At 60.9% G+C, this 52,345-nt stretch carries 37 protein-coding genes and 1 pseudogene (1 of these 38 running past the window's edge); 24 read left to right on the top strand and 14 right to left on the bottom strand.

Features of this window, described 5'->3' with window-relative positions; all coding sequences use genetic code 11:
* Positions 1–330 precede the first annotated feature (330 nt).
* Positions 331–681: a hypothetical protein gene (locus ROSERS_RS13835; protein WP_157041086.1), complete on the top strand. Its 351-nt coding sequence runs from the start codon at positions 331–333 to the stop codon at positions 679–681.
* A 454-nt stretch (positions 682–1,135) separates the two neighbouring features.
* Here ROSERS_RS13835 and ROSERS_RS13830 read toward each other — a convergent pair whose 3' ends face one another.
* Complete coding sequence (locus ROSERS_RS13830) at positions 1,136–1,849, bottom strand: dienelactone hydrolase family protein (protein WP_011957402.1); 714 nt, start codon at positions 1,847–1,849, stop codon at positions 1,136–1,138.
* Between the two features lie 243 nt (positions 1,850–2,092).
* On the opposite strand from ROSERS_RS13830, the gene ROSERS_RS13825 reads away from it, so the two are divergent.
* Positions 2,093–2,830 carry a lysoplasmalogenase gene (locus ROSERS_RS13825; RefSeq protein WP_011957401.1) on the top strand — a complete coding sequence of 246 codons (738 nt, stop codon included), beginning with the start codon at positions 2,093–2,095 and terminating at the stop codon, positions 2,828–2,830.
* A 289-nt stretch (positions 2,831–3,119) separates the two neighbouring features.
* Here the strand turns inward: ROSERS_RS13825 and ROSERS_RS13820 are convergent, their stop codons facing one another.
* The 4 genes from ROSERS_RS13820 to ROSERS_RS13805 form a co-directional block, all read right to left on the bottom strand.
* Entirely contained in the window at positions 3,120–3,896 is a 777-nt protein-coding gene (locus ROSERS_RS13820; RefSeq protein WP_011957400.1) for a sugar phosphate isomerase/epimerase family protein, read from the bottom strand.
* A 43-nt stretch (positions 3,897–3,939) separates the two neighbouring features.
* Positions 3,940–4,989, bottom strand: coding sequence for a Gfo/Idh/MocA family protein (locus ROSERS_RS13815; RefSeq protein WP_011957399.1), 1,050 nt, complete (start codon positions 4,987–4,989; stop codon positions 3,940–3,942).
* Positions 4,986–6,104 carry a Gfo/Idh/MocA family protein gene (locus ROSERS_RS13810; protein ID WP_041333703.1) on the bottom strand — a complete coding sequence of 373 codons (1,119 nt, stop codon included), beginning with the start codon at positions 6,102–6,104 and terminating at the stop codon, positions 4,986–4,988. The genes ROSERS_RS13815 and ROSERS_RS13810 overlap by 4 nt, the downstream gene beginning before the upstream one ends.
* Positions 6,105–6,213: 109 nt before the next feature.
* Positions 6,214–8,274 (bottom strand): NAD(+) synthase, encoded by a 2,061-nt coding sequence (locus ROSERS_RS13805; protein WP_011957397.1) that lies wholly within the window; start codon positions 8,272–8,274, stop codon positions 6,214–6,216.
* A 149-nt stretch (positions 8,275–8,423) separates the two neighbouring features.
* Between ROSERS_RS13805 and ROSERS_RS13800 the strand changes: the two genes are divergently transcribed.
* Entirely contained in the window at positions 8,424–8,912 is a 489-nt protein-coding gene (locus ROSERS_RS13800) for a metallophosphoesterase family protein (protein ID WP_011957396.1), read from the top strand.
* A 61-nt stretch (positions 8,913–8,973) separates the two neighbouring features.
* On the opposite strand, the gene ROSERS_RS13795 is transcribed toward ROSERS_RS13800, so the two are convergent.
* From ROSERS_RS13795 to ROSERS_RS13785, 3 genes are read right to left on the bottom strand one after another with little or no spacing between them, the layout of a single operon-like run.
* Positions 8,974–12,777, bottom strand: a complete 3,804-nt coding sequence (locus ROSERS_RS13795) for a glycosyltransferase (protein ID WP_011957395.1) — start codon at positions 12,775–12,777, stop codon at positions 8,974–8,976.
* Positions 12,770–14,479 carry a glycosyltransferase family 4 protein gene (locus tag ROSERS_RS13790; RefSeq protein ID WP_011957394.1) on the bottom strand — a complete coding sequence of 570 codons (1,710 nt, stop codon included), beginning with the start codon at positions 14,477–14,479 and terminating at the stop codon, positions 12,770–12,772. Before ROSERS_RS13790 ends, ROSERS_RS13795 begins: the two co-directional genes overlap by 8 nt.
* An 18-nt stretch (positions 14,480–14,497) precedes the next feature.
* Positions 14,498–15,367 carry a class I SAM-dependent methyltransferase gene (locus ROSERS_RS13785; RefSeq protein WP_011957393.1) on the bottom strand — a complete coding sequence of 290 codons (870 nt, stop codon included), beginning with the start codon at positions 15,365–15,367 and terminating at the stop codon, positions 14,498–14,500.
* Between the two features lie 185 nt (positions 15,368–15,552).
* On the opposite strand from ROSERS_RS13785, the gene ROSERS_RS13780 reads away from it, so the two are divergent.
* The 15 genes and pseudogenes from ROSERS_RS13780 (at position 15,553) to ROSERS_RS13710 (ending at position 33,404) form a co-directional block, all read left to right on the top strand.
* Entirely contained in the window at positions 15,553–17,169 is a 1,617-nt protein-coding gene (locus tag ROSERS_RS13780; RefSeq protein WP_011957392.1) for a hypothetical protein, read from the top strand.
* A gap of 140 nt (positions 17,170–17,309) precedes the next feature.
* Positions 17,310–17,693, top strand: a complete 384-nt coding sequence (locus ROSERS_RS13775) for a PPOX class F420-dependent oxidoreductase (RefSeq protein ID WP_011957391.1) — start codon at positions 17,310–17,312, stop codon at positions 17,691–17,693.
* A 98-nt stretch (positions 17,694–17,791) separates the two neighbouring features.
* Positions 17,792–18,868: an NADH-quinone oxidoreductase subunit D gene (locus ROSERS_RS13770; protein ID WP_011957390.1), complete on the top strand. Its 1,077-nt coding sequence runs from the start codon at positions 17,792–17,794 to the stop codon at positions 18,866–18,868.
* 22 nt (positions 18,869–18,890) lie between these two features.
* Positions 18,891–20,609, top strand: coding sequence for a proton-conducting transporter transmembrane domain-containing protein (locus ROSERS_RS13765; protein WP_232282608.1), 1,719 nt, complete (start codon positions 18,891–18,893; stop codon positions 20,607–20,609).
* A 3-nt stretch (positions 20,610–20,612) separates the two neighbouring features.
* Positions 20,613–21,332, top strand: a complete 720-nt coding sequence (locus ROSERS_RS13760) for a hypothetical protein (protein WP_011957388.1) — start codon at positions 20,613–20,615, stop codon at positions 21,330–21,332.
* A gap of 45 nt (positions 21,333–21,377) precedes the next feature.
* Positions 21,378–22,841 carry a proton-conducting transporter transmembrane domain-containing protein gene (locus ROSERS_RS13755; protein WP_011957387.1) on the top strand — a complete coding sequence of 488 codons (1,464 nt, stop codon included), beginning with the start codon at positions 21,378–21,380 and terminating at the stop codon, positions 22,839–22,841.
* Positions 22,842–22,904: 63 nt separating this feature from the next.
* Positions 22,905–23,288: an NADH ubiquinone oxidoreductase gene (locus ROSERS_RS13750; RefSeq protein WP_011957386.1), complete on the top strand. Its 384-nt coding sequence runs from the start codon at positions 22,905–22,907 to the stop codon at positions 23,286–23,288.
* A 6-nt stretch (positions 23,289–23,294) separates the two neighbouring features.
* Positions 23,295–24,113 (top strand): hypothetical protein, encoded by an 819-nt coding sequence (locus ROSERS_RS13745; protein WP_011957385.1) that lies wholly within the window; start codon positions 23,295–23,297, stop codon positions 24,111–24,113.
* A gap of 67 nt (positions 24,114–24,180) precedes the next feature.
* Positions 24,181–25,209, top strand: a complete 1,029-nt coding sequence (locus ROSERS_RS13740; protein ID WP_011957384.1) for an ABC transporter ATP-binding protein — start codon at positions 24,181–24,183, stop codon at positions 25,207–25,209.
* Positions 25,209–25,970: a hypothetical protein gene (locus tag ROSERS_RS13735; protein ID WP_011957383.1), complete on the top strand. Its 762-nt coding sequence runs from the start codon at positions 25,209–25,211 to the stop codon at positions 25,968–25,970. Before ROSERS_RS13740 ends, ROSERS_RS13735 begins: the two co-directional genes overlap by 1 nt.
* A gap of 338 nt (positions 25,971–26,308) precedes the next feature.
* A complete protein-coding gene (locus tag ROSERS_RS13730) occupies positions 26,309–26,611 on the top strand; it encodes an ArsR/SmtB family transcription factor (RefSeq protein WP_011957382.1) in 303 nt (100 codons plus the stop codon).
* A 42-nt stretch (positions 26,612–26,653) separates the two neighbouring features.
* Positions 26,654–28,168, top strand: coding sequence for a hypothetical protein (locus ROSERS_RS13725; protein ID WP_011957381.1), 1,515 nt, complete (start codon positions 26,654–26,656; stop codon positions 28,166–28,168).
* A 116-nt stretch (positions 28,169–28,284) separates the two neighbouring features.
* Positions 28,285–32,553, top strand: coding sequence for a tetratricopeptide repeat protein (locus ROSERS_RS13720; RefSeq protein ID WP_011957380.1), 4,269 nt, complete (start codon positions 28,285–28,287; stop codon positions 32,551–32,553).
* A 17-nt stretch (positions 32,554–32,570) separates the two neighbouring features.
* Positions 32,571–32,816, top strand: a pseudogene (locus ROSERS_RS13715) (Franean1_4349 family RiPP); the annotation flags it as partial.
* A 93-nt stretch (positions 32,817–32,909) separates the two neighbouring features.
* Positions 32,910–33,404 (top strand): DUF3592 domain-containing protein, encoded by a 495-nt coding sequence (locus ROSERS_RS13710; protein WP_011957378.1) that lies wholly within the window; start codon positions 32,910–32,912, stop codon positions 33,402–33,404.
* A 102-nt stretch (positions 33,405–33,506) separates the two neighbouring features.
* On the opposite strand, the gene ROSERS_RS13705 is transcribed toward ROSERS_RS13710, so the two are convergent.
* From ROSERS_RS13705 to ROSERS_RS13685, 5 genes are all read right to left on the bottom strand, one after another.
* Entirely contained in the window at positions 33,507–35,663 is a 2,157-nt protein-coding gene (locus ROSERS_RS13705) for a tetratricopeptide repeat protein (RefSeq protein ID WP_011957377.1), read from the bottom strand.
* 24 nt (positions 35,664–35,687) lie between these two features.
* Entirely contained in the window at positions 35,688–37,748 is a 2,061-nt protein-coding gene (locus tag ROSERS_RS13700) for a glycosyltransferase family 39 protein (protein ID WP_011957376.1), read from the bottom strand.
* 2 nt (positions 37,749–37,750) lie between these two features.
* Positions 37,751–40,099 carry a hypothetical protein gene (locus tag ROSERS_RS13695; RefSeq protein ID WP_232282607.1) on the bottom strand — a complete coding sequence of 783 codons (2,349 nt, stop codon included), beginning with the start codon at positions 40,097–40,099 and terminating at the stop codon, positions 37,751–37,753.
* Between the two features lie 49 nt (positions 40,100–40,148).
* On the bottom strand, positions 40,149–42,428 hold the full coding sequence (locus ROSERS_RS13690) for a PAS domain-containing hybrid sensor histidine kinase/response regulator (protein WP_011957374.1): 2,280 nt from the start codon (positions 42,426–42,428) through the stop codon (positions 40,149–40,151).
* 548 nt (positions 42,429–42,976) lie between these two features.
* Positions 42,977–43,645, bottom strand: coding sequence for a GNAT family N-acetyltransferase (locus ROSERS_RS13685; RefSeq protein WP_011957373.1), 669 nt, complete (start codon positions 43,643–43,645; stop codon positions 42,977–42,979).
* A gap of 134 nt (positions 43,646–43,779) precedes the next feature.
* Between ROSERS_RS13685 and ROSERS_RS13680 the strand changes: the two genes are divergently transcribed.
* The 6 genes from ROSERS_RS13680 (at position 43,780) to ROSERS_RS13655 (ending at position 52,209) form a co-directional block, all read left to right on the top strand.
* A complete protein-coding gene (locus tag ROSERS_RS13680) occupies positions 43,780–45,432 on the top strand; it encodes a cellulase family glycosylhydrolase (RefSeq protein ID WP_011957372.1) in 1,653 nt (550 codons plus the stop codon).
* A 17-nt stretch (positions 45,433–45,449) separates the two neighbouring features.
* Entirely contained in the window at positions 45,450–46,949 is a 1,500-nt protein-coding gene (locus ROSERS_RS13675) for an O-antigen ligase family protein (RefSeq protein ID WP_011957371.1), read from the top strand.
* 108 nt (positions 46,950–47,057) lie between these two features.
* Positions 47,058–48,467: a phosphomannomutase/phosphoglucomutase gene (locus ROSERS_RS13670; RefSeq protein ID WP_011957370.1), complete on the top strand. Its 1,410-nt coding sequence runs from the start codon at positions 47,058–47,060 to the stop codon at positions 48,465–48,467.
* 21 nt (positions 48,468–48,488) lie between these two features.
* Complete coding sequence (locus tag ROSERS_RS13665; RefSeq protein WP_011957369.1) at positions 48,489–49,598, top strand: phosphoglucomutase; 1,110 nt, start codon at positions 48,489–48,491, stop codon at positions 49,596–49,598.
* A gap of 26 nt (positions 49,599–49,624) precedes the next feature.
* A complete protein-coding gene (locus ROSERS_RS13660) occupies positions 49,625–50,812 on the top strand; it encodes a gluconeogenesis factor YvcK family protein (protein ID WP_011957368.1) in 1,188 nt (395 codons plus the stop codon).
* A gap of 23 nt (positions 50,813–50,835) precedes the next feature.
* Positions 50,836–52,209, top strand: a complete 1,374-nt coding sequence (locus ROSERS_RS13655; protein WP_011957367.1) for a GlmU family protein — start codon at positions 50,836–50,838, stop codon at positions 52,207–52,209.
* A 119-nt stretch (positions 52,210–52,328) separates the two neighbouring features.
* Here the strand turns inward: ROSERS_RS13655 and ROSERS_RS13650 are convergent, their stop codons facing one another.
* A protein-coding gene (locus ROSERS_RS13650; RefSeq protein WP_011957366.1) for a terpene synthase family protein crosses the window boundary here: on the bottom strand, positions 52,329–52,345 show its 3' end. The gene runs 955 nt beyond the window's last position; only the last 17 of its 972 coding nucleotides appear in the window; the start codon falls outside the window, past its right edge; the stop codon is at positions 52,329–52,331.

Genomic DNA, 52,345 nt, shown 5'->3' with positions numbered 1-52,345 from the left:
GGTGCAGCCCCGTCCAACAGACCTTATGAGGACTGTGCTCCCTGGTGGCGTCCAACGCGAGGGCGATCTGGGGGGTGCGCCGCCATGCCACGATCCACGGTAGGAGACCGGCAGACCAGGACGTACCTTCCACCCGTCGCTGACTGGGGGCCGCCTTATCCACCCCATCCAAGCACCATTCCCGCAGCCGTTAGCGAATGGTCTGCGGATTGACACATGGACTGCGGGTCAGGACGACAGCTGACGGGCAAGCGCTGCGAGCCAGGATCGCGCCCCAGACCCGCCAGGACAGGCCCCGTTGCTGGACGGGTCGCACCATCGGCAAATGGCTTGCGATCACGCGAACTGGCGCATCAGGAGCGCCTGGTGTTGGGGTTGGCGCTGGCGACGCGCATTACGCTGGCGCTCGGAACGCACGCTGCAGCGCAGGCCATCCCGTGCTGGAGGCGGGGCGGTCGCCGTCGGAGTTGGGCTGGCGTCCACCGTCGGTTCCGTCTGGGACGCGATGCCTGCTGGCAATGGCTGTGGCGGAATGAGCGCACCCCCATCCGCTGGGAGCCAGCGGGGTTGGATCTTGCGACATGGTCTGCCGAAGCCCGCGCACGGTATGCGCCCGCTGGCACGACGCTCCGCCGACGGAACGCTGCCGGGATGCCGCATCCTGCTGCGACAAAGACGTAGAGCACTCATATGTTCTGTCCGCTCTTGAACCTGTAAGGGAGGGCATGCGGGCGGGACGCCCGCGCTCCCAGGGGTGAGACGGCGGGGGATGCGGGCAGGATGCACGCGCTCCCAGGGGTGAGGCGGCGGGGGATGCGGGCGCGACGCCCGCGCTCCCAGAGGTGAGGCGTGCCGGGAACGCGCGTGGCGGAGGGACATGCGGGCGCGACGCCCGCGCTCCCAGGGGTGAGGCGGCGGGGGATGCGGGCGGGACGCCCGCGCTCCCAGGGGTGAGACTTCGCTGCACCCACGCTGACCCGGAGGCGTTGTGAGACGCCCGCGCTCCCAGGGGTGAGGCGGCGGGGGATGCGGGCGAGGACGCCCGCGCTCCCAGGGGTGAGACGGCGGGGCATGCGGGCGCGACGCCCGCGCTCCCAGGGGTGAGGCGTGCCAGGGATGTGTGCGCTGAGGTCTGTCAGGCGAGGTGGCGTTTGAAGAAGGCGATAATCCGTTGACGGGCGTCGCGCGCCGATGGTTCGTGGTAGGTCGTCTGCGTTGCGCGCCAGACAATCCGCATCAATGCGGGAAAATCGCGCGGATCGTGTTCATTGAGGAAGGCGTGCCCGGCATCAGGGTACTCTTTCACGTCGTGTTCGATGCCGAGAGTCGTCAGCGCCTGTTCGAGACGTTGTGCTGCGCCACGCAGGGTAATGTCCTTCGCACCGTAACTGGCGACAATCGGGCAGGCGCCGGCGAGGACACGCTCGATCTCTTTCGGCAGGACACCATAGTTGACGCTCGATGCTGCAAACCCGTGACCGGGCGCCAGCAGCAGGGCAAATCCGCCGCCCATGCAGAAGCCGATCACCCCGATGTTGCCAGTGCAATCGTCGCGTTGGGCCAGCCAGTCGCGCGCTGCTGCAATGTGGCGGAACATCATCCCCTGCCACGTGAGGTAGTCGCGGATGATCAGGCGCAGACATGTGATCACCGTGCCGCCATCGAACAGATCAGGGGCAATCGCCAGAAACCCTTCGCTCGCCAGCCATTCCACCTGCTGGCGAGTGTCGCGCCGCATTCCCAGGGCGTCATGAATAACGACGACGCCGGGCCAGGGTCCGTTGCCGTCCGGCGTGGCCAGGTATGCGTTCAATGCCCCATCGGGCGCGGGAATCACGATGTCTGCCATTGTTTCGTCCTTTGAGCGGTACAGGTACGGTGCTATGGTATCATGGGTTCGCTCAGGTGTGGAAGGGTTGCAGGTTGGAAGGTTGCAGGTTGCGGGTTGAACGTTGAACGTTGAACGTGGGAAGGTTGCAAGTTTCTGATTCTCGGTTCCCGGTTCCTGGTTCTCAGTTCCTGGTTCCCGGTTCCCGGTTCCTGGTTCTCGGTTCTCAGTTCCTGGTTCTCAGTTCTCGGTTCTCGGTTCTCTATGAAGCGACATACATTTGCATATGCGCTGCTGGCGCTGGCAGCGTTGGTCATGCTGTCCGGTCTGGCGATCGGCAACCGTGGTGATGCGCGGAACCGGATTCCGCTGCCGCTGCGCATGCTGTCGTCGTTGCTGGTCTGGCTGGCGGCGCTGCTGTTGTGGCGTGGCGCGACACCCGCGTCTCGGCCGCCGGCGAAACTGGCGGCGGCCGGTATGGGGTGTGGGTTCCTGGGGGATCTGATCATGGCGCGGGTTCTTCCGCTGCCGCACCATGTGATCTTCGGCATGCTTGCATTTGGGGTCGGGCACGGATGCTACATTGGCGCTACAGCGCACCACCTGGTGCGGCGGGATGCGCTGAGGACATTGCCGTTGCCGCTGCTGGCGAGCTGGATCGTCGGTGCGGCGGGATGGTACGGTGTCGCGCGCAATCCAGCGCAGCCGGGGATGCTGAACCGTGCAGCGCTGGCATATGCGTTGCTGCTCGCCTCGATGAGTGGAATGAGCGCGGCGCTGGCGGTGCGCGATCGGCAGTATCTGTCGCTCGCAATCGGCGGTGCGCTCTTTTTTATTTCCGATCTCATTCTGGCGGGGGAACTCTTTCGCAATCTCTTTTTCCCCCATATCGGCGACGCGATCTGGCTGACCTATCTCACGGGGCAGGGGTTGATCGTGGAGGCGCTGGGGACCGGTCGGGAAGTGCAGGTGCTTCCATCAACCGACACAGCGCGCGAATAGTGACTCGCATGCCTTCCGCGCTGCTATGAAGATTGAGCATTTATTCCGCTCTACCGCGCTAGCCGTGGGGCTGATGGAGATTGAAAATTAAATCCGCTATACTGCGCTAGCCGTGGGGCTGAAGCCCTCGGCTATGCAAGGCAAAGTCCGCCTGCGCGGGCTATATCGGATTATTTCTTCAAAGACCATAAGCCCTCGGCTAGCCAGGGCAAAGCCCGCCTGCGCGGGCTAGAGCGGATTATTTACTCAAAGACCATCTCAGCCTGTTGGGTATCTCCAGCCTGCATGCTCATACTATTCCCCCCTGCCATTGTGCACGCATAAAGGCAAGCGCAACCGGCGCCTGTTCCGCCAGATTCTCCAAGGCGCATTCAGCCGAGATGCGCGCATTGTAGCCTGCATTGCGCAGCACGTGCATAAAACCCGCGTAGTCATACCCCGGCGTGTCTGGTGGGTGTCGTCCGCCGCCGGCCACGTGAACGTGCACAATGCGCGGCATGGCTGCGGCAACCGCATCGAGCGGCTCGCGTTCGATCTCGATGTGGTAGAGATCGGCTAACAGATAGACGTGGTGCAATCTGCGATCACGAAGAAATGTGGCGCACTCGCCGACGGTATTGAATACATTGCACTCCTGGCGGTTGAGATGTTCAAGCGCCAGAGTGATGCCGCAGCGGTCGGCCTCTTCTCCGGCGAGCGCCAGCGCATCGGCAAGCTGATCAAGCGCCCGCTCACGCGACCATCCATCGGGGATGCGACGGGCAGCGCCGCTGCCGAGGACGGCGATAGCGGCACCGAGTGATGCCATCCGGCTGAATGCGCGTTGCAGGTAGGTGCGCAATACATCGAGATCGGCGTGTGGTCCGCAGAGCGGGATCTCTGCGGGTACAAGAACATTGAACGACTCAGGGCGAATGCGGGCTGCTGCAATGGCGCGCAACGCCGGAGCAGCGGCGGCATCGTCGTCGAACGGCAGCACTGCGCGCGCTGGTAATTCGCAAAAGTCGAAGCCAGCAGCCGCGACGACATCGATCTGATCGGGCGTGGTGCATATGCCGAATCGCATGACGTGCCTCCTTGAGGCGCGGCGTCGCTGCGCCTCTACTGATTCATCCGGGGCGCACCGGTTTGCCTTCGCGCGCCGATTCGTAGATCGCCAGGACGACCGCCAGCGCGCGCCGCGCTTCTGAACCGGAAACCAGCGGCTGGCGGCATTCACGGATTGCAGCCACGAAATCCCCCAGGATGCGGGTGTGTCCAATGGCGCTGATTCCTGTCGGGTATGCGCCGGCACCTGCCTCCTGGCGCCCGCTGCCAGACGTGACGTGCAGCGACGCCGGAGGAGCATGATGGATTGTTTCCCAGCGCACAATTGCCTCACCTTCGATCTGGATGCCGCCCTGTGTGCCATACACCTCAACCCGGTGGGGAAAGCCGGGGGCAGCGGCGGTAGTGGCGGCAATCGTACCCAATGCGCCGCTGGCGAAGCGCAGTGTGGCGCCAGCGCAGTCTTCGACCTCGATTGTGTGCGCCAGCGTTGCTGTATGCGCCTGCACCTCAACGATCTCATCGCCCATCAACCAGATCAGGAGATCGACCAGGTGGATGCCCTGGTTCATCAGCGCTCCGCCGCCGTCGAGCGCCCACGTGCCGCGCCATGCCGCCGAGTCGTAGTACGTTTGCGTGCGCAGGTATGGGATGGTGACGACGCCGAGGATCGGGCGACCGAGGGCGCCAGCGGCAATGGCTTCGCGCGCAGCGCAAAAATCGGGATCGGTGCGACGCTGGAGCGCAACGCCAAGATGCACCCCGGCCGTGCGACAGGCGTCAATCAGCGCGTCCGCATCGGCAAGCGTGATCGCCAGCGGCTTCTCGACCAGCACATGTTTGCCGGCTTTCGCGGCTGCAATGCCCTGCTCAGCATGCTGTCCACTCGGCGTGCAGATACAGACGGCGTCAATGTCATCGCATGCCAGCAGCGCAGCGACATCCGGCTCGACGCGCGCGTTGAAGGCGTCGGCGAGTGCGGTCGCCCGTTCAGGATGACCGGCGCAAACCGCCATCAGACGCGCGCCGGGTGTCTGTGCTATCGCCTGCGCATGGTAACGTCCAGCAACCCCGGCGCCAATGATGCCGAAACGGATGGCTGTATCACTCACAGCGTTCGCCTCCCCGATTTCAGATCATCGAGCAACGCATCATACGCCTGACCGTCGAGGGGCAGTGAAACCGCCTGCCCGGTAACGCCGGACAGAATGACGGCATTCGCCAGTTCGAGCGACATCCGCGCCTGGCGCGCATCGCAACGCGGACGACGCCCCTCCGCGATTGACTGCGCCAGATCGAGATAGACCGCAAGGTGTCCGCCGCCATCGCCGGGCAGGTGGAGCGTCTCGGTGTGGATCTGCGGTTGACCCCACATCTCAGGCGCCGTTGCGCGGTACTCACTCAGCGGCATGGCAAAGCGGTGGATCGTCAGATGATCGAAGACGATCACGAGCGCGCCGCGGTCGCCAACGATCTCCATGCGCCGTTCGGGACTTGCTTCGACGGTGCTGAAATAGATGTAGCCAGGGGCGCCGTTGGGATACTCCAGCAGCGCGTGGGCGACATCTTCGCACTCGATGGCATGACCCTGCGTCCGCACCCAACCCCACACCTTCGCCGGTGCACCGACCAGATGGCAGAGCAGGTCGAGCGGATGCGGACCCTGATTCATCAGAACCCCGCCGCCTTCCCCGCGCCACGTACCGCGCCAGGCTGCCGAGTCGTAGTAGAACTGCGTGCGAAACCATGGTTCGACGCAGAGCACGCGCACAATATCGCCGATCGCGCCGGATTCGATCAGAGCACGGGCATGTTCAACAACCGGACGAAACCGTTGCTGGAAGCAAACCGCCAGCAGGCGCCCGGCGCGGTCGGCGGCAGCGATCATTGCATCCGCTTCGGACACGCTGACCGCAAGCGGTTTCTCGACCAGCACGTGCGCGCCGGCTTCCAGGCAGTCGATCGCCAGCGCGGCATGGAACGGATGCGGCGCGCAGATAACCGCAACATCGGGACGAACAGTGTCGAGCATTGCGCGGTAGTCGGCAAAGAATGGGCACCCGACCTCCCTGGCGCGGGCTTCGCCGCGTTCGACGGCGACATCCGCCATTCCGACAATCGATGCACCTGGAAGTTGGGTAAGCGCTTTCACGTGGCTCGCGGCAATACCGGCGGCGCTGCCGATCATGCCAAAGCGGAGATCAGGGAGCGGGGGATGGGTTGTCATACGCGACTCTTCCAATGAAAGGCGTGCCGCTGTATGATACCCCATGCGCGCGATTTGTCAATCGGGGGCGCTGCGATCCGGGTGTTCTGGATAGGGCTTTCCCTCACAATCAACAATCGTCCGGCACGTTGCGGCGCAGTTCATCGAGCCACACCTCCGCCTCGGCGTCGCTTGGCGCACGCCAGTCGCCGCGCGGTGAGAGCGAGCCGCCGGAACCGATCTTTGGACCGTTTGGCAGCGCCGAACGTTTGAACTGACTGGTTTTGAAGAAACGGCGGATGAAGACGTCCAGCCAGCGCCGGATGGTCGCCAGGTCGTACTGGCGCCGCTCATCCCCCGGCAGCCCTGGGGGCCAGTCGCCGCGTGACGCATCGCTCCAGGCATTCCATGCCAGAAAAGCAACCTTGCTCGGTCGAAAGCCGTAGCGGGTAATATAGAACAGGTTGAAATCCTGCAATTCGTATGGACCGATGATTGCCTGAGTGCTCTGTGCCGGACGGGAGTGATCGGCGTCACCGGGAGGGATCAGTTCGGGTGAGATCTCGGTGCTGAGGATCGAACGCAGGATTGCACTGGTTGCGTCGTCGAACTGACCGGAATCGGCGACCCAACGAATAAGATGCTGAATGAGCGTCTTCGGCGCCGACGCATTGACGTTGTAGTGCGACATATGATCGCCGACCCCATACGTCGCCCAACCCAGCGCCAGTTCGCTCAGGTCGCCGGTGCCGACCACCAGCGCGCCGTGCATATTCGCCAGACGGAAGAGGTGTGACGTGCGGTCGCCCGCCTGGACATTCTCGAACGTGACGTCGTACACCGGTTCGCCGCGCGCAAATGGATGCCCGATGTCGCGCAGCATCTGCATGCACGACGGACGGATATCGATCTCGCCGGCTGTCACGCCGAGCGCGTGCATCAGACTGCGGGCGTTGGCAAGGGTGATCTCGCTGGTGGCGAACCCTGGCATGGTGTATGCCAGAATGTTGGTGCGCGGCAGGTTGAGCCGATCCATCGTGCGCGCAGCCACGATCAAGGCATGGGTGGAGTCGAGTCCGCCTGAAACGCCGATAACGACCTTTTCGATGCCGGTGCTGATCAGGCGTTTCATTAAGCCGTGAACCTGGATGTTGTAGGCTTCGTAGCACCGCTCATCACGGCGCGACGGATCGCCTGGCACGTAGGGGAAGCGATCAATGATGCGTTGGAGCGGCACATCGCCCTCAGGAATATCGAAGGTGAACGGAATATGCCGCATCGTGCGCAGGCGCTCGCGGTGATCGCCAATCGCATCGGCGAAACTGGTTGTGCGCATCCGTTCCTGCACGATCCGTTCCAGGTCGATGTCGGCGGTGATCATCCGCTCATCGTCGGCAAATCGCCCGGTTTCTGCCAGCAGTTCGCCGAGTTCATAGATCAGTGCGTGTCCGTCCCATGCCAGATCAGTGGTCGACTCGCCTGGACCGGCGGCTGAGTAGAGGTAGGCGGCGATACACGTGCCGGATTGAGCGGCGCACAGCATCCGCCGGTAGTCGGCTTTCCCGATGGTGATGTTGCTGGCGGACAGATTGGCAAGGATGGTTGCGCCCGCCAGGGCGGCGAAGGAACTTGGCGGCGCAGGAACCCACACATCTTCGCAAATCTCGGCATGCAGCGCAAAGCCGGGCACATTCCCGGCGACGAAGATCAGATCGTTGCCGAACGGCACTGTGGCGCCTGCCAGCGTGATTGTCTGCCGGAGTGCATCGCGCGCAGCGCTGAACTGGCGTTTCTCGTAAAACTCGCGATAGTTCGGGATGTAGCTTTTAGGAACGACCCCCAGGATACGCCCGTGATAGATAACGATCGCACAGTTGTACAACGCGCCATCGATGCGCAGCGGCGCGCCGACCAGCAACACCGGCGTCAATGAGCGACTCGCGTCGATCAGGCGGTTCAGCGCATCCAGCACACCTTCCAGCAGCGCATCTTGCTGAAAGAGGTCGTCACAGGTGTAGGCGGAGAGACCAAGTTCGGGGAAAAGGGCGACGGCGGCGTTGGCGACGCTGGCGCGCTCAGCCAGCCCAATGGTGCGGGTAACGTTGTACGCTGGATCGGCGACGCGCAGGGAGGGGATGCATACCGCGACGCGGACGAAGCCATGGGTGTAGATTGAGTTGAACGGTCGCATGAGCGTGTCCCTTTCGGTATCGAACCCGGATCAACCAATTGGTGTCAGTATAACACTTTCTCGGCTCAACCTTCAACCTTCAACCTTCAACCTTCAACCTTCAACGCCTGTATAATACCCGCGTACCCACACGAAGGAGGGAAGGACGTATGCGCATTGCCATCGTATCGGATATTCACGACCATATTTCGCGGCTGGCGACAGCATTGGAACGGGTACGCGGCGCGGATACGCTGATCTGTTGCGGCGATCTCTGTTCGCCATTCATTATGCGGCAGTTAGGCGAAGGATTTGCCGGTCCGATCCATATCGTCTTTGGCAACAATGACGGCGATCTGTTTCGTCTGACCGTCGCGGCGGCGAACTTCGCGCAGATCACGCTCCACGGCGCCTTTGCCGATCTCGATCTCAATGGACTGCGGGTGGCTGTGACGCACTACCCGGAGATAGCGATGCCGCTGCTCGAAAGTGGAAGGTATGGTCTGATATGCTGCGGACACAATCACCGGTACAGCGTGGTGCAGCGCGGTGCGGTCACGCTGGTTAATCCGGGCGAAGTGATGGGTGAACTGTACGGCGACGCGACCTGCGCCGTATATGACAGCGACACCGGCGACGTCACACGGTATGATCTTTAGCGTCTCAGGTGATGCTCAGGGCGCAACGGTTGATCGCTGGCATCGTATCGACAAGGACTGCTCAATCGGCGTATGCCTGGGGTCTGGTTTCGGCAAGCGCACGTTCAACCAGGTCGAGAAAGTCCGCCTCGAAGCGTTTCCGGGTAAACTCCAGCGCGCGCACCACGCCGCGTTGCGCCAGACGCGCATACAGCGAACGAGGACGGCTGAAACGAGCGATGTTTTCTTCGATGCGCGGCAGCAACCGACTCCAGGTGTATCGCTCGATGACGTAAGTCTTGCCGCGCGCACCAAGCGTCGCCGCGTGTTCGTCATTCGCCAGCAATGCATCAACTGCCGCCCGAAAGTCTTCGTATGAACGGACTGCATACCCGCCGCCGCTGCGTTTGACGTGACCGTTGGTGACTGCACAATCTGCATGCACGATCACCGGTCGTCCCTGGAGCCACGACTCCATCAGAACAAGCGAAAAACTCTCGTTGAGCGAAAGTTGACAGAGCGCCAGCGCGCTGGCGAAAGCATCGTTGAGCACCTCGCGGGGAAGCATGCCCAGCGCAACGATGTCGTGACGCGAAGGCGGGGAAATGTCGCCCGTTCCGCTCAGCGCCAGCGTCAGCGCTCCTGGTCGTTCTGCTTTGTAGCGAATGAAATAGTCGATCAACTGCGGAACATTCTTGCCATGTTCGAGGCGACCGGCGTAGAGGAGAAACGGACCTGTAACGCCGCTACGTTCACGGAAACGATGCGGATGACCCGGTTCTGGATGATCGGGAAAGCCAAATCCCAGACACGCGCGGTACGGATTGGTTACACCAAGAACACGAGTTGCGAACGCTTCTTCTTCTTCAGAGTTGAAAAAGATAGCTGCTGCCTGTTCGAGCATTGAGCGAAAGATGCCAAGACGTGCCAGTGGTTCGTCGTACAGACATGGAATAAGAATGGAACGCTCCGGCGCCGTCCGGATTGTCCAGTAACTGGTTCCAAAAAGATAGGGGATGACGAGCAGGCAGGCATACTCTTCTGCGTGTTGGGCAATGAATTGTTCAAGGTCGACGCTTCGCAGATTATGCTCCATGAACCGTTGCTCTTCGCTGAAGCGGGGAAGTTTCCCCGCTTCAGCCTGCTCCCGAACAGCGTGGAACCATCGGTCATCGATGCTGGTGGTTCGGAAGCGGCGGATGGTTACGCCGTTCAGATGATCGACCCCTGGCGGCACGTGGTCGCCCCAGTTCGACATATCGACCGTCGTTGTTGTAAGCGCCTCAACGGTGTAGCCGCGCGCAGCAAGTTGTTCCGCCCATCCCCGAATGCCCTGTTCGGCGCCTCCCAGCACGCCGACGCCGTAGCGGGGCGTCACAATACCGATCTTGCGCTGACGCAGCGCTGCTATTTCTTCCTCTGTCACCGGCACCAGTCGCCCGAATTGCGACATATCCCAATGAGCGCCGGGATGCGGGAGGTCGTCGAGCAACCGACATATCTGATCCGCCAGACCCGCGATATCGTCCGGATCGAACAGAAGACCGGCATCGCCAACTGTTTCCGGTAGCGCCGTCACACGCGTTGCGACCACCGGACGACCGTGTGCCATTGCCTCAACAACCGGCATGCAGAAGCCTTCGTGGATACTGGCGGTCACGAAAACTGCACAGGCACAGTACAACTGATCAAGAGTCGTATCGTCAACCTGTCCCGTGAACTGCACACAGGCTGCAACGCCGAGTTCACGCGCACGCGCCGCGACTTCGCGCACATACTGCCGGTATACCAGTGGGCGATCATCACCGACCAGCAGCAGCTTCGTCTCAGGATGACGCGCCACAATTGCAGGCAACGCTTCAATGAGCATATCGACGCGCTTACTGCGCGCCATGCGACCGACGTAGAGGAGCACATGTTTGTTGCGCACATCGAACCGTTCGATCAGGTCGCAACCGGGAGCGCCGGAGAGGGTTGCATGCGCAACGATCGGGAAAGCCATCTGAATAACGCGCTTTGGGTCGATCAGGCCTGTCGCTATCAACTCTGCACAGGTGAAACGGCTATGCCCGATAGCATAATCGGCGTATTGAACAAGAGAGAGGTTTGTGACACCGCGCACCATCCTGGCGTAGTAATCTGGCGACTCGACCCCCCAGATGTCAGGTGGCGTGATACCGTGGTAATCGAATAGCACGACGCCATGACGAACATCACGTACTAATCCGGCGAGGTCGTAAAAGAGCGGGTAATGGAGAATAATCAGGTCGGCGCGGTGCAGATGTTCGAGAGCAACTGCATAGTGTTCGTCTGGTATCTGGCAGTTAATGGCGACGACTGAGAGAAGAATGTCGGTCGGTAAACGCTGATCGACGTGTTCTGCCAGTATCACGACACGATAGCCTGCGCTGCGCAGTGTCTGGGTCTGGAACAGGATATATTTGCCAATCGCGTCATACGCAGCAACATTAGCGCTCAAGATAACCGCACGCAGCGCTGTATCGAGAACATATTCAATATCGACACAGAGCGGTGGAATGCCATACGTACTGAACCAGTCAATATATTCTTCCACCAGGCTGATCTGCAACTGCCACACCCCAGGTTGAGGAGGAGGATCGATCCGCAACGCAATATGGGCGTGTTCGCCGGGAAGGATGTCTTTGGGAATGGCTGATCGATGAAGTCCGACGATGCGTCCTCCTGCTTGATCGACCCACCGATAACCGAGACGTATCGGATGTGCGCCAGCGCTGCGCCAGGCTATGCGCCCGATATTATGCACGTCCACATTGATGCAAAAGGATTCGCCCAGATCCACACGAAGCGGCGGCGAGTCGAGCAATGTGTAACGCGCCGCCAGCAGAGCCGGTTGGTCTGTTACCAGGTTTTCAATGTCTGCAAGACGCGCAGCAATACGTCGATGGGAACTCCTGCTCAGTTCGTGTTGCAGGTTGAGAAGAAGGCGCTGTACTGTGGCTGTTGCTTCAGACACATCCTGGTTTGTTTCGCGCCGTGCAAGCCAGATGTGCAGAAGGTCTGCAAGCGTTCTGTCGTATGCCCAGCGCAACGCACGTTTTTCAGACGGTTGTTCGAGACTTCCGATAAAGTCATGTTCCGCCTGTGCGAAAGGACCGGTTATCTCGTCGAGGGCGTATGTTTTCAGCACAAAGCGTAGCCGTCCTCGATGAACAAGTGCGCTACGGGTCAGGCGATCCCGCTGCGACGTCGCCTCTCGATGGATGAGTGTCGCCTGCGGTTCATAGCGGATCAGATAGCCAGCGCGTCGCAGGCGCACGCAGAGATCGACGTCCTCAAAATAGGCGGGACGATATCCTTCGTCGAATAGCCCGATACGTTCCAGTGCCTGGCGTCGCAGAGCGACAGCTGCAAAAGTAACGAACTCGACATCGCGCGGTTTGTCATACTGCCCGCGATCTGGCTCATATCTCCCGACATGGCGCGACAGTGCCAGGGGCCAGTCGAGGGTCAGACCGGCATGCTGAATTGTTCCATCGGGGTAGCGGATTTTGCACCCCACCGCGCCTACTGCAGGATCGGCGAAGGGGGCGATGATAGCGCCGAGCCATCCCGGATCGACCAGAGTATCCTGATTGAGCAGAACGATCACATCGGGCAGCGATTCGTGCGCCAGCAGCGTGCGGATCCCGACGTTCATTCCGCCGGAATACCCCAGATTATGTGGGTTCCTGATCAGTGTGAAGACGGGAAAAAGGGCGGCGATCTGATCCGGTGTTCCGTCACGGGAGTCGTTGTCCACCACCAGAACGATATCGGGTGCCGGATCGAGCTGGCGCACCCGTTGCAGGCAGGCGATCGCCTCGGCGCCGCCATTCCATGTGAGCACAATCACCGCGCTATTCATACCGTTCCTCTATGAGGGTTTCGCGATCAATGTCTACCATCTGTGTTCTGGTACGTGGCGGCGGCGGCGGTTGTTCACCATAGAGCGCAGCGCGGAGGTGCTGGTCGGCTTCTTCCAGACCAGCCATATGTTCGGCGATGTCGCGCGTTTGCTGCGCCAGCAGGCGAACGGCGGCGATCAGGCGGGCAACATCGTTTGAGAGGAGATCCTGATACTCCGCCGTTGCATAAGCAGCACGTATCACGGCGGCGTTGTGGTCGCGCTGACGGGCAATCAGCGGCGCCAGCAGGGGCCAGACAAAGCGTTCCAGCGCCATGTTCCGCACTTTTCCCGCCACTCCCTGCGCCGGTGGCGTCAGTTGATCAAGACGCCAGGTTGCTTCAAGCGCCTGTAATGCGCGATTGCGCTGTTCCTGAAGCGTTTGTCGGCGGTCGGTGCGCTCCGCTGTCGAAGGCGACGATGCCGCCGGGGTACTGCGCTGACGAGAGGCAGAGCGTGGCTTGTGCACTGGTGCCGCTTCGAGGAATCGAACAATCGGGCGAACGACCTTTGTCCAGGTGTATTGTGGCGCCAGTGCACGCGCCTGGTCGGCAAGTTCTGCGCGTCGGGCTTCGTCGGTGAGCAGGGTGATAAGCGCCTGCGCCACCGCTTCCGGGTCTTCCGGCGGTGTCACAAGGGCAAAGCCGTGCTCCCGCGCCAGTGCTGCGGCAGGGTCGCCATCGCTGAGGACGGCAGGCAATCCGACCCACAGGTAATCGAGCACCCGCGAGCGGATGGCGGCATATGCCATCTCGAGGTGCTGGCGATGCAACGAGACGGCAACGGTCGCATCAAGGAGCAGGTTCGCGCGGTCGGCATATGGAACCCATGTCTCATAGAAGAAGATATGACGGTCGAGCAAATGCAGGTCGGACGCCAGGGCGCGCGCCGTGTCGGTCATACGCATCGGTGCTGCGCCACCAGGGTGTTTGCCCGCCATGAAGACCAGGCGCGCGTTGGGAACTCTGGCGATGACCTGCGGCATTGCCTGAATGAGCGTCAGCGGATCCAGCCAGTCCCACAAGCCGCTATTCCAGAGAATGATTAGGTCATTGTCGCCGATGCCAGGAATCACTCCGCGCACACCGGGACCGGTGCGCTGCGGCGGGCTGGCAGGCAATCCAAAAGGAACGACGACAACCAGATTGCGCAGGAGCGGGTCGGCATCCACACGCTCAGGAGTGATGCGTCCGGCAGCCATCAGTGCGCCCAGGTACAGATCGCGTTGCCGTTCGGTGGCGCAGAGGAACAGATCGCCAGCCGCGAGTTGCCGGTTGAGCAGATCGATGTCGCGTCGGGCGCGCTCTTCCCGTTCAACTGGCGATGCATGACGGAACAGTTCGATATTCTCGAGCAACGTCGGATCGTACAGATCGAGGATGAGCGGTTGGGACGCTTCGGCAAGTTCGGGGTGCGCTTCGAGCAAAAAACCGTTTGCCAGGACGACATCCGCCTGGTCGAGGTAGAACGCCAGCGAGGAGGTGTCGCCCATGGTAAAGCGACCGGTGCGGATCCCCGGCGCAGTCACATCAATGGGATATGGCGCGATCAGCGTGATCTCCGCACAGGATGACAATGCCCGCGCCATTTCCCAGGCGCGGATGCCCGGACCCGCCATCCGCTGTCCAACAACATCATGGCTGATAATCAGGAGATGCATCATGGGATTCCTTACAGGCAACTACTTTCTGCCGGTCAGGAGACGCAGCAGGCGTATCACCCGCCCGTGTTCCAGGCGATGAATGAGGTCTTCAAGATACCGGATATGCGCATTCTTTCGCGTCAGTTCCGATTCGAGGCGGATCGTGTAGGCGTGGCGCTCTTCCGCGAGGCGTTCGGCTTCTTTCTGCGCGGCGACGGCTTGCGCCAGACGGTCGCGCTGTTCCAGCGCCAGTTCCCGCAATTGCTGATGTGCATGCCAGAGTTCCCAGAAACGACGTTCATAATCGCGCACGATCCGATGGAGCGGCTCGCTGCGCCGCCGGAATCGCACTGCCCACGGAGTCAGAAACGAAGCGTCAAAATCGACATCGCGGAAGAATCCATGGCGCGCAAACCGGTCAGCCCAATACTCCGGCGGATTGACGTTCATGTGCGTCGCTTCTTTGTGGTCATACGGCGACGACGAGAAGAGAATATCGTCGCTCCACATGCACATGTTGGCGATTGCCGCTTCCGCTTCGTGGCGCGGCATATGTTCGAGCACTTCGATACAGACAATCAGGTCATAGCGACGACCGAACGGCTCGGTCACCGAAGCGACGCGCACGTATGGACGAACCGATTCGTGCGCCTGCGCAATCGCATACCCGGAAATATCGATCCCTTCGGCTTCGACGCCACGGGCGCGCAGTTGCTCGACCAGCATACCGAACGCACACCCGGCATCCATCACCGAGCGCGGTCCGATCTCGGCGACGATCCGTTCGGCAAATTTGCTAAAGAGATTGATCCAGCGGTCGTCGCGCTGATACGGCGAACCACATCCCGTCTGATAGTACCAGGCATTGAACAATCGGCTGGCATCTGTTGCCACGGCGCCATCGTCCATGCTTCGAAATCCACACCTGTCTGAATGTCGCGGTTGCGCGCGGCATTATATCATAAGTTACACCCATTATTTTGGTTAGAGAATGGTTACACAAGGCATATAATGTGGACGTGGCGTGTATTGGTATGGTAGTGGGGGCGGCGCTTTCAGTTCTGCTTCCGGCACTCGATCTTGTGAGGGAGGTTATGCGTTATCTTCTCGACCAGCGTTCCTACGACGAGATGCTCCGGCAAACGTTCCATCCGCGCGACTGTTATGTGCGCAATAACGAGTATTGTCATCACCTGTACATTGATGGGGTCAAATACACAGTTGCACGTGCCGTGTACGCCTGCATGAAAGAAGCGCAGGCGAAAAACGACACCGACGCGATGCTGCATTTGCAGATGCACATATCAGACCTGGAGCGCCTGATCAGTGCGGCGCGGGCGCGTGGTGAAAATGTCCAGGCGCTGCGTCTGTTGGGCGACCCGCCGCCGAGCGATGAGGAGGCGCGACCGCAACTCGACAATTCCTTTGTCCCAAAGGTGCCGCATACCATTGAAGAAACCGGTCTCAATCGCACATTTCTTACCGAGCACTTCCTGCGCATTCTGTATAACAAAGGGCGTGCAACCGGGCGGGAGATAGCAGCTACGATGGGGCTGCTCTACCAGATTATCGAGCCGATCATCACCGATCTGCGCGGCGTCGAGCAGATCGACATCATCGGGCAGCGCGGGTATGGCGATATCAACTACGAGTATGTCCTGACCATTCGCGGGCACGAAGCAGCACAGGCAGCAATGGCAAAAACGCAGTATGTCGGTCCCTGCCCGGTTGTGCTGGACGACTGGATTGCATCGGTCAAAGCACAGACGGTGCGCAACGTCAAAGTGACGCGTCGCAACATCCGGGACGCATTCGAGGGGCTGGTCATTGACGAGTCTATTCTGAACATGGTGGGTCCGGCGGTCAATTCCGGTTCGTCGGTCATGCTGTTTGGCTATCCGGGCAACGGCAAGACGACCATCGCTGAACGGATCACGCATCTGATGGGCGATGACATCTTCATTCCCCACACGGTGTACGCCGACGGCGCGATCATCAAGTTCTACGACGCGGTCATCCACGAACCGCCGCGCCGCCCGTGGAACGACGAGATTGAGTATGATCGGCGCTGGACGCGCATCTGCCGTCCGGTCGTCATCGTTGGCGGCGAGTTGACCCTTGAACAGTTGAACCTGATCTACAACGAAACGTCGAAGATCTACGAGGCGCCGTTCCAGATGAAGGCGAACTGCGGCATCTTCCTGATCGACGACTTCGGGCGGCAGCAGGTGCGCGTGTTTGATCTGCTCAACCGCTGGATCGTGCCGCTCGAAAAACGTTACGACTACCTGAACACGGTCACGGGGCAGAAGATCCAGATTCCGTTTGATCAGTTGATCATGTTCAGTACGAATCTCGACCCGAAGGATCTCGGCGACGATGCACTGCTGCGACGCATCAAGTTCAAGATCGAGATCATCGACCCGACCGAAGAGCAGTGGCGTGAGATCTGGAAGATTATGTGCAAGGTGCGCAAAGTGCCGTATGATGATCGCAGCATCGATTATCTGGTTGCGAAATGGTTCCGCGCGGATGGGCGACCATTTCGCATGTGTCAGCCACGCGACATTCTCGATCAGTTGATATCCATTGCGCGCTACAATATGGAGACGCCGCTGTTGACGGCGGACCTGCTGGATGCGGCATGTCTGTCCTACTTCCCGAGCAAGGAGAAGAAGAACTTCGGCGCTAAAGTGCGGCTCGATCTCTAGCCATACACGACCGGGTGTGCTGTGTCCGCCAGGAATGCGCAAAGGGTGCGGCGTCGCCGCGCCCTTTCTGCTGTGGGTGAACTGTTGTCGCTTCTCGTGCGTATTATGAAGGTGTATCCATCGAGACAGGGAGTATTTCAATGACAGCAGCGCTTTTTGCCCCGCTTGCCGGTCACCAATACATGAATCTGACAACGTTTCGCAAGAATGGTCAGCCGGTGCCGACGCCCGTCTGGTTTGCGCAGGAAGGAGATCGCATCTATGTGGTGACGCAGGCTGCTTCCGGGAAGGTAAAGCGCATCCGTGCAAATCCACGGGTGCAGTTGACTCCCAGCGACGCGCGTGGGAAGCCGCTGGGTGCAACAATCGAGGCTCAGGCGCGCATTCTCGATCCTTCGGAAGGAGAAGTCGCACGACGCGCGCTGGCAAAGAAATATGGCGTGATGTTCCAGATGTTTGCCGCTCTCTGGAAACTCCAGCGCACAACGCCGATCTTTCTCGAGATAACACCGGTGACGTTCTGATTGCTCATGGTGGTATAACCAGATGTTCACTCTGGTCGTGATGACACGCCGCATAACGTGGTATAATGCGCGCCCGATGCATACGAAGGAGTGCAGGCGTGTCATACTCGCTGGCGCTGGGACCTTTCCACCCTGCATGGCTCGGTCCGCAGCGCTTCATTCTGCACATTGCCGACGATCGCGTCGTCGATGTCGAGTATCAGAACGGGTTCAACGAACGCGGTTGCGCCGAGCGATTACCACGATTGCCGCTGCCCGATGCGCTGCACCTGGTTGCGCGGATCTGCGGTGAGTGTTCCTTTGCCCATTCCCTGGCGTTCTGTCAGGCGATCGAGCAGGTACAACGGCGAAAAGTGGGCGCGCGCGCCGCGCTGCTCCGGGTTGCAATCGCCGAGTTGGAACGGACGGCGGCCCATCTCTATACAGCGCGCGCCGTGCTGGACGCAATCGGCATGGAGCAGCGCGGCGCAATCCTCGATCATTTTTGCCAGCAGTCCCGTGATATGCTGGCGCTGGTCACCGGCGGTCGCATTCCGCCGCCTGTGTGTGCACCGGGTGGTCTGTTGCGCGACCTGACGCCGGTTGAGCGGCAAGAGGTACTGGCGATGTTGCCGGGAATGAGCGCCGACCTCTATCGCTTCATTGATCGCCTCATCGATCAGCGCTTCTTGCTTATGCGCACCGTCGAGGTTGGGGTGTTGCCGCGCGCGGCAGCCGAGCAGTTTGGCGTGCGCGGTCCACTGGCGCGCGCTTCCGGCATCCGTCGCGATGTCCGAGTCGATCAGCCCTACGCAGCATACAGCATGCTCGATGTTCAACCGATCATTCAGGAAGGCGGCGATGTGTACGCGCGCCTGCTGTTACTCTTGCTGGAAGCGTATGAGGGTGTCAAACTCGTCGAATCTGCACTGCAACGCCTCCCTGAAGAAGACCCGATCGTCGAACTGCCGCACGAATTGCCGCGTGGTCAGGCCTCCTCGGTTGTTGAGGGTCCTCGAGGCGCCATTCGTTATACACTCGAGAGCGATGGCGTGCGATTGACCCGGGTGCAGATTGATACGCCGCGTCAGTGCGATCGACTGCTGGCGCGCACCCTGCTGAGCCGGGCGCAACTGGATGATGTGATGGCAATTCTGGCGTCGCTCGCAGTGTGTGTCGCCTGCGCCGAGCAATAGGCTTATGGTTCCATTGGCGTTCATGCTACCTCTGATCGGCGCGGTTGTCTGCCTGGCGCTGGATCGTTTTGTCGCCGCACGCCTGACAGGTCTGGGCGCCGCCGGGGTATTGTTTCTCTGCGCAATCCTGATGATCGTTGCGCGCCTTCAGGACTTGCCGTCGACAGTATTCGATCAGACCTGGTTGCAGTGGGGGGATGCGTCGTTTCGGATCACGCTGATCATCGATCCGCTGGGATGGCTCCTGGCGCTGATAGCGTTTATCGGCGGCGCACTTGCGTTGCTGGGGGCGGCGCTGGCGATTCCTGTCGATCTGCGGGGCTTTGGCAGACTGTTTGCAGCCCTGATCGTTATTCCTGGCATCGTGGCAATCGGCGCGTGCAGTCCGGCGCTGCCGGTGCTGGCATTCGCGCCAGGTGTCGTCGGGATAGCGTGGTTTGTCGCACTGCGATCCAGCGGTGCGTTGCCGGGATCGGATGCGCCGCTTGTTCTGGCGTTGTCTGGCAGTGCGGCGGCGTTGTTTCTTCTGGCAGGACTGCTGAGCGATACCGCTGGCGCTGGGTCGGGTTCATCAATTCTGATTGTTGCAGGCATCCTGATATACGTCTGGACGCTCTGCGGTCTCCCGCCAGCGTTTGGATCGCTCGCTGCTGCGCACCAGGCGCCGGCGCCCCTGGCCCTCGTAGCCCCGTTCGGTCTGCCGCTGATCGGGATTGCTGCGTTGTTGCGATTGCTCCCGGACTATCTGGCGCTGTTGGAAGAGGCGTACCTGACCGTCCTGGTTGCCACTGGCATCCTGGCGTTCGTGCTTGCTGCCACACGCGCACTATGGACGCATTCGCTGCGTCAGCTGGCAGCGGCGCAGTTCAGCGCCCAGGTTGCGTTGATCATCGTTTGCGCCGGATGCGGCAATGACGCCTTTATGCATGTGGCGCCCGCCCTGGCGATCAATGCGCTGCTCTCGACCCTGGGACTGGGGTTGAGCATTGCTGCGCTCGAGCGTCGGAGCGGTGCTGATGATGTCACCGCGCATACCCGACACCCTGACAGTGCGCTGCATGTTGCGACCACGGGGCTGGTGGTAGCAGCGTCTTCGGCGGCTGGCATCCCTGGCGCCTGGGGATTCTGGGCGCGGCTCTGGCTGTTCGACGCGCTACAGCGCACGGCGCCATGGGCAGGAGCGCTGGTGCTTGCCGGGAGCAGTCTGCTGGCGCTGGCGATGCTGGCGCCGCTGGTGCGCTTCTGGCGTGCAGCAGCGTCTTCTTCATCACAATGGCGTGCACATCCGGTCGACACGCTGCCTGCTTTTGTCGGCGCACTGCTGGCGCTCATGGGCGCTGCGCCCCGCGCAGTGTGGGATGTGGCGCTGGCGGCGATTCCAGGGCAGTTCGCGTCGACGACAGGGATGCCTCGTTTTCCTGCGCTACCCGGCTCGACCGCCGTCATCATCGCCACGCTGATCTTGATCGTGGCGCCAGCAGCGCTTCGTCGCCTCCGGCAGCGTCGCTCGCCACCGGCGGAAGAGAGTCTGACAGCGGTGTTGACACCAGACACAACTGGCACGGCGTTGTATGGGCTGGCATGGCTCGCAGCGCCCGCGATTCCTGAAATAGTGCATGTCGGATTGGCACGGGTGGCTCTGCTGATCCGGCAGGGAGTGGCAGTGTTGGGTCGCCGTTACTATCTTGCGGCGATCGTCTTCTCCTTGATTGTTGTCATTCTTGTCTTTGCAGCGGGGTGATCGATGCCGATCGTCACCATCAACTGGGCAGTTGTCGGTCTGGCGGTTTCCAGCGGGATTGTGATCCTGCTGCGCGACTGGCGTATCACCATTCCGGCAATGTTGATCAATTATCTCAGTGTTGCCTGGTTTCTGGCGCAGCAACAGTTCATCACACCCGATCTGACTGTCGGCGAACTTGCGCTAAGCACAACGATTGTGGTCAAGGTGATCACCGGCTTTGCCGCCAGCGCTATTCTGGGGATCACTGCGGTTACCTTTTCGCGGGAGTACAATCTGGAGGATCTCGACGAATTCTCGCTGGCGGAACTGCGCCGCGCCGCGCGGCGCGCACAGCGGCAGCGCGCCAGTGAGCCGTTTCGCCTTGCCGACTATGTTGTGCCGTTCTGGGCGCTGGTGCTCGCAGCGCTTGCAAGCGTTGCGCTTCCACGTCTCTATCCGATCGGCAGCCAGACGATCGATTTCGCCTGGTACTGGCTGGGGTTGACCGGTCTGTTTACCATTGTGCTCGCCGGTGATACGTTGAAGATCGGTCTGGGATTGCTCCTGGTCGTCAGCAGCATCGATCTGGTCTATACCGCTATCGCCAGCACTGTTCAGGTGTTTCCGCTGGCATTGTTGAGTCTGACGACAATCGTTCTGTCGCTGTCGGTCGCGTACTTGAGCGGGTTGATGTACGGACGGTTCAAGACGCTCGATCTGAGTGTATTGTACAAACCATGACCAGTCGTGCGTCGGTGTCAGCGCTGACGTATTCCAGCAGGATGTATGTCCTACGTGCTTCTCATAACCTTTCCCCTGGCGCTTGGCGCAAGTTGCTTCCTGCTGCGCCACGAGATGCGTCTGGTGATGGGGGTGGCGATTGCCGCACTGATTGCGCACTGTGCTCTGGTGCTCCTCTCACCAGTTGATCAACCGGTACAGTTGCTCGGTTTGACGCTCAACCTTGATCCGCTTGGGAGATTGTTCCTTGCTGGCTTCCCGGCAGTGACCGCTCTGATGATGCTGGCAACGTGGCGTCTGCCGCATGGTGAGCACTTCGTCTCAATTGCGCTCGTCATCATTGGCGTGGCATCGGCGATGATCGTCTTGCTCCAGGAGCCGCTGATAGTGGCGTTGCTGCTGGTCAGCGCCAGCTTGATCTCGGTGCTTGCGATTGTCGATCTTCCATCCAGAGCGTCGCAACTGGTCGAACCGAACGTGATCGCGTCAGCGCTCAAATATCTGGTTCTGATGGCGCTCGCCGGGGCGCTGGCATATCTCGGGTTCGTGCTGATCAATGTGTACCGGCCTGGCATAACGCCTGATCAGATCGCGCCTCGCCTTGTGCTGGCGCTTATTGTGGCAGCGTTCGGGCTGCGAATGGCGCTTGTGCCATTTCATTCCTGGCTGCCGGATCTGGTTGAGGACGCTTCTCCGCTGGTGTCGGCGATCATCGTTGTGGTGCTGAACACGACCGGGTTGCTGTTTCTGATCAGCGTTCTGCAGTTCTTTCCGACCCTGGTGTCCGAGAATGAGCGCGGATTGGCGCTGTTGACCTGGTTGGGAGCGATTGCTGCACTGGTCGGTGCAGTGCTGGCGCTTGTGCAGGATCGACCGCGACGCATTGCCGGGTATCTGGTCGTTTATAATGCTGGAATGATCCTGTTCGGGCTGGCGACGATCACGCCGGTTGGTCTGATGGGCGCGGTGTTCGAGGCGTTCAACCAGATGCTGGCGGTTCCACTCTTGATGGTATCGCTGATGTTGCTGGAACAACCGGATGGGCGACCGCCAAAGGCGATGCGACGCGATATGCTCTGGCGCTGGCCCGTGGCAGGGAGCGGCTTGTTGTGCAGCGGCGCGGCGTTGATCGGGTTGCCGCCATTGAGCGGCTTTGCGAGTAAGATGCTGCTGTACCAGGTTGCTGCGCACTACGGTGCGCCTATGCTTGTGCTGTTGATCGGCGCAACGCTGCTGGCATTGCTGGCGCTGGCACGCATCGCGCGCGACTGGTTGATCGGCGCTCCCGAGGATCAGCCGGTGGCTGAAGCGCCAGTATTGTTGGGCGCGACAGAACTCGATCTGCCACCACAACGTCGTCTGGCGCCCGAGCCGTTCGTTGCAGCGATCGTGGTGCTGGCGCTCCTGGGAATCAGTCTGGCAATCGGGTTGTATCCGCAACCACTGATCGAGACGATTGCCGATGTCATCCGTGGTCTGACATTTGTGCGGGTTGATGTCGTGCGTTGAAGGTTGCGGGTTTCGTTCCCGCTTCCCGACACAGCACAGAATGAGCACGGAAAGGAACTGTACGTGATACAGGTCTACCGGTTCAACACCGGCTCGTGCGGCGGTTGTGATCTGGAAGTCATTGCGGCACTTGCCGCCGCAGCCGATATTGACTGGGCGGCGACGCCCCATGAGGCTGATGTGTTGCTGCTGACAGGACCGTTGACCACGGATACGAAGAAGGCATTTATGGCGCTTCTCCAGGAGTTGGACCACAGGGCGCCGATCATTGCCGTCGGACGTTGTGCTATCGACGGGCATCCGTTTGGACGCGGCGGGGTTGCTGTCATCCCCAACCTGACGGTCCATCTGTCGCTCGATGGTTGTCCGCCGACACCGACGCAGATCGTCGAAGCGATTCGCACAATCGCTATGGATCGGGAAGATGGCGCAGCAGGTGAGCGGTAGTGCGGTATGAATATCGTCATGACACTGATCCTGGCAGTTCTTCTGGCGACAGGGTTTGGTTTAGCTGTAGCTCCGGCAATAAACGGTGCCGGTCTCGTATTACGCCTGCCGAAGCGACGCTTTCCGACAGGCATCGATAGTCTGGCATCAGGGGTCAGCATTGTTCTGACTGTTCTGGCATACGCTGCGCTTCCCTGGCCTCTTCATCCGGCAGACGCATCCTTGTGGGTCGGACACCCGGCGCTGGTGTGGGCGCTCGTCGAAGGGGCATTTCTTGCGTCGGCGTTTGCCGGTCTTCTGGCGCTGTCGCCGCTGGCAGCACGCGCAGCGCTCCGCGAGGCGCAGGTGAACATGGCGGGACGCCTGGTACTGTGGGTTGTGGTTGGGAGTTTGTTGTGGGGTGACGTGGGATGGAATGCACTCGAAGTTCTGGGACGGGCATTCCTGTTCCTTGTGGGGGTAGTTGCCGTTGCCGCCGCCGCCGGTCTGGGTCCGTTCGCCCCGGATGCCAGCCTCGCGCCGTCTGGCGCTGAGGAGGGGCTTGATGCAGACGAACGATGGCTGGCGCAGATGGCGCGTCAGATGCGCGCAGGGTTGGTGCTGGCGCTGTTCGTGGTCGGCATCCTCCCCGGATCGGACGTCGTTCAACCGTGGATTGCGGCGATGATTGCACTGGCGCTCTTCGCCGTGCTGCTTGCCGGGTTACGCCAGGCGCGACGCACCCTTCCACTGGCGCCGCTGCACACAACGGTGCGCTGGTGCCTCCTGCGCGCTCTCCCCGCAGCGCTGATCGTCAACGTCTATCTGCAACTGGCGGTAAGATAGTAAAGCGAGGCAGCCTGGCTCTCAGTTCTCAGTTCCTGGTTCCTGGTTCCCGGTTCCTGGTTCTCTCATGGACGTAATTGCAATCGAGGATGTCCACAAATCATACGACGGCATACCTGTACTGCGCGGTGTATCGTTGCACGTGCCGCGCGGCATTGTCTACGGGGTGCTGGGTCCGAACGGCGCAGGGAAGACGACCCTGATCCATCTGCTGGTCGGCTTTCTGCGCCCAGACCGCGGCATCATTCGTATGTTCGGCGACGAGAACCTGCGCCAGGTCGATGGGCGCGTTGGGTATATGCCGGAACGGTTGCGCTATCATACGCACTACACCGTGCGCGAGTATCTCTTCTACCTGGGGCGGTTCAGCGGACTTGCCGGCGCAGCGCTGCGCAGGCGAGTTGGCGAGGAGATCGAGGCGTGTGGTTTGACCAGCGTCGTCAACCGGAAGATGAGCGCCCTCGCGCGCGGGATGGTGCAGCGTGTCGGTTTTGCGCAGGCGCTGCTCAGTCAACCGGAACTGCTCTTGATCGATGAACCAACGTCTGGACTCGACTCAGAAGGGCAACGCGACATTATCGATCTGATCGATACGGTTCGCCAGCGTAGATGTACGATCATGATAGCGACGCATTTTCTCGATGAGGTGGATCTCTTATGTGATCGTTTTGGCATTCTGCATGGCGGGCGTATCATCGCAGAGGCTGAAACGCGCACGCTTCGCCAGTCGTCGAGGAGTGTCGTGATCACGGTCGCGGATCTGCCGCCTGACGCGGCGGCGGCGCTGAGTGCGCTTTCCACTGCGGTGTGTTGCAATCAGCGCGAAATAACGTTGACGCCGAACACGCCGGAATTGCAGGCGCAGGTATTGCGGCTGTTGCTCGACCATGGGGTTTCCATCATCTCTCTTGCACCGCGGTTTCACCCGATTGAGGAATTCTACCGCAGCGCCGTGCGCGGCGAGGCGGGTCGTCATGGAGAGTCCGACGCATCTCCACCGCCTCCAGGTCCATCAGGAACCGGCGACACGTTGTTGCGCGAATTGCTGCGTTGGGAAGATCAACGAACGCAGGAAAGGCAGGCAGACGAACCGTGATGCAGACGTTGCTGCGCACATTCTGGTTTGCCGTTTTCACGCTGAGCGAATACCTCCGCTCCGGGCGGATCGTTATCGAACTGGCGGCGACAGCCGCAGCGTATTACCTGTTCTTTCGCCGCTGGACGCTGCCGATGACGCCGGATTATTTCTTTTCGACGGTTGGTTTGTTCACATTGGGATTGACTGTGTATACGGGTTCGACCATCCTGGCACTCGGCGATCGACCACAGGGATATGTGACTCTGGCGCGACGTTTGGGGCGCGGTCCATACCTGATCGGTCTCTACCTATCGGTTCTTGTGGTATCATGGGGTGTGTACGGCATCATCTGTTTGCTGATTGCGCTCACGAACCCGGTGAGCGGTCTCGATATCGTTGGGTGGATGCTGGGCACGCTGCCGCTTCTGCTGAATCTGGCAATGCTGGCAGCGCTGCTGACGCTGCTGACGCCAATCGTGCTGCCAGCGCCGTGGCGCCTGGCAGTTCTGGCGCTGGTGGCGCTGGCGTTCTCAGGGAACCTGATCGGTGGTTCAACGATGTCGTCGCTGCCAGAACCGGTGGCGCTGGCGCTGGATGTGCTGCGCACCGTTTTGAGCACGCCGTTGCTGCCAGCTTTCACCGGTTTCGCCATTTCGGTGAGCCGTGATTACAGCGGCGCTTCGGCAGTCGTTCCTGTCGCGCAGTTGTTCCTGGTGATCGGGCTGCTATCGCTTGCGGTGTACTCATTTGCGCAGCGGGAACTGCTCTTTTCTGCCTGACGCCTGAGCATAGAGATGTCAGGAGGTGTGTGATGTCCGATCTGCGAACGTTCTTTCGCCTTCTTACGCGACTGAGCAGGCTTCCCGGTCGCTTCATCCGCTTCTTCAGGTCTGATCCTCGTTCCAGGCGTCGTCCTCCCGAACTCGCGGAACTTGAGGCGCAATTCTATCAGGACGCCGGTCAAGACCCTGAGCGGGTTCGGAATCGTCAGTTCTCGACCTCGTTTCGATCCGGGCGGGGGTGAAAACGGCGCCACTCGCCGAACCCGGCGGACAGGACGCTTGCCACGCTTGACATATCGCGCCGGGAAGCGTACATTGTGGCAGAGAGGTCTGCCATGATGACAGCGACACTATCCGACGATGATCGTCTGATTGCTGCGTGTCGGGCGCTTGCGCATCCCGTCCGTCTTGCAATTGTGCGCTACGTTCAACGTCATCCGCGCTGCATCGGCAACCAGATTCAGTTGCATCTGCCTGCGCAACTGGCGCGCGCTCAGTCGACGCTTTCGCAACATTTAAAGATTCTGTGCGCTGCCGGTCTGCTCCATGCCGAGGCAGAAGGACCGGCGACCTGTTATGTGCTGAACCAGGCGCAGTTCGACTGGCTCTGCCAGCAGATCAGCGCATTGCGCGATTGAGCAGCGTTACCGCTTGTGCATCCTGTAATTCGCAGACACGCTATGCCTGTCGCACAACGATATGCGCTGCTGCTGATCGCCACAGCAGTCGTCGCCGTGATGACCGTATCTGTTGCGTATCCCGCCGTGCCTGATCGCGCATTCGCTGCCGATGATTTTCAATGGGTGCTGAATGTTCGTGATCGGTCGTTGTCGGCAGTTGCTGCGCGCGCCTTCAATGTAAGCGCTTCGTCGCACTTCTACCGTCCGCTGGTCTGGTTGCTGTTGTGGAGTGAATGGCGACTGTTCGGCTTCGACGCGCACGCCTTTCACATGCTTTCCCTGGCGCTGCACACGCTCAACGCGGTGCTCGCCGGCGCACTGGCATACCGTCTGATCAAAGCGCCGTCGCCGCTGCCGCCGATCGTCGGGTTCACCGGGACGGCGCTCTTCGTAGCGCTCCATCCGGCGCCGTTTGAGGCTGTGGTGTGGGTTTCGGCGCAGAGTGAACTGCTCGCCGCCCTCTGGCTCCTGCTGGCAGCGCATTGCTGGTGGAGCGCCGGAGAATCCAATCAACGGTCGGTGCATCGTTGGGGATGGTGCATTGCTGCGACAGCGGTGTTAGCGCTAGCGCTGCTGACGAAAGAGAGTGCAATCATTGGTCTGCCGTTGTTCGCGCTTCTGGAATGGCAGGCAGCGCGTGCTGCGCAGCAGCGCCCGGAGTGGCGTCCGCTCATCCTGCCACTTCTGGTCACCGGCGCGTATCTCGTTGTTGCGCTCGATGTCGCCGCGCGCAACGCTCTGGTGCGCGAGCGCGGCTATGGTTTCGGCGTCCAGGTTGTCCTCAACCCGCTCCGCAGTCTTGGCTTGATCGCCGTGCCGCTGCCAGGCGTCGAGTATGGTCGGGAAGCATGGTTGCCTCTCGCTGGCGCGTGCGTGGCGCTCGCGTGGGCAGGTGCGCTCTTCGTCTGCTGGCGGCTCTGGAAAGGAGCGGCTTCCCTGCTGATCGGCTTCCTGGCGCTGATCCTGACCCTCGCTCCTACCGCACCGTTCACCTCGGCACCCGATTCGCGCTACCTCTATCTGCCGGTTATGGTGATCGCGCTTCTCGCTGGCGCAGGGGCGTCGATGCTCGTCGAATGGATCATCTCGCCTGGTGGAACCAGGAGTGCCGGGAACAGTGTCGAGCGGCACATCTTGTCGAGAAGTCGCATCCCTTTCCTCCGCCTGTTCGTCGGCGCTACAGCAATAGCGATCGTGGCGCTGATCAGCATGCTGGCGGTGAGCGAAACCCGAGGACGCGAGGTTCGTTTTGCTACTGGCACGCGTCCGGGCGAAGAATTGCGCCTGTTCACGGCAGCGCGGTGCGCCAAGGCGGACTTCGACCGCATTCTAGTCGTTGAGCCACCAATCGCAGCGCCGCACGTCGAAGCGATTATCCATCTGAGTTGCGGCGTCCGCACCCATCCAATGGTGATCGGCATGGGCGATGTCGAGCGCGAATTGCGCCCGAATACGCTGGTCGTCGCCTTTAGTGGCGGCTTCCCGCGCGAACTGATACGCACACCGTCGGAATGAATGCTTCAGGATACGGCCTGATAACCCGCTGAGTCGTCTGTATACGTTATAATAAAAACGGCACTGCGCGTTTTCTCCACCAGCACAGTATGGTACTGCATCAAAGGGCAGAAAACATGCCTGACCCCGCAGACATCAGCATGGTAGCGTCTGAACGACTGGCGCGCTACCTGCCGATGGACATTTACAACCGCCTGAGCCATACTGCCGGTCGCATCGACCTGCATTCCGTCTTTGCGCATCTGGCAGCCGTGCGTGCGACAATCGCAACCTATCTGCCGCGGCGGATCGTGCATCGCGCGCTGGATGAACATCTGTCCCCTCCCTGGTTGCAATGGGTGGAAGGGTCGCTGCTCTTCGCCGATCTCTCCGGATCGACGGCGCTGGCGGAACGTCTTGGCGTGCTTGGGCGGGAAGGCACTGAACTGGTCACCGATTTTCTTAATAGCGTTTTTGCGCGCATGATCGACGTGATCCATGCGTATGGCGGCGACCTGATTTCGTTTGGCGGCGATGCGCTCCTGGTGCTGTTCGATGATCTCGATCATCCACGGACGGCCACGTGTGCAGCGCTGGATCTGCAACGCGCCCTGCACGGTTTTGTGTGCCGTGTCGCCGGTGTCGGCGATTTCCCCGTCTATCTGCATGTTGGGGTAGAGAGCGGTCAGGTGGCTCTGGTCAGCGCCGGACAGTCCGACTCGTGGCACTATGCAGCGCTCGGCGCCGTTGTCAACGGTGTCGCGCGCGCCGAATCGCTGGCGGGTCCGGGTGAGATCGTTCTTGGGCGGCGCACGTGCGAGTTGCTCGCCGATGTCGATGTTGTGGGTGAAACGCTGCAATCAGGATTCTTTCGTCTGAACACGGTGGTCAATTCGATCACCCCATCGGGCGCCAGACGTTTCCAGGCAGGCGCGATGAAAACCGGTGAGACGCTCGCCGATCTCCTGGCCGATCTCGACCGCGTGAGTCCCTACCTGCCGTCTGCACTTCTGAGCCGTATCATTGCCATTCCGGATCAACCGCAGGTTGAAGCCGATCTGCGCCCGGTGACTGCGTTGTTTGCGCAGGTCGTCGGACTTGAGTTGCTGGCGGAGGCGCTTCCTCCTGCGCAGTCTGCGCAGCTGTTCGAGCGCTACATGGTTGCCATGCAATCCTCGATTGCGCGCTACGGCGGGGTAATCAACAAACTGGACGTTGCCGAAGAAGGGGTGAAACTGCTGGCAATTTTTGGCGCTCCGGCTGCGTATGAGGATCACGCCGAGCGCGCCGCGCACGCGGCGCTGGCGATGCAGGAAAGTCTGCACGATGTCAATGCCCATATCGAAGCAATCCTGGGCAGTCCTGATGATTCTGGCGCTCGATCACCGACCGCAACCGCATCCCTGCTCCAGCAGCGTATCGGTTTGAATCCTGGCGTCGTCTTTGCTGGCAATGTCGGCAGCGCCACGCGCAAAGAGTACACCGTGATGGGCGATGCGGTCAACATTGCTGCGCGAGTGATGAGCGCAGCGCCATGGGGCGATGTGTGGTGCAGCCTGGTGTTGGGAAATATCGCGCCCCGGATTGTGTGCGAACCGCGCGGGAGTGTTCCGCTCAAGGGGAAGACGGAACCGCTCGAACTCTGTCGCGTTGTGAGTGAGCGTGATGGCGGCGACGTGGCGAGGTTGCTCCAGCGAGAAACGCACCCGCTCGTCGGGCGAGAGAGCGAACTTGCCTGGTTGAGAAGCGAACTCGATGCCGCACGTGCCGGATCGGGGCGAGCGGTGCGTCTGGTGGGCGAGGCGGGGGTCGGGAAAAGCCGGTTGGTAGCGGCGCTGGTCGAGATGGCGAACGAACGCAGGATGCGGGTGGTATCGGCGGCGTGTCTCTCCTATACCGCCACTATTCCTTATGCAGCATGGGGCGAATTGCTGAAATCGCTGTGCGGTCTGGTTGCCGGTGAGAGCAGCGAGGTGCGCGCAGCAAAAATCGCCGACCATCTTGCGGCGCTCGGTCCTGGCATGGACGAGTGGTTGCCGTTGCTTGGCGATCTGGTGCGGCTCGACATTCCCGACAACCGGTTGACGCGCGGTCTCGATCCGCAGTTGCGTCAGGAACGCCGCTTCGATCTGCTCGAACGCTTGCTGCTGCATGCCGCTTCGCGCGATCCATTGCTGGTCATCTTCGAAGATCTGCACTGGGCCGATCCGGTCTCACTCGAACTCTGGCGGCGCGTTGCGCACACCGCGCGTCAGGCGCCGGTTCTGCTGCTTGGCGCGCACCGCCCAACCCCTGCCCTGACCGATGATGATCAGGCTGCTGTGCTCGAAGTGTGCGAACTCCCCGCCGACGACAGTGATCGCCTGGTCGAGATCCTGGCAGGCGATGTGCCGCTGCCGGAAACGTTGCGCCGTCAGATTGCGGCGCGGGCTGCAGGCAACCCGCTCTTCCTGGCGGAACTGTTACGCGCAGTGCTCGCGCAGTCGAACCAGACCCTGCTGCACAGCATCGATAGCCTGCCCGACAGTCTGAATGGTCTGCTGCTGGCGCGCATCGATCGCCTTGACGAGCATGCGCGCAACGTGCTGCGTGTGGCGTCGGTCATCGGGCAGCGGATACCGTTCGGCGTTTTGCAGGCGATCCAGACGATTGACCGCATCGCGCTGCTCCGTCAGTTGACCCACCTGGACGAGCAGGAAATCACGATGCTGGAACGGCTCGAACCGGAGCGGGTGCATACGTTCCGCCACGCACTGCTCCAGGAAGTCGCCTACCAGAGTATGCTCTACTCACGGCGGCGCGAACTGCACGGTCGAATCGGCGAATACCTGGAACAACGCTACGGCGACAACCTGGACGATTACTACGGTTTGCTGGCGCATCACTATCGTCTCAGCAACCGGCGCGACAAGGCGATCCACTATCTGTTGAAAGCCGGTCACGCAGCGCGCGCGGTCTTCGCCAATGAAGAGGCGTTGCAGTACTACAGGTGGGCGCTCGAAGCGCTGGCGGGGGACGCCCATGACCCGCGCAGCTGGGAGACGCACGCAGCGATTGCTGATGTAGAAGCCACACTTGGTCATTACGACAAAGCGCTGGAGCATCTTGCACAGATCCTCGCAACGCCCGACGTTCCGCCGGATGTGGCGCAGCACGTCTACCATCGGCGCGGCGCCGTGCTCGAAAAGCAGGGGATGTACGCTGCGGCACTGGAGGCGCTGGAGCAGGCAATGCACATTGTGCGCACGCATCCGACCGACGTTGCGCCGCTGGCGGCGGCGCACATTAACGCAGATATTGCGCTGGTGCGGCGACGGCGCGGTGAGTACGATCTGGCGCTGGCGGCGTGTGAAGAGGGATTGGCAGCGCTGCGTCCCGATGTTCAAACAATGGAAGACGAGCAGATCGAAGCCCGGTTGCACGCCGAGAGCGGTTCGGTGCTGGCCCTGCGCGGTGAGTACGCCCGTGCGCGTGAATTCTTCGAACGGAGCCTGCGGGTGCGCGAGTCGATCGACGATCTGCCGGGCATGATCGCTTCGCACAACAATATCGGCTACCTCTGGCAGTTGCAGAGCGATCACGAACGCGCACTCGAACATTACCGCGTGGCGGAAACGCTGGCGCGCAAGATCGGGTTGCAGTACGCAATTGTTTACGCTCTGGGAAATATCGCCTACTCGCTTACTATTCTCGGTCAGTATGCTGAGGCCGAGGCGCGCTGTGAAGAAGCTCTTGAACTGTCGCGTCGATTGCACGCCCAGTTGACGACAGCGCAGTTGCTCAACACCCTTGGCATCATTCACTACCGTCGCGGCGACTACGCACAAGCGCAGCAGGTATATGAGGAGGCGCTGAATCTGCACCGCTCCCTGGGCAGTACCGACCAGGAAGCGAATGCCCTGGTGCATCTCGCGCAGACCTACGGCGCGCAGGGTGATCACGCGCGCGCAGCGGAACTTGCTCGCCATGCACTGGCGACCGCCGAGGCGCTTCAGGCGCCATCGCTGCAGATCGAGGCGCTCAATGCGCTGGCGGAAGCGATGATCGGGTATGGCGATCTGGAGGCGGCGGCGGCGTGCGCCGATCAGGCAGTCGAGTTGAGTCGCTCACTCGGCGCCGACGATCTGATGGCAATTGCGCTTCGACTGCGTGGCGAAGCGACCGTTGCTCGCGGGTATTCCTGGCAGGAGGATTTTATCGGCAGCGCAGCGCTGTGTGATACAGTTCGGGATCACTTCGAACTGGCGCGCACCTGGCAGGCGTATGGTGCGGCATTGCTCCGGACTGGTAACCTGAACGAAGGAATTGCGTATCTAAAACGAGCATATGATACGTTTACTTTGTCAGGCGCCAATGGAGAAGTGCGCCGGATGCGCAGTATGTATCACGATACGCTCGAACTGTAGCGCATTCTTCGCTCAGAAAGGGTCGTTCAGAAAGGAGCAGAGCCATGTCTCAGTCGGAGGTCGAGCGGGTCATCGGGCGTGCAGTGACCGATCCGGAGTTTCGCCAGGCATTGATCGATAATGCGCGCGAGGCATGCAAGGAATATGATCTGACGGAAGAAGAACTCGATGCGCTTGAAAAACTGGACAGCACGAGTCTCCAGGCATTCGCCGTCACCCTTGATCAGCGGTTGTCGAAGCGCGGCGGCACGGGGTTGATGTAAGAGGTGTATTGCATAGAAGCGGGTAAGCAGAGGCGCTGCCTTCGCTTACCCGCAGCGATGTACTGGGAATAGTCGTTGAATGAATCCGCTTTTATGGGCATACGCCTGATCATACTCCTCGTCGTCACTTTGCCGATGGGCTTTGTCACCCTGCTGCTGACGATGCGCGCCTGGCGCAGCCAGCAGCTGGTCAACGCAGCGCGCAGCTGGCAGAGCGCACCTGGTACGGTGATTGCCGCCCGTGTGGAGCAGGTCAACATCCCCGTGCGGGTGCAAACCTCCACCAGTACCTACCGCCTGGCGACACGCTATGCTCCTGTGGTTGCGTATGCGTATTTCGTCAACGGGACGTATCTTCAGGGGGGACGCCTGCGCCTGGGTCCTCGTGTGCTCTCTTCCGAAGCCGCAGACGCCGGGCGCGAAATAACCCGCTACCCTGTCGGCAGCCCGGTCACGGTCTGGTATGACCCGCAGAACCCGGTGGATGCCGTGCTGGAACGGGGGGGCGGGGCTGTCTGGATCGAGTGGCTGATCTGTTGGCTGATGCTGGCGCTGACCGTGCTGGCGGCAGTCCTGATCTATGGCTAGAAGGCACTATAATACCAGTACAAGGAAAGTGGGACTGTGGTAAGGCCGGTTGCGACCCCGTGTTTTTCTTTTGTTTCACTCACCCTTCGCTTCCATCATCCATCACTCTGACCCGGCAACGAGCACCGTCAGATGCGCGCGGTCGATCAGCACCCCCAGCCGACGCCCGTCGGCAGCCGTGAACGTCGGACTCTCCACTTCAACAAGGATTGTCGTGTGCTGTGGATTCACGATGAAGGTGCACGTGCGCCAGTCAGCGCTCAGGGAGATACTGCGACAGGTTCCATCAACGCAAATACGTGCAGGGACGGCGTTCCGTTCAGGGTGCGGCGCCGCCAGGCGCAGGGTGAGCAGCGCCTGCGTGTTCGTTGTGGCGCTGCCGAGCCGCAACAGTGCGCGTCCCGCGCTCCAGCGCGCCCGCACGCCCTGAAGTTCTTCAGCCGGATAGACGCCGCCAACGTACCCGAAGTCGAGTCCGTCGCCGACGTCCAGGGATGACGGCGGATCGCGCCCCAGCATCCGCCACGACCAGTCGGTGACGCGCTGTTCGTCGGCGTAATACCCGGCAAATGCGCGTCGCGCTTCGTCCAGATTTCCGAGTGAACGTTCCAGATCACCGAGACGGGCGCTGGCGATAAAGTACACCCGGCTCGCGTCCCATGCTGCGCGGTACGCAATGCGCGCCTGCGCAATCTCGCCGCGCGCCAGATGCGCATGTCCCAGGCGCAGCCATCCATCAGGCGTCGCTTTGACGCTCAGTGCGCTCAGGTAGGCGCGCGCTGCGCGATCCGGCGCGCCCAGCGCCATCCATACGTCACCGATCAGTGCGCGACTGCCGCGCGCCAGGTTTTCGCCGGCCCACGCCCACGGGTAGGCGGTCAGCACCGTCCAGAGAAAGATGCAGACCAGCGGTGCGATCATCAGCAGACGCCGACGCTCAAAACAGGCGATGCGCTGCGTCAGTATGGTGAACGTCCATGCTGCGTATGGGATGAGTGTCGGAAAGAGGAAGTGTCGGTAGCGCGCTTCACCGTGGGTGAGCAGCATCGTCGCAATCGCGTAGCCGATCCAGAGCAGGCAGAGCACAGCCGGAGCAACCGGCAGATGACAGGATTGGTGGAACTGCTGATCGGATGGTGTGTTGCGTATGCGCACTGCGTGCGCCAGACCAATGATCGCGCCGATCGTGATCAGGAGATACAGCAGATCGTCGGAGATCAGGGCGGCGACGAACAGCGGCAGATCAACGTCGGCAACGTAATGTTCCATCAGGAAGCGATCCTGGATCGGTTTGACGCGCGCCAGAAAGACCCAGTTGGGCCAGAGTTTCCGCACCAGAATCGCCGGGTCTTCACGCAGACGCTCCAATCCGCGTGCAGTCGCATAGTTCGACCGCTCGACCGGGTTGCTGATGCCTTCAAGTATCCGATGGATAGTATCGCGGTCTTCGCGCGGTTCGTTGAAGACCCACAGGTTGTACGATAGCCCGGTTTCGATCAGGATGAACCCGCCGTATGCCTGGTAGTTGCGGATCGTCCAGGGTGCGATGACCATTCCGGTGCTCAGCAAAAAGAGGGTCGCGGTCAACAGTGGCACCGTCAACCGGCGTCGAACATCGCCGGACGGGTTTCGCCGTAAAACCTGAAACGCCAGCCAGAGCGCCGCGACGAGCAGGAACAGGAGTGCCAGCGACCGGGTCAGTGCAGCGAGTCCCAGCGCCGCTCCTGCGGCGATGACTAGCAGCCAGCGTTGCGATGCCGGTTGTTGATCCGCTGCATGGAGGAGCATCAGCATTCCGACCTGAAACAGCACGGTAAAGAGCGTCTCAGACATGTACAGACTGGCAAATGTGGCGTTCGTCCAGAGGACGGCGGCGATCAACGCTGCTAGCAGTGCTGATTGCTGGTGCTTTACCAGTCGCATGGTCAGTGCGTACGTGAGGTACACGCTCACGACGCTGAGCAGAATGTTGGGCAGCGCTGCCAGATGCAACGCACGCGTGGCATAGGGCCAGCCATCGTCGCCCACAAGCCGCCAGGATGCTGCCAGGAACAACGGGTAGAGGGGAGCGCGCAACCAGTGGTACTGCTCGTAGAACGACCATCCGCGCCCTTCTAGCAGGTCGCGCGCAACAGTGATGTATTCAACCTCATCGTTGGCTGGCTCGTGGAGCGGTTGACTCCAGAGGATGAGACGTAATCCCAGCGCGAGTGCGAGGATGATCAACAGGAAGATACGCGCCTGCGATCGATGCGTCATTGAACCGGAACCTCAATCGTACTGTCAGGGCGCATACACGACCCTTGCTTCATCGATGGCGACTCCAAGCAGACGGTTGTCAGGACTCGCCCGGTCGATGCTTCGGGGGCGATAGGTGGTGCTCTGAATGCTGACCAGTATCTGTTCATCGTCGGTAACGCCGGGCGGTAGCGGTAATTGTACAGTGTGCCAGCCGCGTGGAACGGTCATGCGCATGGCGTCGATGCTATCGATTCGGATCGTGATCTCTGGCGATGGTGCGCCGGGCAATCGGTCGCCGCCGATGCGAAGTTCGAGAACGCCGCCGGGACGCGCTGCCAGCAGTATCTCAGCGCAGTCGGTCGTCCAGCGGAAGCCGTTTTCCGGCGGATGAAACCCGCGCACATACCCCAAGTCGAGGCTGCCGACATCCAGGTGTTCCTGTGGCGGTGCAATGGGGCGAAAAACGTTCCACGCCCAGCGTTGCAGATCCTCGAGCGATGCCGTCTCGTAGCGCAGGTCTCGCTGCGCGGCGCGCTGGTTGCCATTGAGACGATGGACGGCGCCACGCAAGAGATGGGCGTACGGATGATCAGGGATAGCAGTCAACGCTGCGTTCAGATGTTCGAGTGCGGCGTCGGCGTCGCCGTTCAGCAGAGCGACGCGCGCCAGGGCAACGCGCGCCAGAGCGGAGCGCGAATCGAGATGCAGCGCCGTTTCTGCGGCAATGCGCGCGGTGACAAGATTACTGTCTGTGAGCGCGCGTTCCGCCTGCCAGAGATGGGTATGCTTTTGCGCCAGCATGATCGCTTCTGCCGGGTACGAACGATGTGCGAGCATGAGGGCGATCAGACCTGCGCACGTGAGTGCGGCAGCGCTCAGCGCCGGTATCTGGCGCATCGTCGGCAGCCGCCACGCGCTCAGGCGAACGATCACCCAGGCAGCATAAGGGATGAGCGCAGGGTAGATGGGCAACCGGTAGCGCGGTTCGACGTGGAAGATCAGGGTGCTCAGCACGATATAGAGCATCCACGGCGCGGCGAGCATTGCCGTCCAGCGGCGCGCTGGCGCAAGCCAGAGACCGGCAGCGCCGCCGAGAAGGATCATAGTCCAGAGACCATCGCCGAGGAGCAGGCGCAACCACACCTGGAGCGGGGGAACCCAGATCGCCGGACGATTGCGCATATCGTCGAAAAACTGGAGCGCAGGAAAGAGCCGCGCCTCACGCCAGACTTTCGCCGCCATGTAATCGGGATGGGCAAGGATCGCCGCGATGCCACGTTCGGTTGCCAGGCGTTGACGCGCAGCCATATCGTCGCCAAGGGCGTACAACTGGCGCTTGACCGCTTCACGACCGGCAGGATCATTGTCGAGCCAGAGATTCTCCGCCCCGGTTGTGTCGATGATAATGAGCGCGTGATACGTCAGGTAGTTCCGTATCGTCCACGGTGCGATGACCAGGATGGCGGCGAGAACGAACATCGCTGCGGTGCGTTTGCCGGTGTTGAGCAGCAGCCAGAGCGTCCCCAGCGCCAGCAGCGGCAGAGCGACAGACCGGATCAGCGCCAGTGCGCCCAGGCAGACGCCAGCAAAGACCGGTTGCCATCGTGATCGGGACGTGATCCGCGACAGCAACCAGAAGATAATCGTTGCCACAAACAGAAAGAGGGTTTCGGTCAACAGTTCGGTAGCGGTGAACGCCAGCGTGTAGTTCAGCGCCATCAGCAAGCCGGCAACCAGCGCCACGCGGCGATTGCCAAACACCTGGAGAGTCAGAAGGTAGAGCGGGATCACCGTCAGCGCGCTGATGATCGCCTGCACCAGGCGCAGGTTCTGGATCAGCAGATCGAACGCAACGATGCACACTGCCAGAAAGATAGCATAGAGGGGCGGACGCATCAGGCGCAGTTCGACATACTGCCGTGTGCGCAGCAACGTCAGCGCCTGATTCAGATACTCCTGCTCATCGCCGCCCAATGGGTAGAGTTCATGCCAGCGCCACACCAGCAACCGCAACACCAGTGCCAGCCCGGTCAGCCCGATCAGCGCCAGGACGTGCGCCTGGTTCGAGGAGAATACTGTCGTGATGCGTCTGACATGCGCCATAATTATCGGTATGAACTGACCTCAACCCGATCAAGCCGCACCATCAACCGATGCACCTGCCCGACGGCTGCCTCGCCTTGCTGACTCAGGTAACGCGCTGCATCAGGAACAAACGTAGGACCACGCAGTTCGATGACAACATCAGCGCCTTCTGACATTGGCGGGAGCGTCACCTCGAATGTGCGCATCTCCCCGACATCCGGCGGGAACGCGCCAATCTCATTCCCGTCCAGCAGGACACGCACCGGCGGAACAGGACGCAGATCGGAGGGCCACCCGCGTCCATCGACCATAAACGTCAGACGCTGCGAATGCGCGCGCCCGGCGCCGGGGAAGCGCAACAGCGCGCCATTGGTGCACCAGCGATAGGTTCTCCGCTCGGCGACATCGCCCTCGCCGGGATAGCAACCGCGAATATACCCCAGATCGAGGTTGCCGCCCAGGTCGATGGTGTGGGTTGGCGTCGGTCGCAGCCAGTTCCATGCCCACTCAACGGGGTTGGCAGCATCGACGTAGCGCGGCGTAAAAGCAGCGCGTGCGCCAGACTCATCGCCGATGCTACGCAACAGATCGCCGCGCAGGACACTCCCCGGCACGTCGCCTGTGGCAGCAAGAACATCGGGTGGCGGGATCAATGCCAGCGCCTCGTGGTATCGCCCCTGATGGGCGGCGATCAGTGCAGCGCCCAACCGTGCGGTGTCACGTCCGGGTGTGCCGTTGTGCAGAATCATTTCGGCAGCGGCGACATCGCCGGTTTGCAGCGCCGCCAGGAAGCGCGCATCATCCAGGGCGCGCGGGCGTGCCTCAATTGCGATGCCGGTGATCGCCAGGCTCGACGGGTACGGTCCGAGATATGACGCCCACTGCGAGTCGCTGCCATGCGGTCGCGGTTCCAGATAGGCATACGGCGTGGCAACGACAAGCGTCAGTAATCCGGCAAGTGCACCGCAGGCGATGCCGTAGCGCGTGCGCAGCACATCGTACAGGCAGGCGCGGTTACGCAGCAGCGTCGTGATCGTCACCGCTGCCAGAATGAAGAGGAACGGCAGGAGCGGCATGCGGAAGCGGTTGATGGCGAACAGCAGCGGCGCAAGGGCGATATTGAAGATCAGCCACAAGCCGACCAGAGCGACCGCGCCAGGCGCAGGCGAGAAACGGCGCACCACTGCCCATCCGATAACGCCAGGCAGAAGAGCGAGCACATACAGCGTATCATCGAGCAGGAACAGCAGCGCCACGTACCAGACCGGCAATCGTCCGGTCGAGAATCCGTCAGTCAAACGCTCGGCGCCGGTGTAGTTGATGCGGAACAGATCGATGAACTCGACCAGCGACTTGTGGACAAACGCCAGCGGACGATCCAGGATCAGGCACAATCCCTCACGAACCATCGCTGCCTGTCGCGCCGCCTGGTCAGGTTGCACGCCGGGATGCGGCAGACAGGTATCGGCTGGCGCCGTCACGCGTCGGTTGGGAAACATTGCCAGCACAAAATCGCGCGTGGGAGCGTCTCGTCGTGTGCCATCATGCGCCGACCACGCCCCCAGGAGCAGGTTAAAGGCGCCGCTGGTATCGACCAGAATCAACCCGCCGTAGATCCGCGAGTTGTAGACCGTCCACGGCGCGATGACGAGTGCTGCAACGGACAAAAACAGGAGTGCCCGCAACAGCGCGTGGCGCAGAGCGTACCACCCTGTATATGCCAGCCACCCGGCGATTACCGGCAGAAACAGGAGCGTCTGGCTGCGCGTCAGCGTCGCAAGTCCGAAGAGCGCACCAGCAATGATCAATCCCCGGCGTGACGGCAGCGTTCGACCAGCCTGATTGGACGGCGTTGTTTCGGACAATGAACGGGTATTGCCCGGACGGACTGCGACCAGCGCCAGGATACCGCCGGATACCAGCGTCATATACAGTGTCTCGGAGAGGAACAGTTGCGGGTATACAGCGAACGGCATGGAGATGCCAGCCAGCGCAGCAGCCAGCGTCGGCGCCGCTTTCAGTTCAGGGGGTGCAAGTGTGCCGGCAAGCGCATAGATCAGAACGATGAGAACCAGACTCAGCGCGGTTTGGGTGACAATGATCGCTCTGAGGTCATCACCAAAAAAATGGAGATGCGTCGCCAGAAACAAGGGATAGAGCGGCGCTCGCGTCCACAGATATTCCTGATGCCAGTTGAAACCGCGCCCGTGCGCCAGCCACCAGGCGGCGGACAGATATTCACCCTCATCGGAAACAAGACCCTGGCGGGGCAGAGCATCCCATAATGCAACACGGAAAAGCGCAGACATCGCCAGAACAGTCAGGAGCGGCAGGTGCGCACCGGGGCGCCAGGTTGAACGATGTTGCAACGAACGGATCATAGATGTCGGGATTATACCCGACATGTGACTGCGTGTGTCAGGCGGGAAGGTGATCGGTCATTGCCAGCGCGGTGTCGATCACACTTCTCAATTCGTATGACGTGAAAGGTTTTTGCAGAAAACCGCTCAAACCGAGGTGAGCAAACCGTCGGCTTGCAATCTCTTCCGGGTAGCCGCTCATCAGGATGACTGGCATATCGGTGCAGACCTGTCGCAACTCTCCAACTGTTCGGTCGAGATTGTGATCGGACGGCAGATCGAGCAGCACACATGCGAGATGCTCACGGTGCTGTCGGGCGAGAATGACTGCTGTCTCGGCATCGCCGGTTGTGAGCGCCGGGTGACCCATCCATTCCAGCATACGCGCTGCAACGGCGCGCGTACTTTCTTCATCATCAACGACCAGAAAGATGCGCGAGCAATTGGTGCGCACGATCGACATCCGCGACGATGGCATGAACGTTTCGACCTGGGGAGATAGCGAGTGAACCTCCGGTAGAAAGATGGTGACTGTTGTCCCTTCGCCGGGTGTGCTGGTCACGCGGATTGCGCCACGATGCCCACGCACAATGCCAAGGGTAGCTGGCAGACCCAGTCCGCGTCCGATGAATTTTGTCGTGAAGAAGGGATCGAAGATCCGCTCAAGCGTTGCGGCGTCCATTCCGCAACCGTTATCACTCACCGTCAGCACAGCATATGCGCCCTCTTCCAGACCATCGCTACCAATCGCTGTCGCCAGGAGGGCGCGATCAACGGAACGAACGTCGGTAGAGATAACCACCTCGCCAGATCGATCACCGATCGCCTCGGCAGCATTGATCGTCAGGTTGAGGATCACCTGGCGCAATTGCGCTGCGTCGCCTTCCACCAGCGGATCGGCATCGCTCAGGCGATAGACCAGTGCAACGCTCCGGGTGACCGACGCCTGGAGCAGTTCCTTCATCTCTTCGATCAGATCATTAAGGCTGAGCAGAGTCGTCTGCAATAGGTTATGCCCGACATAGGTCTGCATCTGACGGGTGATGACGGCTGCCCGGCGTCCGGCGCTGACAATCGCTTCGACCGAGAGGCGTTCCGGTGCATGAGGATCAAGCGTTGCGAGGGTCAGTTCAGCATTGTTCAGGATAATGGCAAGCAGGTTGTTGAACTCGTGCGCGATGCCCTGCGCCATTACTCCCATGCTTTCGAGTTTCTGGCGATGCTGCATCGCCGCTTCGTGATGCCGGCGTTCGGTTATATCGCGCAAGATCGCAAGGAACGACTCGATATCACCGTTCGGACCGAATTCTGGCACAATGCGCGCCTCGTAAAAACGCAGCCCGAGGGGTGTCGGCGTGCTGAAAGCGATGGTCTGCACGGCGCCGGTCTTCAGCACGGCCTGCAAGCATGCATCCAGCCTGTGCGCAATATCTTCAGGCGCACCGATGTCACGGTACGTTTTTCCGATGACAGAATCGCCGGTCAGTCCGGTCGCCTGCTCGAATGCCGGATTGACATACAGATGGCGTTGCTGAAGATCATAGCGGATAATGAGGTCTGGCGCATTTTCGGCGATGGCTTTGAACTGTCGCTCACTGCGAAGCACATGCTCTTCTGCGCGCTTGCGCTCGGTCACGTCACGTCCAACCACCTGATACCCGATCAGGCGGCTGCCGTTGTAGAGGGCGCGGGTGGTCCACTGTTGCCAGCGGATTTCGCCGTCCGGCATCAGCGTGCGAAGTTCGCTCATGCGCACAGGCGCTTCCGGCGTGAGCGACGCCAGATGGCGATTGAACAGCGGAATATCGTCGGGATGGATGAACTGTCGCAGGTTGTTGCCGATGATCTCGTCGCGTTTCAGTCCCCAGGAGCGGCTGCCGGCGGGATTGATCAGAGTCACTGTACCATCGGGTTCGGCGCGGCAGATCAGTTCCGTATGATCTTCAACAATCGAGCGATAGCGCGCTTCACTTTCACGCAACGCGGCATTGACCGCTTCGAGACGCGCCAGCGTTGCGCGGAGGCGCGAGCCGTAATTCCAGAGCATTGCCGCCAGCAGCGAAACGGCGACGATCATCGCTGCCGCACGGATCGCCGGCGCAAGCGGGTCGGTCGAGACAAACCAGGGGTGCGCCGTTTCACCGATAACGGTCAGCGCAACCGAGACGAGGCTCACAATGGCAATCAGGGGTCCGATGTCCCAGGAGCGGAGGTGTTGCAGCGTCGTTATCAGAATGAGCGGTGGAACGAGCACCGCCACTGGGGTGCTTGCCGGTTCGATCCAGACGGTCACAACTGTGCCGAGTGCAAGCGTGGTTGCGAATGATGATTGCCGCATATCGACGCTCACGCAGCGCCAGGTGTCGCGCGAGCGCGAGGAACAATGCGGCGCATGCGGCAATCACTGCAATCGCGGCGCCTGTCAGATCGCTGCTCGCGAGGAAAAGCGTGATATTGACCAGCGCAAGGAGGAAAGCAAACACCAGCATGATCGTAATCAGCGATGCCAGGGAGGGAGTGTCGTGGGACAGGTCGTTCGACCGTTCGGGTTCACTCATGGTTCTCCCCTTTCCAGGGAGAGGCATCCCTTGTCGGTCCGCATCATTGCGGTGCAATGGTCTCCTGGTGTGCAGCATACGTCATTGGATGCTGGATACGTCCGGCAGCGCAAGAATCGCTGCCCTGATCAGGTGCATCGGGTCGAATGTCAGGGTGACTCAGCGGCTCGTTGCTGATACGTGCTCTCCAGCGAGGATGACAGCGGTCATGTCGGGCGATGGCGCATCGCCTTCAGGGAGTTATCTTTGATTATAGCACGTTTGCCCGGCGGCGCAATCGGGATCGCGACTCTGGATCGATCCAGAAAAGATGTGAGAGACAGGAACGTCATCCTGAGGAGGCAGGCATTGTCGAAACGTGCTCACCGCCCTGGCAATCTTCCAGCGCCTTTTCCATCACAACGCTGGGCCACGAAAGCAGGACGCGCCAGCCTGAAAGACGCCAGATAGTGGTGTAACCGAGACGTTCATAAAAACGCTGCGCCCCGGTATTCCACGCCAGCACCTGCAACCGCGCGCGGGTGTAGCCGAACTCGCGGATCGCACTTTCCAGGGCATGCATCAGGACTGCCCCGGCGCCATTGCTGCGCTCGCTCCTGGTCACCACAACCGTGTGGATCAGTGCGCTCTGCGGGTCGGTATGGCGGTAGACGCCGAACAGCGTGCGCGCGACGACGCCGAACAATCGCAGCGCCGGGAAAACGCCCAGTGTGCGAAACGCAGTCGCCACAGTACCATTGGGAGCGCGCTCGAAACGCCCATTGCCAGGAAATTCAATCATGCCCGTTCCGATGACCATGCCGCGTTCGTTGCACAGGACGTAGCGGTGATGGACTGCTTTGTCGCCGTTGGCTTCCAGGGTGAAGCGCAACAGTTCTATCTGTTTCTCGACAGGACCGGTCAGCACGCCTGGCATTTCCGCCTGATACAGTTCGACAATCAGACGGGCCAGATCGGGAATATCCGCTTGAGTTGCAGGACGAACGGTGAATGCCATTGTTTAAGCCTCCGTTACGGATCATCAGTTTCATGATGCCATACATGGCGCAGCGCGTCGAGAGGATTGCCGGTTGCCTTGACGCCATCTCCCGATACGGCTATACTCCCCGCCTGGTTGGACGAGGAGGAAGCATGATTCGCGTCCTGGTGCATATTTCGGTGATTGTCCTCCTGACGGGTGCGCTGGCGGTATATACCTGGTTTGACAACGAGGTCAATCGCGGGGTCACGTATGAGCCGCCTGCAACGCCGATCGCGTGGACGGATGTGCCGCAGATCGGCGTGAATGCGTTCAACCTCCAGTTTGAACCTGATGTGGCGGATGTCACCCGCACCCTCGAACTGGCGCGCGATATGGGTGCGCATTTTGTGCGTATCCAGATGCCATGGGACGATGTCGAAATCCACGGCAAGGGCGATTTTGTCGATCGCCGCACCCCCGAGCAGGTACGCAGTTCCTGGGAGAAGTACGATTTCATTGTGGCGGAAGCGCAGCGCCTGGGGCTGGAGTTGATTGTGCGCATCGACCGCGCGCCGCAGTGGGCGCGTCCCAGCGATCATGCCGATCCACGTTTCCAGGCAGGTCTGGCGGAATATGCCAGTTCGACCGGTCCGCCGGAGAACTATGCCGATTACGCCGATTTCGTCGCTGCGGTTGCAGCGCGGTACCGTGGACAGGTTCGGTTCATCCAGATCTGGAATGAGCCGAACCTGGCGTATGAGTGGAGCTGGCGGACGCCTGAGCCGGAGCGTTTCGTCGAACTGTTGCGTATGGCGGCTATTGCGGCGCGCACTGCCAATCCCGACGTGGTGATCCTGTTTCCCAGCCTCTCGCCGACCGACGGGAAGGAGCCACGCATTGCGCCGATGAGTGAACTGGAGTATCTCGACCGTGTATACCGCGCTGGCGGCGCGCCATACTTCGATATCATGTCGGCGCAGGCGTATGGTCTGGGTCAACCGCCTGACGAGAACCGCTATATCCGGTTGCGCTGGCGACCGGATGCGCCTTTTCGCGACCTTGACCGACCGATCGATTCGCGGATCGATGTTTCACGCATTGTGATGCTGCGGGAAGTGATGGAACGTCACGGTGACGGCGCAAAAGCGGTGTGGATCAGCGAATTCGGCTATAACAGCGCCCCAGACCACATCCCGGAACCGGCGCGCAGCACATGGGGTCCGCCCGTCTCCGAGGAAACAAAGGGCGCCTACCTGGTCGGACAACTGGAACGCGCCCGCCGCGAGTGGCCCTGGGTGGGGGTGATGAATATCTGGTTTTTGCGCTGGGGTGGCTACCGTGAACCAGACCCCGCCGACCCGACCCCCTACTTTGCGCTGGTTGATCGCGATTTCCGTCCACTGCCCGCTTATGATGCAGTGCGTGCTTACGCCAATAATAGCTCAATTGTGGGTGTTGGTGCGCATACCTGGGATCACCCGGCAGTCGAGTCCTCCGGCGAAGGGGAGTGGCGTCTGCGTTTTACCGGGCAATCGCTTGCCATTCGTTTCAATGCGCCCGCTGAGGTGACGCTCGATGGCGGGGCGGCGCTGCGCTTCGATCCGTCAGGTGATGGCAGTCTGGCGCAGGTTGCGTCGGGGTTAACCGACGGCGTGCATACGTGCACCATTCGGAGCGCCGCTGCGCCGGATTCCTTCGTTGTCGGTCGTGAGCGCCCGCTTCCGTGGGTGTGGACGCTGGTTCCTGCCTTGCTGACAGCAGCGCTGGCATGCGTCGGCGCGCTGATGATGCTGGACATCGGAAGGAGCGTTGCGCGGCGGTGAGGAACTGAGTCATCATCATGCCAGGTTTTCTGTTCGATCTCTATCAGCGCACCGCGCGCGCAACGTTTGTGCTGGCGTCCCTTTTCATGGCGCTATGTCTGGCTGTCTTCTCCACTGGCGGATTGCCGCTCGCGTTTCGCCTGACAGGTCTGCTCCTGTTCGTAGCGCTGGCGCTGGTGCACCCGGCAGGCGGTCTGGCATGCGTCATACTGACGGCGCCTCTCTACCTGATGCCTGCAACGGTCGATAGTCCGACGCGAACGCTGTTGCTTCCGCTGCATGAAGTCGCGCTGCTGATCACGACTGCTGCCGTATGCTGGCGCTGGATCGGCGGACACATTCGAGATCGCCGTATGCCCGATGCAGGCGCTGCCCTGCAACGTGTGCGCGCAATGAGCGTTTCCCACGCTCCGGAAGCGTTGCTGGCGCTGGCGGGGATCATCGGCGTGATGCTGGCAGTTCCGGAGGGTCGAGGCGCTGCGCTGCGCGAGTTTCGCTGGTTGATCGTTGAGCCGTTACTGTTCTATGGACTCGTGCGCACAATCAGAATGTCGCGCGAAACCCTGATCGGCGCCCTGGCGCTCAGTGGCGCATTCGTGGCAGTGATCGGCGCATTCCAGTTCGTCGGACTGGACCTGACGCCATTGATCGGCGAGAAACGCGCCTTCAGCGAAAACATTATTGTTGTGGATGGGGTGCGACGGGTAACGTCGGTCTATGGTCATCCCAACAATCTGGGTCTCTATCTGGAACGGGTCTGGCCCCTGGCGGCGGCGATGGCGGCGTGGATATGGCATGCGCGGCGTGGAGACGGGGCAGCCAGCGCTTCTCCTGCTGTGTCGGAAAGGCGATCAACCGGCGCTGCCTTCTTCTTTGCCGCCTGTGCGCTGCTGTCGCTGACGGGGGTTGTGGTTTCCTTTTCGCGCGGTGCGTGGCTGGCGAGCGTGATTGCGGCGGTTGTGTTGGGAGCAGGCTGGCTGCTGCACCGGTCACAGCATCGACAGGCGGTGCGCTGGTCGGCGCTGGCGTTCATCGGAGCGCTGATCGTGGGAATGACCGGACTGGCGCTGACGCTGCGCGGCGGTCCTGGCGGCGGAAGCGTCGATGCGCGTCTGCTTCTCTGGCGTGAGGCGCTGGTCTATCTCCGGCAGAATCCGCTCGGATTGGGGATCGACCAGTTTTACTATTACCACAATCCGGCATTCGGGCGGAGTGCAATCGATCCATCGCTGGTCGGCACGAGCGAGGAATTTGCTGCGCATCCTCACAATCTGCTGCTTGATGCTTGGGTGAATGTCGGACCTCTGGGGGTTCTGGCTTTTGGTCTGCTGCTGGTGCGCTTCTATCGCAACGCCCTCATCGCTGTGAGGAAACGGCGTGAGGTGGTGATTGCGGGGGCGCTGGCAGCGATGACTGCCGCACTCTTCCATGGTCTGGTCGATCGGTTCTATTTTGTGCCGGATCTGGCAATTGCATTTTGGGTGCTGATGACTGTTGGGGAGAGAAGTGAGAATTGAGGACCGACACCTGAGCCGGGTTGCTATGATTGTGTGTTGGTACTACAATACGTGCGCTGAATGTTGCACTGCGTGTGCAATCGCCGGTATCGCGCAAGGAGCGCTCCGATGATAACGGTGAACCCTGCCATCTTTCGCGCATACGACATCCGCGGCATTGTTGATCGCGATCTCTCGGAAGAGGTGTATCGGACGTTGGGGCGCGCCAGCGGTACATTTTTTCGGCAGCACGAACGCCGTCGGATCGTGGTGGCGCGCGACGCTCGCCTGACTTCGCCAGTGTATGCCGCTGCTTTGATCGAAGGTCTGCGCCAGAGCGGGTGTGATGTTGTCGATATTGGCATGGCGCCAACGCCACTCATGTATTTTGCAGTTTCCTTTCTGCGCGCCGATGGCGGCGCTGTGGTGACCGCCAGCCACAACCCGCCGCACTTCAACGGTCTGAAGTTGCGCCTCTCCGATCCGGTGTATGGCGGTACGCCGCTCAGCAGTGATCAGATCCAGGAAGTAGGACGGATTGCTGCCGGTGGTGCGTTCGCTTCCGGATCAGGCGGGTACGAACAATACGATGCAGTGGATGATTATGTGCGCGATGTCGTCCGTCATATCGCACTCAAACGCCGACCGAAGGTTGTGCTCGACGGCGGGAACGGTGTGGCGGGACCATTGGGCGTGCGCACCCTGGAAGCAATCGGCTGTGATGTGGTTCCGTTGTTCATCGAACCTGATGGAACCTTCCCCAACCACCATCCCGATCCGCTCAAGGAGGAGAATCTTCAAGACCTCATTCGTGCAGTGCGCGAAACCGGCGCCGATATGGGCATCGGGCTGGACGGCGACGGCGACCGGCTTGGTGTCGTCGATGGCAACGGCGAGATTGTTTTTGCCGACCGGTATCTGATCGTTCTGGCGAGACAGGCGCTGGCGCGGGGACCGGCGCCGATCGTGTTCGATGTGAAGTGCAGCGCAGTGCTGATCGACGCCATTCGCGCGTTTGGCGGGACGCCGGTGATGTGGCGGACTGGCTACTCAAACCTCTCGGCAAAGATGCGCGAAACCGGCGCTCCGCTGGCGGGCGAGTTGAGTGGTCACGTCTTCGGCGCCGTCGAACACCATTTTCACGATGACGGCATCTTTGCCGGATGTATGCTGCTCGATGCACTGGAAAAAAGCGGACAAACCCTTGCCGAAGCGCTGGCGCCGTTCCCGCCGCTGCCATCGCTGTCTGAAGGGCGTCTGCCCTTCGATGAAGACACGAAGTTCAAAGCGATAGAATTCGTGCGCGACTACTTCGCTGCGCGCTACCCGGTTATCGATGTCGATGGCGTGCGAGTCGATTTCGGCGATGGCTGGGGCATCCTGCGCGCATCCAACACCGAACCGGCAATTACCACCCGTTTCGAGGCGCGCACCATGGAGCGCGTGCACGAAATCCGCGATACGATGATCGGTAAACTGCGCGAGTTTGCGTCTGCAGATCATGGCACGAGCGCCGTCGGGCGCAATGAGCGCGGATGAAGCGGCGGTCGAGTCCCGACTATGCAAACCGTGCGATATACGTACTGTTGGGAAGGCGCAGTCGTTGCCGATTTCACACTTGACGCAGTCCGTCGCCGGTATGCGGCGCTGGCTGATCTGCTCAATGCGCGTGGATGGCGGTGTCTGGTCGCCTGCGATACGCGCTTTCTTTCTGCACAGATTGCTGCCGACTGCTACCGGGGACTGCGCGCATTGGGAGCGCAGGTATCGCTCAGTGCAACGCCATTGCCGCGTCCTGCGGTCGATGTCGCGCTCGACCAGCATGTTGCCGATTGCGCGCTGATCGTGTCTGCCGGTAATCGGGAGTACTGGCTCAATGGATTGGTCCTGATTGCACCCGCGCCAGGGTTGAATCCATTCATCGATGGGGCGCCGCCTTCCGAATGGTCGCCATTCCCTTCGGATACGCCGGACGCAAACCTCATCGATGCGCGCCGCGTCTATATCGATAGCCTGCGCGATGTGATCGATGTCGAACTGGTGCGTCAGACATCACTGACCATTTTTGTGGATGTAATGAACGGTACGACAGGCGGTGTCATTCCGGCGGTGATCGGTGACGACGCCCGCACCAAAACGATTGAGATCAACCGCGAACAGGACGCCTGGTTTGGTCGTCAGACGCCGCATCCGCACAGCGCCTCGCTTGTGCGTCTACGCAAACTGGTGCGCGAGAGCGACTCGCACCTTGGAGTTGCGATTTCGGCGGATGGTCGGGCGCTTGGGGTGGTCGATAACGAAGGCGAACTGGCGTCACCCCTCGAGATCGCACTGTTGCTGGCGCACTACCTCAATCGCCAGCATCGTCAGCGCGGGCTGGTTATTGTTCCTGCTTCCGCAGCAGCATCGGCGCCATGGGTGCGCGGATGGGAAACGCAAACCGGCTTGAATGTCGAGTTTGCCGAACAACCGGCGCTGCGCATTGCCGAAGCGCGCGCAGCGTATCAGTTGCTGATCGGTGTTACAGAGGATGGACAACTGACCTTTGGGCGTGCTGGCGGCATTGGCGATGCACCGCTGGCGGCGCTCATGCTCGTCGAACTGGTAGCGCGTCGTGGTGTGAAACTGTGTGTAATGCGTGAAAAGTTGCGTCAACCGCAGGGGGCGTGATACAGGAACAGGAGAACGCCATCACCATGCAACCTGTTGTGCAGCGTCTGAGTTCGTTGCGTCGATTGCTCCGTCCGCTGGCGTTGACATTTGTGGGCATTGTCCTGCTGTCACTCGGTGTGGCATATTTCTTCATCTTCATCTACCGCACGGCGACGTTGCCGCCGATGTTCTCGTTCATCACGCTGCAATTTCTGCCCTTATGGGCGCGCGGGCTGGTATTCGCGGCGTTGGGGCTGATCGTGCTCGCTGTCGGCATCTGGCAACTCAGCGGCGTCGCAGTTATCTCACTCGATGCCCGCGACACGAGCGGCGAAGTCGTGCTCGCCTATCAGCGCGATCAGATGCATCCGCGGATGACGGTCATTTCCGGCGGCGCAGGGTTGTTGATCACTGCCAGTCTCGGTCGAATGGCTCAGTTGTTGACCTGTATCACGCCGGTTCAGGATCCGGTCGAGTACTACTACCGCGCGTCCAGTCTGTTCAACTTCGAAAATGTGGTCTTTGTGGTGCCGACGCTTGAACCGCATGAGGTGTTCGTCGAGCTCGACGATGGTCAACGCTTCAATATCAAGCACAATATCGCCCACGATGAACGCCTGGCGCAGCGTCATGTCGTCAATATCTACATCGGCGACGAACACGGACCCGTCACCACGCCGTTGCAGGTCACCCAGGTTGCGCTTGATGCGATCGCCTCCGCCGATGTCATTGTGTTCGGTCCCGGCAGTCTGTATGAAAGCATCCTGCCCAACCTGCTCATTCCCGACCTGCGCGACGCCATCCGTCGCAGTAAGGCGTGCAAAATCTACATATGCAGTCTGATGACCGAACCTGGCATGACCACCGGCTACAGTGTTGGTGATCATGTGCGCCAGATCGTGCGCTTCGGCGGCTTCACTCCCGATTATGTCCTGGTCAATGCACCGCGTATCGATGCAGAAGTACGCCGGATTTACGCAGCCGCCGGGCAGATGCCGGTCTTTCTCACACCCGAGGAATACGAAGAAACCGCAGTCAGCACGACCGACCGGCTGACCACGCGGGATATTCTCATCGAGGGCGCAAAAGTTATCGAAGCCGATCTTGCGACTGCGGTGGTCCAGTTGACGGCGTCGCTCGATCATCCCGGCGAGGGGCGCACGGTACGCGTGTTGCGTCATGATCCTGAAAAACTGGCGACCGCGATTATGGAAGTGTGGAAGCGGCAGTAACCCCTATCTATGCCAGGTCTGCTATGACTGATGAACCGATTGTTTTCTTCGAAGACGAAGGATGCCGCACCTTTCTGCCATTGACGCATACACGACCTGTTTGCGATCTGCGCTGCGGCATCTTTACTCTGCGCGAGCGGGTGCGCACGCTGACGGGCATGACGCCAGCGGTCATCTGCCGTTCTCACCTGGCGCGGGCATATGGCGTCGGGCGCTGGCCCCTCACGCTGCTCAGTCGGAGTACACCGCTCACCTTTGTGAATGCGCGTGCGCTCGATGCGGGATGGATCTTCGATCTACTTGATGAACCGGTAGGAACGGTGTACCTGACCGACGCGGGACATGCTCTCCTCGGCGGACCGGTTCTGTTGGGTGCGCGTCTGACGCCGTGGATGGCAAGTGCAGTGCTCCCCTACCTTCTTGAGCAGCGCGGCGCGGCGGCGCTGGCGGAACTGCGTCGTATCGGGCGTCTCGTCGAGATCGAGACACGCCTGCTCACCTTCCCCTGGGACCTGATCGCGCTGAACGGCGAACAGATCGTGCGTGATGTGCCGCTCGTCGTCAGGCAGGACGGCTGGATCTGCGCGGCTGACCAACCGCCTGCCCATCCATCGATTGTCGTCAGCAACCCGGCGCACGTCTTCATCCACCGCGATGCGCGCCTGGAACCGCCGCTGGCGCTCGATGCGCGCGATGGTCCAATCGTGATCGATGCTGCACGGATTGAACCGTTTTCGTTCATCCAGGGACCGGCCTGGATCGGTCCTGGCTCCCTGATCGCCAGTGCGCGCATACGCGGCGAAACAAGCATCGGACCTGTCTGCCGTATCGGCGGCGAGGTTGAGGCGAGCATCGTTCAGGGGTACAGCAACAAGCACCACGACGGCTTTCTCGGGCATTCGTACCTTGGTGAGTGGGTCAACATCGGCGCCATGACCACCAACAGCGATCTGAAGAACACCTACGGCACAATTCGCATGGTGATCGAGGGGTTTGGTCAGATCGACAGCGGCATCCTGAAACTGGGGTGTTTCCTCGCCGATCACGTCAAACTGGGGATCGGGGTCCACCTGAACGGTGGCGCCGTCATCGGCACCGGTTCGAACATTTTTGGGGTTCACTTTGCGCCCAAGACCATTCCCCCCTTCACCTGGGGCGGTGAGGTGTTCCGCGAGTACCGCATCCAGTCGATGATCGACGTGGCGCGCAAAGTTATGGCGCGTCGCAAGGTAAGCATGAGCGCTGAGCAGGAAGAAGTGCTCCGCGCTGTGTTTGCCATGACGCGCGGCGACCGCGCCGGGTTGGACGACGGCGGCGGACGCGATGAAGCAGCGCTGCGGCGAGCGGAGGCGGAAGCGGTGCGCGCCTTCGACCTGGTCGAAGCGTCGGGGGGGTGAGAACCAAGAACCAGGAACCGGGAACCGGGAACTGAGAACCGAGAACCGGGCATCATGGCAACGCAGGTCGTGCGCCTGTCCGGTTTGCGGGCGTAAGAACGGTGAACCGGGAATCGATTTCAGGTATGGATTGCCC

This window comes from Roseiflexus sp. RS-1 (assembly GCF_000016665.1).
Classification (GTDB): Bacteria; Chloroflexota; Chloroflexia; order Chloroflexales; family Roseiflexaceae; genus Roseiflexus.
Note: the sequence above shows the minus strand (reverse complement) of the source record. Positions and strands in the feature narration are given on the sequence as shown.

What these genes read in the sequence shown, in the direction of transcription:
- ROSERS_RS13830 (WP_011957402.1), bottom strand. Translation starts at nt 1,849, where the DNA reads ATGGCAGACATCGTGATTCCCGCGCCCGATGGGGCATTGAACGCATAC.
- ROSERS_RS13825 (WP_011957401.1), top strand. Translation starts at nt 2,093, where the DNA reads ATGAAGCGACATACATTTGCATATGCGCTGCTGGCGCTGGCAGCGTTG.
- ROSERS_RS13820 (WP_011957400.1), bottom strand. Translation starts at nt 3,896, where the DNA reads ATGCGATTCGGCATATGCACCACGCCCGATCAGATCGATGTCGTCGCG.
- ROSERS_RS13810 (WP_041333703.1), bottom strand. Translation starts at nt 6,104, where the DNA reads ATGACAACCCATCCCCCGCTCCCTGATCTCCGCTTTGGCATGATCGGC.
- ROSERS_RS13805 (WP_011957397.1), bottom strand. Translation starts at nt 8,274, where the DNA reads ATGCGACCGTTCAACTCAATCTACACCCATGGCTTCGTCCGCGTCGCG.
- ROSERS_RS13800 (WP_011957396.1), top strand. Translation starts at nt 8,424, where the DNA reads ATGCGCATTGCCATCGTATCGGATATTCACGACCATATTTCGCGGCTG.
- ROSERS_RS13795 (WP_011957395.1), bottom strand. Translation starts at nt 12,777, where the DNA reads ATGAATAGCGCGGTGATTGTGCTCACATGGAATGGCGGCGCCGAGGCG.
- ROSERS_RS13790 (WP_011957394.1), bottom strand. Translation starts at nt 14,479, where the DNA reads ATGATGCATCTCCTGATTATCAGCCATGATGTTGTTGGACAGCGGATG.
- ROSERS_RS13785 (WP_011957393.1), bottom strand. Translation starts at nt 15,367, where the DNA reads ATGGACGATGGCGCCGTGGCAACAGATGCCAGCCGATTGTTCAATGCC.
- ROSERS_RS13780 (WP_011957392.1), top strand. Translation starts at nt 15,553, where the DNA reads ATGCGTTATCTTCTCGACCAGCGTTCCTACGACGAGATGCTCCGGCAA.
- ROSERS_RS13775 (WP_011957391.1), top strand. Translation starts at nt 17,310, where the DNA reads ATGACAGCAGCGCTTTTTGCCCCGCTTGCCGGTCACCAATACATGAAT.
- ROSERS_RS13765 (WP_232282608.1), top strand. Translation starts at nt 18,891, where the DNA reads ATGCTACCTCTGATCGGCGCGGTTGTCTGCCTGGCGCTGGATCGTTTT.
- ROSERS_RS13760 (WP_011957388.1), top strand. Translation starts at nt 20,613, where the DNA reads ATGCCGATCGTCACCATCAACTGGGCAGTTGTCGGTCTGGCGGTTTCC.
- ROSERS_RS13755 (WP_011957387.1), top strand. Translation starts at nt 21,378, where the DNA reads ATGTCCTACGTGCTTCTCATAACCTTTCCCCTGGCGCTTGGCGCAAGT.
- ROSERS_RS13745 (WP_011957385.1), top strand. Translation starts at nt 23,295, where the DNA reads ATGAATATCGTCATGACACTGATCCTGGCAGTTCTTCTGGCGACAGGG.
- ROSERS_RS13740 (WP_011957384.1), top strand. Translation starts at nt 24,181, where the DNA reads ATGGACGTAATTGCAATCGAGGATGTCCACAAATCATACGACGGCATA.
- ROSERS_RS13735 (WP_011957383.1), top strand. Translation starts at nt 25,209, where the DNA reads ATGCAGACGTTGCTGCGCACATTCTGGTTTGCCGTTTTCACGCTGAGC.
- ROSERS_RS13730 (WP_011957382.1), top strand. Translation starts at nt 26,309, where the DNA reads ATGATGACAGCGACACTATCCGACGATGATCGTCTGATTGCTGCGTGT.
- ROSERS_RS13725 (WP_011957381.1), top strand. Translation starts at nt 26,654, where the DNA reads ATGCCTGTCGCACAACGATATGCGCTGCTGCTGATCGCCACAGCAGTC.
- ROSERS_RS13720 (WP_011957380.1), top strand. Translation starts at nt 28,285, where the DNA reads ATGCCTGACCCCGCAGACATCAGCATGGTAGCGTCTGAACGACTGGCG.
- ROSERS_RS13710 (WP_011957378.1), top strand. Translation starts at nt 32,910, where the DNA reads ATGGGCATACGCCTGATCATACTCCTCGTCGTCACTTTGCCGATGGGC.
- ROSERS_RS13705 (WP_011957377.1), bottom strand. Translation starts at nt 35,663, where the DNA reads ATGACGCATCGATCGCAGGCGCGTATCTTCCTGTTGATCATCCTCGCA.
- ROSERS_RS13700 (WP_011957376.1), bottom strand. Translation starts at nt 37,748, where the DNA reads ATGGCGCATGTCAGACGCATCACGACAGTATTCTCCTCGAACCAGGCG.
- ROSERS_RS13690 (WP_011957374.1), bottom strand. Translation starts at nt 42,428, where the DNA reads ATGCGGCAATCATCATTCGCAACCACGCTTGCACTCGGCACAGTTGTG.
- ROSERS_RS13685 (WP_011957373.1), bottom strand. Translation starts at nt 43,645, where the DNA reads ATGGCATTCACCGTTCGTCCTGCAACTCAAGCGGATATTCCCGATCTG.
- ROSERS_RS13680 (WP_011957372.1), top strand. Translation starts at nt 43,780, where the DNA reads ATGATTCGCGTCCTGGTGCATATTTCGGTGATTGTCCTCCTGACGGGT.
- ROSERS_RS13675 (WP_011957371.1), top strand. Translation starts at nt 45,450, where the DNA reads ATGCCAGGTTTTCTGTTCGATCTCTATCAGCGCACCGCGCGCGCAACG.
- ROSERS_RS13670 (WP_011957370.1), top strand. Translation starts at nt 47,058, where the DNA reads ATGATAACGGTGAACCCTGCCATCTTTCGCGCATACGACATCCGCGGC.
- ROSERS_RS13665 (WP_011957369.1), top strand. Translation starts at nt 48,489, where the DNA reads ATGCAAACCGTGCGATATACGTACTGTTGGGAAGGCGCAGTCGTTGCC.
- ROSERS_RS13660 (WP_011957368.1), top strand. Translation starts at nt 49,625, where the DNA reads ATGCAACCTGTTGTGCAGCGTCTGAGTTCGTTGCGTCGATTGCTCCGT.
- ROSERS_RS13655 (WP_011957367.1), top strand. Translation starts at nt 50,836, where the DNA reads ATGACTGATGAACCGATTGTTTTCTTCGAAGACGAAGGATGCCGCACC.